This is a genomic window from Amycolatopsis bartoniae (assembly GCF_014191255.1).
Taxonomy (GTDB): domain Bacteria; phylum Actinomycetota; class Actinomycetes; order Mycobacteriales; family Pseudonocardiaceae; genus Amycolatopsis_E; species Amycolatopsis_E bartoniae.
On sequence record NZ_JACHWH010000001.1, the window covers coordinates 2,329,834 to 2,385,798 of the forward strand.

Annotated in this window: 58 protein-coding genes and 1 tRNA gene (2 of these 59 cut by a window edge); 25 read left to right on the forward strand and 34 right to left on the reverse strand. The window is 70.6% G+C overall.

Features of this window, described 5'->3' with window-relative positions; genetic code table 11:
* Window positions 1–234, forward strand: partial view of a DNA 3'-5' helicase SftH gene (locus FHX82_RS10950; RefSeq protein WP_183176597.1) — the final stretch only. 2,544 nt of this gene lie to the left of the window's left edge; 234 of the gene's 2,778 nt are visible here — the last part of the coding sequence; the start codon falls outside the window, past its left edge; its stop codon occupies window positions 232–234.
* Here the strand turns inward: FHX82_RS10950 and FHX82_RS10955 are convergent.
* The 8 genes from FHX82_RS10955 to ssd form a co-directional block, all read right to left on the reverse strand.
* Window positions 204–827, reverse strand: a complete 624-nt coding sequence (locus FHX82_RS10955; RefSeq protein WP_145935803.1) for a bifunctional DNA primase/polymerase — start codon at window positions 825–827, stop codon at window positions 204–206. The two genes, FHX82_RS10950 and FHX82_RS10955, sit on opposite strands and share 31 nt — an antisense overlap.
* A gap of 260 nt (window positions 828–1,087) precedes the next feature.
* Complete coding sequence (locus FHX82_RS10960; RefSeq protein ID WP_229881263.1) at window positions 1,088–1,450, reverse strand: Rv3654c family TadE-like protein; 363 nt, start codon at window positions 1,448–1,450, stop codon at window positions 1,088–1,090.
* A gap of 52 nt (window positions 1,451–1,502) precedes the next feature.
* Window positions 1,503–1,871 carry a TadE family type IV pilus minor pilin gene (locus FHX82_RS10965; RefSeq protein ID WP_145935805.1) on the reverse strand — a complete coding sequence of 123 codons (369 nt, stop codon included), beginning with the start codon at window positions 1,869–1,871 and terminating at the stop codon, window positions 1,503–1,505.
* Window positions 1,868–2,098 carry a DUF4244 domain-containing protein gene (locus FHX82_RS10970; RefSeq protein WP_145935806.1) on the reverse strand — a complete coding sequence of 77 codons (231 nt, stop codon included), beginning with the start codon at window positions 2,096–2,098 and terminating at the stop codon, window positions 1,868–1,870. Before FHX82_RS10970 ends, FHX82_RS10965 begins: the two co-directional genes overlap by 4 nt.
* A 29-nt stretch (window positions 2,099–2,127) precedes the next feature.
* Entirely contained in the window at window positions 2,128–2,502 is a 375-nt protein-coding gene (locus FHX82_RS10975; RefSeq protein WP_308431604.1) for a type II secretion system F family protein, read from the reverse strand.
* A 197-nt stretch (window positions 2,503–2,699) separates the two neighbouring features.
* Window positions 2,700–3,473, reverse strand: a complete 774-nt coding sequence (locus tag FHX82_RS10980) for a type II secretion system F family protein (protein ID WP_145935808.1) — start codon at window positions 3,471–3,473, stop codon at window positions 2,700–2,702.
* Window positions 3,467–4,636, reverse strand: a complete 1,170-nt coding sequence (locus FHX82_RS10985) for a TadA family conjugal transfer-associated ATPase (RefSeq protein ID WP_145935809.1) — start codon at window positions 4,634–4,636, stop codon at window positions 3,467–3,469. Before FHX82_RS10985 ends, FHX82_RS10980 begins: the two co-directional genes overlap by 7 nt.
* Window positions 4,633–5,709 carry a septum site-determining protein Ssd gene (gene ssd / locus FHX82_RS10990; protein WP_145935810.1) on the reverse strand — a complete coding sequence of 359 codons (1,077 nt, stop codon included), beginning with the start codon at window positions 5,707–5,709 and terminating at the stop codon, window positions 4,633–4,635. Before ssd ends, FHX82_RS10985 begins: the two co-directional genes overlap by 4 nt.
* Window positions 5,710–6,146: 437 nt before the next feature.
* On the opposite strand from ssd, the gene FHX82_RS10995 reads away from it, so the two are divergent.
* The 6 genes from FHX82_RS10995 (at window position 6,147) to FHX82_RS11020 (ending at window position 14,502) form a co-directional block, all read left to right on the forward strand.
* Window positions 6,147–6,965 (forward strand): HAD family hydrolase, encoded by an 819-nt coding sequence (locus tag FHX82_RS10995; RefSeq protein WP_145939304.1) that lies wholly within the window; start codon window positions 6,147–6,149, stop codon window positions 6,963–6,965.
* Between the two features lie 547 nt (window positions 6,966–7,512).
* Window positions 7,513–9,318, forward strand: a complete 1,806-nt coding sequence (locus FHX82_RS11000) for a glycoside hydrolase family 3 protein (protein ID WP_145939303.1) — start codon at window positions 7,513–7,515, stop codon at window positions 9,316–9,318.
* Entirely contained in the window at window positions 9,315–10,553 is a 1,239-nt protein-coding gene (locus tag FHX82_RS11005; RefSeq protein ID WP_145939302.1) for an exo-beta-N-acetylmuramidase NamZ family protein, read from the forward strand. The genes FHX82_RS11000 and FHX82_RS11005 overlap by 4 nt, the downstream gene beginning before the upstream one ends.
* Before the next feature lie 7 nt (window positions 10,554–10,560).
* A complete protein-coding gene (locus FHX82_RS11010; protein ID WP_145939301.1) occupies window positions 10,561–12,306 on the forward strand; it encodes a serine hydrolase domain-containing protein in 1,746 nt (581 codons plus the stop codon).
* 253 nt (window positions 12,307–12,559) lie between these two features.
* Complete coding sequence (locus tag FHX82_RS11015) at window positions 12,560–13,552, forward strand: MurR/RpiR family transcriptional regulator (RefSeq protein ID WP_229881265.1); 993 nt, start codon at window positions 12,560–12,562, stop codon at window positions 13,550–13,552.
* A gap of 20 nt (window positions 13,553–13,572) precedes the next feature.
* A complete protein-coding gene (locus FHX82_RS11020; protein WP_145939305.1) occupies window positions 13,573–14,502 on the forward strand; it encodes an N-acetylmuramic acid 6-phosphate etherase in 930 nt (309 codons plus the stop codon).
* Between the two features lie 505 nt (window positions 14,503–15,007).
* On the opposite strand, the gene FHX82_RS11025 is transcribed toward FHX82_RS11020, so the two are convergent.
* Window positions 15,008–15,820 carry a Fic family protein gene (locus FHX82_RS11025; RefSeq protein ID WP_145939063.1) on the reverse strand — a complete coding sequence of 271 codons (813 nt, stop codon included), beginning with the start codon at window positions 15,818–15,820 and terminating at the stop codon, window positions 15,008–15,010.
* Between the two features lie 88 nt (window positions 15,821–15,908).
* A complete protein-coding gene (locus FHX82_RS11030) occupies window positions 15,909–16,403 on the reverse strand; it encodes a phosphoribosyltransferase (RefSeq protein WP_145939062.1) in 495 nt (164 codons plus the stop codon).
* A 248-nt stretch (window positions 16,404–16,651) separates the two neighbouring features.
* Here FHX82_RS11030 and acs point away from each other — a divergent pair, with 248 nt between their 5' ends.
* From acs to FHX82_RS11045, 3 genes are all read left to right on the forward strand, one after another.
* Window positions 16,652–18,622, forward strand: coding sequence for an acetate--CoA ligase (acs, locus tag FHX82_RS11035; protein WP_145939061.1), 1,971 nt, complete (start codon window positions 16,652–16,654; stop codon window positions 18,620–18,622).
* A 158-nt stretch (window positions 18,623–18,780) separates the two neighbouring features.
* Entirely contained in the window at window positions 18,781–19,221 is a 441-nt protein-coding gene (locus tag FHX82_RS11040; RefSeq protein ID WP_145939060.1) for a DUF6319 family protein, read from the forward strand.
* Window positions 19,222–19,382: 161 nt separating this feature from the next.
* Complete coding sequence (locus FHX82_RS11045) at window positions 19,383–20,111, forward strand: VIT1/CCC1 transporter family protein (RefSeq protein WP_145939059.1); 729 nt, start codon at window positions 19,383–19,385, stop codon at window positions 20,109–20,111.
* A 6-nt stretch (window positions 20,112–20,117) separates the two neighbouring features.
* Here the strand turns inward: FHX82_RS11045 and FHX82_RS11050 are convergent, their stop codons facing one another.
* Window positions 20,118–20,864, reverse strand: coding sequence for an SDR family oxidoreductase (locus FHX82_RS11050; RefSeq protein ID WP_145939058.1), 747 nt, complete (start codon window positions 20,862–20,864; stop codon window positions 20,118–20,120).
* 91 nt (window positions 20,865–20,955) lie between these two features.
* Between FHX82_RS11050 and FHX82_RS11055 the strand changes: the two genes are divergently transcribed.
* Window positions 20,956–21,564 (forward strand): TetR/AcrR family transcriptional regulator, encoded by a 609-nt coding sequence (locus tag FHX82_RS11055; protein WP_145939057.1) that lies wholly within the window; start codon window positions 20,956–20,958, stop codon window positions 21,562–21,564.
* Window positions 21,565–21,567: 3 nt separating this feature from the next.
* Here the strand turns inward: FHX82_RS11055 and FHX82_RS11060 are convergent, their stop codons facing one another.
* A complete protein-coding gene (locus FHX82_RS11060; protein WP_145939056.1) occupies window positions 21,568–23,025 on the reverse strand; it encodes a peptide MFS transporter in 1,458 nt (485 codons plus the stop codon).
* Window positions 23,026–23,163: 138 nt separating this feature from the next.
* On the opposite strand from FHX82_RS11060, the gene nhaA reads away from it, so the two are divergent.
* The 3 genes from nhaA to FHX82_RS11075 are packed head-to-tail and all read left to right on the forward strand — an operon-like array spanning window position 23,164 to window position 25,846.
* Window positions 23,164–24,351 (forward strand): Na+/H+ antiporter NhaA, encoded by a 1,188-nt coding sequence (nhaA, locus tag FHX82_RS11065; RefSeq protein WP_145939055.1) that lies wholly within the window; start codon window positions 23,164–23,166, stop codon window positions 24,349–24,351.
* A gap of 29 nt (window positions 24,352–24,380) precedes the next feature.
* On the forward strand, window positions 24,381–24,872 hold the full coding sequence (locus tag FHX82_RS11070; protein ID WP_183176552.1) for a phage holin family protein: 492 nt from the start codon (window positions 24,381–24,383) through the stop codon (window positions 24,870–24,872).
* Between the two features lie 14 nt (window positions 24,873–24,886).
* A complete protein-coding gene (locus FHX82_RS11075) occupies window positions 24,887–25,846 on the forward strand; it encodes an alpha/beta fold hydrolase (protein WP_145939053.1) in 960 nt (319 codons plus the stop codon).
* Here the strand turns inward: FHX82_RS11075 and FHX82_RS11080 are convergent.
* Genes FHX82_RS11080 through nth form a run of 4 tightly spaced genes read right to left on the reverse strand, consistent with a single transcriptional unit; the run spans window position 25,808 to window position 28,951 of the window.
* Complete coding sequence (locus FHX82_RS11080; protein WP_145939052.1) at window positions 25,808–27,004, reverse strand: MarP family serine protease; 1,197 nt, start codon at window positions 27,002–27,004, stop codon at window positions 25,808–25,810. The genes FHX82_RS11075 and FHX82_RS11080 overlap by 39 nt on opposite strands.
* Window positions 27,001–27,684, reverse strand: a complete 684-nt coding sequence (locus FHX82_RS11085; protein WP_145939051.1) for an NUDIX hydrolase — start codon at window positions 27,682–27,684, stop codon at window positions 27,001–27,003. Before FHX82_RS11085 ends, FHX82_RS11080 begins: the two co-directional genes overlap by 4 nt.
* On the reverse strand, window positions 27,681–28,271 hold the full coding sequence (locus FHX82_RS11090) for a TlpA family protein disulfide reductase (RefSeq protein ID WP_145939050.1): 591 nt from the start codon (window positions 28,269–28,271) through the stop codon (window positions 27,681–27,683). The genes FHX82_RS11085 and FHX82_RS11090 overlap by 4 nt, the downstream gene beginning before the upstream one ends.
* Window positions 28,268–28,951, reverse strand: coding sequence for an endonuclease III (gene nth, locus FHX82_RS11095; protein ID WP_145939064.1), 684 nt, complete (start codon window positions 28,949–28,951; stop codon window positions 28,268–28,270). The genes FHX82_RS11090 and nth overlap by 4 nt, the downstream gene beginning before the upstream one ends.
* A gap of 184 nt (window positions 28,952–29,135) precedes the next feature.
* Between nth and FHX82_RS11100 the strand changes: the two genes are divergently transcribed.
* The 3 genes from FHX82_RS11100 (at window position 29,136) to FHX82_RS11110 (ending at window position 32,017) form a co-directional block, all read left to right on the forward strand.
* A complete protein-coding gene (locus tag FHX82_RS11100) occupies window positions 29,136–29,387 on the forward strand; it encodes a hypothetical protein (RefSeq protein ID WP_091508363.1) in 252 nt (83 codons plus the stop codon).
* A gap of 230 nt (window positions 29,388–29,617) precedes the next feature.
* Window positions 29,618–30,292, forward strand: a complete 675-nt coding sequence (locus FHX82_RS11105) for a Crp/Fnr family transcriptional regulator (protein WP_091508361.1) — start codon at window positions 29,618–29,620, stop codon at window positions 30,290–30,292.
* 495 nt (window positions 30,293–30,787) lie between these two features.
* Complete coding sequence (locus FHX82_RS11110; RefSeq protein WP_145937093.1) at window positions 30,788–32,017, forward strand: MFS transporter; 1,230 nt, start codon at window positions 30,788–30,790, stop codon at window positions 32,015–32,017.
* A 1-nt stretch (window position 32,018) separates the two neighbouring features.
* Here the strand turns inward: FHX82_RS11110 and FHX82_RS11115 are convergent, their stop codons facing one another.
* The 8 genes from FHX82_RS11115 to sp36 all read right to left on the reverse strand — a co-directional run bounded on the left by FHX82_RS11115 (window position 32,019) and on the right by sp36 (window position 38,016).
* Window positions 32,019–32,822: a peptidoglycan-binding domain-containing protein gene (locus FHX82_RS11115; RefSeq protein WP_145937092.1), complete on the reverse strand. Its 804-nt coding sequence runs from the start codon at window positions 32,820–32,822 to the stop codon at window positions 32,019–32,021.
* 12 nt (window positions 32,823–32,834) lie between these two features.
* Window positions 32,835–33,956, reverse strand: coding sequence for a peptidoglycan-binding domain-containing protein (locus tag FHX82_RS11120; RefSeq protein WP_145937091.1), 1,122 nt, complete (start codon window positions 33,954–33,956; stop codon window positions 32,835–32,837).
* 80 nt (window positions 33,957–34,036) lie between these two features.
* On the reverse strand, window positions 34,037–34,801 hold the full coding sequence (locus tag FHX82_RS11125) for an MBL fold metallo-hydrolase (RefSeq protein ID WP_145937090.1): 765 nt from the start codon (window positions 34,799–34,801) through the stop codon (window positions 34,037–34,039).
* Window positions 34,798–35,592 (reverse strand): NUDIX hydrolase, encoded by a 795-nt coding sequence (locus tag FHX82_RS11130; protein WP_373308661.1) that lies wholly within the window; start codon window positions 35,590–35,592, stop codon window positions 34,798–34,800. Before FHX82_RS11130 ends, FHX82_RS11125 begins: the two co-directional genes overlap by 4 nt.
* A gap of 30 nt (window positions 35,593–35,622) precedes the next feature.
* Window positions 35,623–36,747: a hypothetical protein gene (locus FHX82_RS11135; RefSeq protein WP_145937089.1), complete on the reverse strand. Its 1,125-nt coding sequence runs from the start codon at window positions 36,745–36,747 to the stop codon at window positions 35,623–35,625.
* A 36-nt stretch (window positions 36,748–36,783) separates the two neighbouring features.
* Complete coding sequence (locus tag FHX82_RS11140) at window positions 36,784–37,404, reverse strand: hypothetical protein (RefSeq protein ID WP_145937088.1); 621 nt, start codon at window positions 37,402–37,404, stop codon at window positions 36,784–36,786.
* A gap of 1 nt (window position 37,405) precedes the next feature.
* Complete coding sequence (locus FHX82_RS11145; RefSeq protein ID WP_145937087.1) at window positions 37,406–37,858, reverse strand: RidA family protein; 453 nt, start codon at window positions 37,856–37,858, stop codon at window positions 37,406–37,408.
* Window positions 37,855–38,016, reverse strand: a complete 162-nt coding sequence (gene sp36, locus FHX82_RS11150; RefSeq protein ID WP_017985509.1) for a Sp36 family protein — start codon at window positions 38,014–38,016, stop codon at window positions 37,855–37,857. The genes FHX82_RS11145 and sp36 overlap by 4 nt, the downstream gene beginning before the upstream one ends.
* 108 nt (window positions 38,017–38,124) lie before the next feature.
* On the opposite strand from sp36, the gene bagA reads away from it, so the two are divergent.
* Together bagA and bagB are read left to right on the forward strand one after the other, a co-directional pair.
* The gene (gene bagA, locus FHX82_RS11155) at window positions 38,125–39,129 is read left to right on the forward strand and encodes an ATPase BagA (protein ID WP_145937086.1); all 1,005 of its coding nucleotides are present in this window, start codon (window positions 38,125–38,127) and stop codon (window positions 39,127–39,129) included.
* Window positions 39,129–40,238 (forward strand): ATPase BagB, encoded by a 1,110-nt coding sequence (gene bagB / locus FHX82_RS11160; protein ID WP_145937085.1) that lies wholly within the window; start codon window positions 39,129–39,131, stop codon window positions 40,236–40,238. Before bagA ends, bagB begins: the two co-directional genes overlap by 1 nt.
* On the opposite strand, the gene FHX82_RS11165 is transcribed toward bagB, so the two are convergent.
* Window positions 40,231–40,518, reverse strand: a complete 288-nt coding sequence (locus FHX82_RS11165) for a WhiB family transcriptional regulator (RefSeq protein ID WP_145937084.1) — start codon at window positions 40,516–40,518, stop codon at window positions 40,231–40,233. The two genes, bagB and FHX82_RS11165, sit on opposite strands and share 8 nt — an antisense overlap.
* A 222-nt stretch (window positions 40,519–40,740) precedes the next feature.
* Here FHX82_RS11165 and FHX82_RS11170 point away from each other — a divergent pair, with 222 nt between their 5' ends.
* The 3 genes from FHX82_RS11170 to FHX82_RS11180 all read left to right on the forward strand — a co-directional run bounded on the left by FHX82_RS11170 (window position 40,741) and on the right by FHX82_RS11180 (window position 43,997).
* Entirely contained in the window at window positions 40,741–42,894 is a 2,154-nt protein-coding gene (locus FHX82_RS11170; protein ID WP_145937083.1) for a transglycosylase domain-containing protein, read from the forward strand.
* 34 nt (window positions 42,895–42,928) lie between these two features.
* Window positions 42,929–43,894 carry a metallophosphoesterase gene (locus FHX82_RS11175; RefSeq protein ID WP_229881267.1) on the forward strand — a complete coding sequence of 322 codons (966 nt, stop codon included), beginning with the start codon at window positions 42,929–42,931 and terminating at the stop codon, window positions 43,892–43,894.
* Window positions 43,895–43,923: 29 nt separating this feature from the next.
* Window positions 43,924–43,997, forward strand: a tRNA-Pro gene (locus FHX82_RS11180).
* A 300-nt stretch (window positions 43,998–44,297) separates the two neighbouring features.
* Here FHX82_RS11180 and FHX82_RS11185 read toward each other — a convergent pair.
* Window positions 44,298–45,044 carry a methyltransferase domain-containing protein gene (locus FHX82_RS11185; RefSeq protein ID WP_145937082.1) on the reverse strand — a complete coding sequence of 249 codons (747 nt, stop codon included), beginning with the start codon at window positions 45,042–45,044 and terminating at the stop codon, window positions 44,298–44,300.
* 38 nt (window positions 45,045–45,082) lie between these two features.
* Between FHX82_RS11185 and FHX82_RS11190 the strand changes: the two genes are divergently transcribed.
* On the forward strand, window positions 45,083–46,909 hold the full coding sequence (locus FHX82_RS11190) for a S9 family peptidase (RefSeq protein ID WP_145937081.1): 1,827 nt from the start codon (window positions 45,083–45,085) through the stop codon (window positions 46,907–46,909).
* 47 nt (window positions 46,910–46,956) lie between these two features.
* Here the strand turns inward: FHX82_RS11190 and dps are convergent, their stop codons facing one another.
* From dps to FHX82_RS11205, 3 genes are all read right to left on the reverse strand, one after another.
* Window positions 46,957–47,433, reverse strand: coding sequence for a DNA starvation/stationary phase protection protein Dps (gene dps, locus FHX82_RS11195; RefSeq protein WP_145937080.1), 477 nt, complete (start codon window positions 47,431–47,433; stop codon window positions 46,957–46,959).
* 20 nt (window positions 47,434–47,453) lie between these two features.
* Window positions 47,454–47,879, reverse strand: a complete 426-nt coding sequence (locus tag FHX82_RS11200) for an organic hydroperoxide resistance protein (protein WP_145937079.1) — start codon at window positions 47,877–47,879, stop codon at window positions 47,454–47,456.
* A 130-nt stretch (window positions 47,880–48,009) separates the two neighbouring features.
* On the reverse strand, window positions 48,010–48,582 hold the full coding sequence (locus FHX82_RS11205) for an NADPH-dependent FMN reductase (RefSeq protein ID WP_145937078.1): 573 nt from the start codon (window positions 48,580–48,582) through the stop codon (window positions 48,010–48,012).
* Window positions 48,583–48,684: 102 nt separating this feature from the next.
* On the opposite strand from FHX82_RS11205, the gene FHX82_RS11210 reads away from it, so the two are divergent.
* Complete coding sequence (locus FHX82_RS11210; protein ID WP_145937077.1) at window positions 48,685–49,737, forward strand: alpha/beta hydrolase; 1,053 nt, start codon at window positions 48,685–48,687, stop codon at window positions 49,735–49,737.
* A gap of 56 nt (window positions 49,738–49,793) precedes the next feature.
* On the opposite strand, the gene FHX82_RS11215 is transcribed toward FHX82_RS11210, so the two are convergent.
* Window positions 49,794–50,318, reverse strand: a complete 525-nt coding sequence (locus FHX82_RS11215) for a hypothetical protein (protein WP_145937076.1) — start codon at window positions 50,316–50,318, stop codon at window positions 49,794–49,796.
* 359 nt (window positions 50,319–50,677) lie between these two features.
* Here FHX82_RS11215 and FHX82_RS11220 point away from each other — a divergent pair, with 359 nt between their 5' ends.
* Window positions 50,678–51,862 carry an MFS transporter gene (locus FHX82_RS11220; protein ID WP_260171893.1) on the forward strand — a complete coding sequence of 395 codons (1,185 nt, stop codon included), beginning with the start codon at window positions 50,678–50,680 and terminating at the stop codon, window positions 51,860–51,862.
* 7 nt (window positions 51,863–51,869) lie between these two features.
* Here the strand turns inward: FHX82_RS11220 and FHX82_RS11225 are convergent, their stop codons facing one another.
* The 4 genes from FHX82_RS11225 to FHX82_RS11240 form a co-directional block, all read right to left on the reverse strand.
* Window positions 51,870–52,214: a DUF8711 family protein gene (locus FHX82_RS11225; RefSeq protein WP_145937075.1), complete on the reverse strand. Its 345-nt coding sequence runs from the start codon at window positions 52,212–52,214 to the stop codon at window positions 51,870–51,872.
* Window positions 52,215–52,223: 9 nt separating this feature from the next.
* Window positions 52,224–53,081, reverse strand: coding sequence for an SAM-dependent methyltransferase (locus FHX82_RS11230; protein ID WP_145937074.1), 858 nt, complete (start codon window positions 53,079–53,081; stop codon window positions 52,224–52,226).
* Between the two features lie 31 nt (window positions 53,082–53,112).
* Complete coding sequence (locus FHX82_RS11235) at window positions 53,113–55,455, reverse strand: SdrD B-like domain-containing protein (protein ID WP_229881268.1); 2,343 nt, start codon at window positions 55,453–55,455, stop codon at window positions 53,113–53,115.
* 111 nt (window positions 55,456–55,566) lie between these two features.
* Window positions 55,567–55,965, reverse strand: partial view of an aspartate-semialdehyde dehydrogenase gene (locus FHX82_RS11240; RefSeq protein WP_145937073.1) — the 3' end only. Its footprint extends 639 nt past the window's final position; the window shows 399 of its 1,038 coding nt (coding positions 640–1,038); its start codon lies beyond the right edge, outside the window — the gene reads right to left on this strand; its stop codon occupies window positions 55,567–55,569.

The window sequence follows — 55,965 nt, forward strand, 5'->3', positions numbered from 1 at the left end:
GGTTTTGCCGCTCTGGTCCCTTGGCTGGTCGCTACGCGGGAGGCCATCGTCTCCTGCGAGTGCCCGGCGGGATGCCCGTCCTGTGTGCAGTCACCGAAGTGCGGGAACGGCAACGACCCACTGGACAAGGCGGGGGCGGTGGCCGTACTGGACACCGTGCTCGGGGCGGTTCAGCACGGGATCCGGCGCGACCACGTCGTGGTTCAGGCCGCGGACGCCGCCGCGACGAGCTGACTGCGGTCGGCGCCCACGTTCTGGTCGAGAGCGCGGGTGAGGACCGAGTGCACGACGTCGGCTTCCGGCAGTCGCCAGCCCCACACGTCCGGCTTGACGCGCCAGTGCACCACGCCGTGCTGGAACGGGGTCGGCGGCAACGGGACCCAGCTGCCTTCGCCGTGCCAGCGAACCTCGCCGCTGGTGGCGAGCTTCTCGGGCAGGTTGTCGGCCACGGTGGTCAGGAACAGCCAACGGCCGTCCGGGGTCGCCACGATCGGCGCGGGGTGCCCGGTGGCGCGAAGCAGGCGCGCGGCGCGCTTGCCCAGCTCGACATCGACCTCGACGGCGTCCACGACCTTGCCCGTCGCAACCAGAAGGCTGTACGGGTTGCCGCTCCACCACTGGGCGATCTCGTGGGGGTCGACGGTGAGCCGGTCGGCCCAGTCGTGGTGCACCGGCACCGGTCCCGACCACGCTTCGGTACCGGCTTCGGTCGCCGGAAACGTGCCGGGCAGCACCGGCCACCCGTGCCAGGCGAGACCGATCGCCTCGGCACGCAGCTCGATGCGGAACGCGCCCCGCCAGCTATCCGACCAATCCGTGTCCAACATGCGTAAACAACTCCTCGTTCGTTCCACCGCCCCGCGGTGGCTTTCTGATTTCAATAAACGGCAAATTGCAGAGTGCCGGAAGTGGGCGGTCGACAACCGGCTGCTCCGGAACGACGAGCGAACGTTTCAACACCGCCCGCGCCGAAGGCCGGTTGTCGATCACCGCGGGACGACCAGCGGCTCCGCAGCCTGTCCCCCAATCGTGATCCTCGGCACAGTTTTTCCTTGGGCCCCAACAGTTTTCTCTCGTACGGCCGGAGTCACCCCCGGGGAGGTGGCGACCGCTCGCCGCGCGGGACCGACCGTCCGTCTTCCACAACGGTGGCTCCGTTCACCGCAGCGGATGCCGTTCGTCGCGCCACCGGCCCGGCCCGTGCATGCGCCGAAACAGCGCCCCAGCCGCCCGGGACGTCGGCCTCGACTTCGACGAGCGCGTCCCAACCGTCGAAACGGCACCCGGTGACCCGGGCTCCCATCTCTGTGGCCACGACCTCGGCCGCCCCGCACGCACCCTCACCGCTCTCGGCTCGGCCTGCCGCGGCCAGCGCCGCGAGATCGGCCGCGCCCGACGCCCGATGCCGGGTGAGGACGACCGCACCGAGCGCGAACAGCAGCGACGCCACTCCCAGGAGCCCGGCCACGGCAACCGCTGTCCAGACCGTCGCGGTACCCCGCTCATCCCGAAGCATCGGACACTTCGGGCTCGACGAGGGCGTATGCGTGTCCGCGCAGGGTGATCCCGGGTAACAGTCCTCCAGGTGGGCTGGCGGTCACGTCCGTCGTGATCTGCTCGCCGGAGGTCTGGATCGCCAGCCGGGCGCCAGGCGGAGCGAGGCTGTCCACTGCCTGGTCCGCTCCCGCCTGGTCGCCTCGTGCCGCGAGCCGGGCGGCCTCCTGTGCCGCGTCGACGCACCGCAACTGCCAACTGGCCATGAAGACCCCGGCGAGCACCAGGCTGAACATGATCGCCAGCACCCCGAGGCCGATCGCCGCCTCCACTGTGACGGCGCCGCGGTCCGACTCGGCCCTTGCCGGTGGCGTCATGAGAACGGCGTCTGCATGGACGACATGACCAAGTCGGCCAGCGCGGAAACGACGGACTGCCCGGTGACCAGGGTGTAGAGAGCCGCGGCAAGGGCTGCAGCGCCCACCGTGCATATCGCGTATTCGATCGTGACCGTCCCGTCGTCGCCGGCCAGTTGCGGCCGCAGCCAGCGATGCCACCAGCGGATCTTGCGACGGACGTGACGACCTGTGGTCTGCCAGTACATGGAGGTTCCTTTCCTTGTGGGTGGGGGTTTCAAGGGCTGGTGAGCCGGCCGACGAGCCCGAGCACGACCGGGACGACTCCCAGGCAGAGAAAGGCGGGGAGGAAACACAGCGCCAGCGGCCCGGCGATGAGCACTCCGGCACGCTGGGCCTTGGCTTCGGCCTGGTCGGCCATCGCCGTTCGCAGCCCTACTGCCAGCTCCTCGGCCACCGCGGCGAGGGCGCTGCCCGACCGCGCGGTGCGTTCAGCTGCTCTTGCCAGTTCGGCGGTGGCGGGACTGGCCCGCGCCGGTGCCCAAGCCTCGGCCGGTGCGGCGCCGAGGCTCAGCAACCCGGCTGTCGCACGCAACGCCTCCACCTCGCGACCACCCGCACCGGCTGTCACCGCGGACAGAGCTGTCGGCACCGGCAGGCCAGCCCGGAGACAGGCAGCGAACAAGTCCCAGGTCGCGGCGAGGTTCACGTCCTCGCGACGACGCCTGCGCGGTATCCGAAGGCGCAGCGGCCGAGGTGGGGCGAACAAACCGGCGAGTCTTGCTCGCGCCGCGACCCGGCCGGGAAGCACCAGCAAGGCCGTACCCGCCAGGGCCAGACTCGTACTGCTCATGGGCCGACCACCAGCTTCGTCAGCCGGACACTCCACGCGACTCCGCCGAGGATCAGCCCCGTGCCGAGCAGCAGGAGCACGTGACCGGCAGCGGTCGTGGCGAGCACGTGCAGCGGCCGCGCCCCCATTCCTTCGCCGAGCAGGACCCCCACTCCGGGCAGGAACGCGAGAACGGCGGCACTGGCACGAGGACCGGCCATGTTCGCGTCAGCACGCGTCACGAACCTCGTGCGGGCGACGAAGTCACGACGAACCGCGTCGAGCAGCTCGGCGAGCGGCAGGCCGTGGCGCTGGCTCAGGGACCAGGCCCGCGCCACTTGACCGGGCAACCCGGTCTCGTGCTGGTCCACCACTCCGAACCGCGCCGATGTCGACAGTGCCCGCATCACCAGGCGTGCCTCGCCTGAGACGTCCCGGGCCGCGACTTCGGCAGCGGTCGCCGGTGGCGCACCGCTGCGCAGCTCGGCCACCGCGGCGCCCAGCGCTTCCGCCAAAGCGGCGGCTGTCCTCAGGTCGGCCTTGAGTCGCTGCCGGGACCTCCGGTGGCAACGCACGGCCAGCACGAGCATGCCCGCAGCGACCACCCCGAACGGCCCCAGAAGCACGAGGACCGGGACCACGGCGAGGAGGAGCAACCACCGGCGGTCGAACCGTGGCCGACCGCGACTGGGCCCTCGTGCGGTCAACGCCGCGAGACGAGCCTGGGACGTTGCGGTGACAGGCCACGTCAGCAGGGCGACCGCGGCACACAGCGCGGCGATGCTCAACATGGTGTCCGCACTCCTCTGTCCTCCAGGAGCGTCGACAGGAGCAGGCGGCGCTTCGTCCAAGCCCCGTTCTTCCAGACCGGGAGCACGCGGACGTCACCGTTGTCGTCACGAGTCAGGACGCCGATCTCGGCCAGGTGGCGGGCGCCGGCCGCGTCGCGGCGCATGTGGAGCACGACCTGGACCGCGGCCGCCAGCTGGCTGTGCAGGGCCGCGCGGGATAGGCCACCGAGGGCCGCGAGAGCTTCGAGGCGAGCAGGGACTTCGGCCGGCGAGTTCGCGTGCAGGGTGCACGCGCCGCCGTCGTGACCCGTGTTGAGCGCGTTCAGCAGTTCACACACCTCGCGGCCACGGACCTCGCCGACCACGAGCCGGTCCGGCCGCATTCGCAAGGCTTGGCGGACCAGGTCCCGCAGGGTGATCTCGCCGGCGCCTTCGACGTTCGCCGGCCGAGCGACGAGGCGGACGAACTGCGGATGCTCCGGCTGCAGCTCCCCGGCGTCCTCGACGCACACGATCCGTTCGCCGGGAGCCACCGCGCCCAGCATCGCCGCGAGCAACGTGCTCTTGCCGGCTCCGGTCGCACCCGTGACGAGGAAAGCGAGCCTGGCCACGACGATCGCCGAAACCAGAGCCGCGCCCTCGTCCCCGAAGGTGCCGAGCTCACGCAGCGCCGCCAGATCGTGCACCGCCGGCCGCAGCACGCGCAGGGAAATGCAAGTGCCGTCGGGTGCGATCGGCGGCAGCACCGCGTGCAGGCGGACGCGGCCATGCGGCCCGGCTCCGGGAAGCCAGCCGTCCACATAGGGCTGGGCGTCATCGAGCCGACGCCCAGCCGACAGGGCCAGCCGCTGCGCGAGCCGCCGTACCGCTTCCTCGTCGGAGAAGTGGATTCCCGTGCGACGCAACCCTTCCGGCCCGTCCGCCCACACCTCGCCGGGCGCCGTGACGAGCACGTCGGTGACGCTCTCGTCCGCGAGCAGCGTCTCCAACGGACCGATGCCGGTGAACTCGTGCCGGAACAACCGCAGGACGTCGAGCACATCGGTGTGCGCCACGGGACCGTCGGCCTCCGCACGGACCGCCTCGGCGACGGTCATCGGGTCGGTGACGAAACCGTTGGTGGCCAAGCGAAGCCGGACCCGTTCGAGCAGTTCCGTTTTCACGCGGCGGCCTCGCAGAGCGCCGTTTGTTCACGGAGCGTGGCGAGGACGATCCGGGCCGCGATGATCAGCGGGCTGCGTGGCCGGGGCACGAACTCCCCGGTCTCGAGGTACCGGTCGAGGTAACGTTCGGGAGCCATCGACGTCAGCAGGGGAATTCCCACGTTCTTCTCCGCGTCCTCCGGCATGAGTTTGCCCGGAGCGGGTCCTCGGACGACGAGATGCGCCCGGTCCGCCCGGTCACCCAGCCCCTCGACCACGCGCCGCGCGGCCGCGCACGCCCGCACCTCCGCGGGTACCACGACAGCGATGAGATCCGCTCGCTCGACCACCGCCAGGCTGCTCCTGCCCAGGTGTCGCGGGAGGTCGCACACGACGACCTTCCCCGCGCGGCGACCCGCGTCCACAACGGACGCCAGACCTTCCGGTGAGGGACCGTCCCCGAAGCGGTCGCAGGAGACGAAGGGGACGCGACCGAGCCGGTGTCGATGCTCGGGCAGGGCTGACCGGAGAGTCGCCATGGGAACGCGGCCGCCGTCGAGACCCAGTTGCGGCCAGCGCGCGCCCGCGGCCGACTCCGCCCCCAGTACCAGGTCGAGACCGCCGCCGAGGGGGTCGCAGTCGACGAGCAACGCGGCATCGTCGCCTGCGGCCAGGCCCAGCGCCGCCGCGAAGACCGAAGCACCCGCGCCACCGCGGCCACCGATGACCCCCACGACGCTCCCGCCGGGCACACTCGGCCCTTCGGCGACGTCCGCGAGAGCGCTGACCAGCTTCCCTTCACCGTCCGGAAGGGACACCACCTCCTGGACCCCGGCGGCGAAAGCGCGCTCCCAGGTCGCGGTCTCCGGAGCGCCCTTCGTGACCAGCAGGACCCGTGCACGCCGCGGCAAGGCGACTTCGCCTTCGATGACGTCCTCGTCGACGAGCACCAGCGGCGCCCTCGCCCACGCGCTTCCCGCGGCCGCCAGGTCCGGTGCGCGCTCGACGGCGCAGCCGACGGCGGCCGCGAGCCGCAGGATCTCGTCGAGCAGTGCCTCGTCGGACACGATCACGAGCGGGCGAGCGTCGGTCATTTCAACCCCCGGAAGCAGTTGGGTGGAGCGAATTCGGGCTGACACCCACGTTCGCCCGGGGTGCCGGGGGTGGACAAGAAGGAGTTGGCCAGGCTGTGGACAACCGGGGGTATGTGGACAACTTCGGATCACGCGGAGAAGCACGGTCACGATTCGCACGATTGAGCGAAGTACGAAAAGGGGCGACCCCCGCCGGGGGGAGGGGCGGGGGTCGCCGTGGGTTCAGCCCCGGGGGGTCGGGCTGAACGAGGCCGGTGGAGACACCGGTTGGCACCACTCTAACTCCGGAATCGCCGTTCTAGCCCGATTCCGGAAACCCACGATTCGGTAACGGCACGAGCAATCGTTTTCCAGGCGGCGTAACGGATTTTCCCGTCCGGGGACGCGCGCGTGGTCACTTCACGGCCTCGGGAACGAGTAGCTCCTATCCTGGACAGGTGGCAGAACCGACCAGCGCGGGCCGCATCGCGGCCTTCTTCGACCTCGACAAGACGATCATCGCGTCGTCCAGCGCACTCGCCTTCAGCAAACCGCTGTTGCGCCAGGGCCTCATCAGCAGGCGCGCGGCGCTCAAGAGCGCGTACGCCCAGCTGGTCTTCTCCTTGTCCGGCGCCGACGAGGACCGCACCGAGCGCATGCGCGCCGAGATTTCCGCGCTGTGCACGGGCTGGGACGTCGCCCAGGTGCGCGCGATCGTCAACGAGACACTGCACGACATCGTCGATCCGCTGGTCTACGCCGAGGCCGCCGAGCTGATCGAGTCGCACAAGGCGCAGGGCCACGACGTCGTCGTGCTGTCCGCGGCCGGCGAGGAGGTCGTCACGCCGATCGCGGCGATGCTCGGCGCCACGCGCAGCGTCGCGACCCGGATGGAGGTCGTGGACGGCCGCTACTCGGGTCAGGTGGATTTCTATTGCTACGGCGAGCAAAAGGCCGTCGCGGCCAAGCAGCTGGCCGCCGACCACGGCTACGACCTCGCCGGCTGTTTCGCCTACACCGACTCGAGCACCGACGTCCCGATGCTGGAAGTGGTCGGCCATCCGTTCGCGGTCAACCCGGACCGCGCCCTGCGCCGGCTCGCCGCGGAGCGCGACTGGCCCGTCCTGACCTTCAGCAACCCGGTCTCGTTGCGGAGCCGGATCCCCTCTCCGTCGCCAACGGCGCTCGCGGTCGGCGTCGGATTGGGAGCCATGGCGGCAGCCGGTGTGACCTGGTACGGACTGGCTCGCAAGAAGCGTGGCGGCAGTCCAGAGTAGTCGCTCAACGTGCTCTCATCACCGGATCGAGTCTCTGTACCGGTGCACCCGATAGACCTCTTGAAGTGACGGCCATCACTGGGTACAAAGTGAGTGCGGACGTCTTAGCGGCCAGGGAACGGGACGAAGATAAGTCTCGATCCACCCCGAAAAGATCTCCGTGCGCGGACCTCCGGGCACCCACGCGCAGCGCGCCGCGGGAGGCTTGTCGTCAAGGGACTGCGTACCGGGACGCCGGACGCCGAGTCCAGGTAGGTACGACTCGAGTTGCACGCTTGGTCACCTGAGCGGTCCGCGCGGGCGGGCGCCGCCGGCCTCGTTGCCGGCGGCGCCCGCGCACGTTCGGGGGGTGGTTCCCCGACGCCGGCGTTCCGCTCGCCGCCGCACTGCAGGGACACGGCGCCGGGGAACCCGGCCCTTACCCCTCAATGGGCTACGCCGAAAGACATACGAGCGTTGACCTGCGGTCCAGCGAGTGAGTAGCTTCCCGGTACCGGTCGCTTCCAGTGGGAATTCCACGGCGAACGGTGCTGAGGGGAGGCCATTCGTGAGCCGGAGGAACCATGCGCTCGCCGCGTTCGTCACCGGGCTGCTCGTCGTGACCGGGGTGAGCGCCGGCACGGCAAGCGCGACACCGGCGATCCCTGGTGCCGACAAGCAGGCGGTCGCCTGGGCCGGCCGGATGCTGCGCGGAATGAGCCTCGAGGAGAAGGTCGGCCAGCTGTTCGTCGCGGATGTCTGGGGAAAGTTCGCGGACCAGGCCGATCCCGGCAACCAGTCGAAGTACGGCGTCGACACGCCCGCGGAGGTGGTCCAGCGCTACCACCCGGGCGGGGTCATCTACTTCAACAACGCGGGCACGGACAACGTCGACGACCCGGCGCAGGTCGCGCGGTTGTCCAACGGCCTGCAGCGAGCGGCGCTGTCCTCCGGCGCGCACGTGCCACTGATCGTCTCGATCGACCAGGAGGGCGGACGGGTCACGCGGATCGCCGCTCCGGCGACGGAGTACCCGGCGAGCATGGCCGTCGGTGCCGGGCGCAGCGTCGAAGACGCCCGGCAGCTCGCCACGATCAACGGCCGCGAACTGCGTGCGATGGGCATCAACCAGGACTTCGCGCCGGACGCCGACGTCAACTCCAACCCGTTGAACCCGATCATCGGCTCCCGTTCGTTCTCGGCGGACCCGGCGCTGACCGGACAGCTGGTGGCCGCGGAGGTCGCGGGCTACCAGGACTCCGGCCCGGCGACGCAGACGGTGTCCTCCGCCGCGAAGCACTTCCCGGGGCACGGTGACGCGGCGACGGACAGCCACACCGGCCTGCCGGTCATCAGCCGCACCGAACAGCAGTGGCGCGACATCGACCTGCCGCCGTTCCAGGCCGCGATCAAGGCCGGCATCGACGTGATCATGACGGCGCACATCACCGTGCCGAGCCTCGACCCGTCGGGTGAGCCGGCCACGTTGTCGAAACCGATCATGACCGGCATCCTCCGGAACGAGCTGGGGTACGACGGAGTCGTCGTCACGGACTCCCTGCAGATGGCCGGCGTGCGGCAGATGCATCCGGACTCGGAGATCCCGGTGCTGGCGCTGGAAGCGGGTGTCGACCAGATGCTGATGCCACCGGATCTCGGGGTCGCGATCAAGGGCGTGCTCGACGCGGTGAAGAGCGGGCGGCTGACCGAGCAGCGCATCGACCAGAGCGTGCTGCGGATCCTCGAGCTGAAGTTCAAGCGCGGCATCCTCGCCGAGCCGCTGGTGAACGAGCAGGCGGTGAACCGGGTCGTCGGCACCCCGGCGCATCTGGCGGCGATCCAGCAGCTGACCGACCGCACCACCACTGTGCTGCGCAACGACGCCGGGCTGCTGCCGCTGAAGAACCCGGGCAAGGTTCTGGTGACCGGCTGGAACAACCCGAGTTACCCAGGCTATCCGGCGGAACCGGTTGCCACGCTCGCGAAACAACTGGGCGGCACGGCGGTTTCCACGGGCGCGAGCCCGACGGCGGACCAGATCGGCCAGGCGGTGGCAGCGGCGCAGCAGTCGGACACGGTGGTGGTCCTGACGAACGGACTGCGAACGTCCACCGCGCAACAGGACCTGGTGCAGGGCCTGCTCGCCACCGGGAAACCGGTCGTCGCCGTCACCATCCAGGAGCCGTACGACCCGGGCTACGCCGACGTGCCCACGTGGGTAGCGACCTACGACTGGCGTGACGTCACGATGCGATCGCTCGCGAAGGTGCTGCTCGGGCAGATCTCGCCGCAGGGCAAGCTGCCCGTGTCGATTCCGGCGGGTAGCGACGGGCGCACGATCCTGTACCCCTTCGGCACGGGGCTGACGTGGTGAGCGTCAACCGTCGCGGTTTCCTCACGGCCGGAGCGCTCGCGACCCCACTGCTGGCCGGGGGCTCGGGTATCGCCCAAGCGACCACGGAAGCCGTCGCACCGGCAGCAGATCAGCTGGCCGCACAGGAGTGGCGCAAGTTGGCCGGGCGTCGGCTCGGCGTGCTGTCGAACCCGACCGGGGTGCTCGCAAACCTGGACCACATCGTCGACTCGATGGTGGCCGCCGGGGTGCGGCCGGTTGCCGCTTTCGGGCCGGAGCACGGCTTTCGCGGCAGTGCGCAGGCCGGTGGTTCGGAGGGCGACTACACCGACCCCCGCACCGGCATCCCCGTCTACGACGCCTACGGCGCGTCGGCGGAGAGCCTGGCGGGGATGATCACCAAGGCGGGCGTGGACACGGTCGTCTTCGACATCGCCGACGTCGGTGCCCGCTTCTACACCTACATCTGGTCGCTCTACACGGCGATGGCCGCCGCGGCGCAGGTCGGTGCCTCGTTCGTCGTGCTCGACAGGCCCAATCCGGTCGGCGGCCGCGCGTTCGGTCCGATGCTCGATCCGGCCTTCGCGTCGGGTGTGGGGTTGAAGCCGATCGTGCAGCAGCACGGGATGACGGCCGGGGAGCTCGCGCGGTTCTTCGCCGGTGAGTTCCTGCCGCCGGCGAAGCTCGACCTGGAGGTCGTACGGGTCCGCGGATGGCGCCGGGACACGTTCTTCGCGCAGACCGGCCTCAAGTGGACGCCGCCGAGCCCGAACATGCCCACGCCCGACACCGCGCTGGTCTACCCCGGGCTGTGCCTGTTCGAGGGCACCGTCTTCTCGGAGGGGCGCGGCACGACGCGACCGTTCGAGATCATCGGCGCGCCGGGTGTGGACTGGCGTTGGCGGGAAGCGCTTACCGCGCTTCGCCTACCGGGTGTCGAGTTCCGCGAGACGTACTTCGTGCCGACGTTCAGCAAGTTCGTGAACCAGACGTGCGGCGGGGTGCAGCTCACGGTCACCGATCCCCGGTCGTTCGACGCGATCCGCACCGCGGTCGCGATGCTCGTGACCGCGAAGCAGGTGTACCCGGGCCTGTTCGGCTGGCGGCCGGACCTGGCCATCGACAAGCTGTCCGGCTCCGACCGGCTCCGGAAGATGATCGACGCGGGTGCCCGGGTGGACGAGATCGTGGGTTCGTGGCAGGCGGAACTGGCGGGGTTCGTCGCCCGCAGGCAGCCCTACTTGCTGTACTGGTGAGGTCGTCATGCGTGTCGGAAAACTCGTGCTCGTGCTGCTCCTCGCGGCACTGACACTGCCGGGAGCGAGCGCCATCGCCGAGGTGCACCAGCCGTGGGCAGGCCGGTTCGACCGGCCGCAGCAGGGTTTCGCGCCCGCGAACACCGTGCTGCGCAAGGGAAATCCGGGCGAGGTCGGGTTGGACGCCGCGCCGATCCGCGCGGCGGAGCAGTTCCTGGCGAGCTGGACGCAGAACGATCCGGCCACGGGGCATCCGCACTTCTCGGGTGCGGTGGGGCTACTGGCGCACGACGGGGTGATCGTCGACCAGTACGCGACCGGTCAGGCGCTGCGGTACGCCGACGCGGCGGGCACCGAACTGCCTGCCGACCAGCAGGTGCCCATGCGCCCGGACACGATCTTCGACATGGCCTCGATCAGCAAGCTGTTCACCTCGATCGTGGCGATGCAGCTGGTCGAGGCCGGCAAGGTCGATCTGGCCGCCCCGGTCGCGCGGTATCTGCCGGAGTTCGCCACGAACGGCAAACAGGATGTCACCGTCCAGCAGTTGCTGACCCACACGTCCGGGCTCGACGCCGATCCCACGCCCTCGCTCTGGCAGGGGTACGCGGACATCCCCGCGCGCCGCAAGGCCGTGCTGGACAGCCCGTTGGTGCACCCGCCCGGCACCGCGTACCTGTACTCCGACATCAACCTGATGACGCTGGGCTTCCTCGTCGAGCAGCTGACCGGCTCGACGCTGGACAAGGTGGTGCACGACCGCATCACCCAGCCGCTCGGCATGACCGACACCGGCTACAACCCTCCCGCGAGCAAGCTCCCGCGCATCGCGGCGACGGAGTACGAGACGAATCCGCCGCGAGGACTCGTCCGAGGGCAGGTCCACGACGAGAACGCGTGGGCGCTCGGCGGGGTGTCCGGGCACGCCGGCGTCTTCTCGACGGCGGGCGACATGGCGATCCTCGCGCAGACGATCCTCAACGGCGGCAGCTACCGCGGAGCGCGCATCCTGCGGCCGGAGACCGTGCGGCTGATGCTGACGAACTACAACCAGGCGTTCCCGGGGAACGACCACGGGCTCGGGTTCGAGCTGGACCAGATGTTCTACATGGGCGCGCTGTCGTCGCCCGAGACCGCGGGGCACACCGGCTTCACCGGCACCACACTGGTGATCGACCCGTTGTCGCGGTCGGTCGCCATCCTGCTCACCAACCGCGTGCATCCGACTCGGAACTGGGGTTCGATCAACCTCGCCCGGGAGACGTGGGCGACGGCGCTCGCCCGCGCGATGGCTGTCCGTCCGGCGCGGGGGTCTGACGCGTGGTCCAGCGAGATCGGCAACGCGAGCACGGCGACGTTGACCACACCGGCGTTGCAACCATCGGGTGCGACGCGGGTCGATTTCGACGTTTTCGTCGACACCGAGACCACCGATCCGCTCGTGCTGGAGTCCAGCGCGGACGGTGTTACATGGCAACCGGTGCCGTTACACGTCGCTGGTCCGGGCGCTCCTGATGGTCAAGTAACGGCGCTGAGTGGGCACGGTCACCGCTCCTGGTGGCGGGCGGCGGCACAATTACCGGCGACCGGTCGAGTGATTCTTCGCTGGCGCTACACCACGGACAGCTCTTACACCGGCCGAGGCGTGTCAGTGGACGGTGTCCGGATAACCAGCAACAACGGCACTCTGTTGGATGCTGAACGACGGCCGTCGTCACTCTCCGCGGTCGGATGGGAGCGGAAATCACGGTAATGAGATGAGGATTTCGCGATCGCCGAGGCATACGATGCGGCCGGGGAATCCCTAGCACTGATCGATTGCGGCGGGCTACCGACGATCGTTGGCTGTTTCGGGAACCACAGCAAGTTGCCAAGTCGTTAACAAGTCGACGTTAACATCTTTGACCTGGTTGGCGACTTTCTGGGCAACTGAGTCAGCGCAGCTCGGACGTGCAGGGGCGGACGAGTTGCGATCATCCCGAAGGATGTGGGTAGCCTTGTCGCAAATGCCTACGGTTAGTAACTTTCCCACGGCAACGGATACTGATTCCGTAACTGGTCCGCTACCTACGGAAACCGTTTCCGCTGCTAGAGAGCCCGAGACCAGTCCGCTGGTGCGGATTCGGTCCCTTCTGCCCGGTTTGGCGCGCGCCGAGCAGCGAGTGGCGAAAGTCGTGCTCGACGACCCGTCCTCGGTCGCCCGCCGGAGCATCACCGAGGTCGCGCTCGCCGCGAACACCAGCGAAACCACCGTCACCCGTTTCTGCAAGGCGGTCGGCGTCGGCGGTTACCCCCAGTTACGCATCGCTCTCGCCGCGGACACCGCCCGGACCGAGGCGCGCTCCACGCGGAACCTCGGCGGGGAGATCGGCGTGGACGACGACCTCGCGGCCGTCGTGGGCAAGGTGAGCTTCGCCGACGCCCGTGCCGTGGAGGAGACCGCGGACCAACTGGACGTCGCGGAACTGGAGCAGGTGATCAGCCTGCTCGCCCAGGCCGGCCGCGCGGACGTGTACGGGGTGGGCGCGAGCGCGTTCGTCGCCGCCGACCTGCAGCAGAAGCTGCACCGCATCGGCCGGGTGTGCTTCGCCTGGTCCGACACGCACATCATGCTCACCTCCGCCGCCGTGCTCGGCCCGGGCGACGTCGCGATCGGCGTCTCCCACACCGGCGCGACCACCGACACCGTCGAAGCCCTGCGCGTGGCCCGCGAGCACGGCGCCACCACAGTCGCGCTGACGAACTTCCCGCGCTCGCCGATCACCGAGGTCGCCGACCACGTGCTGACCACCGCCGCGCGGGAGACCACCTTCCGTTCGGGCGCGACCGCGAGCCGGATCGCGCAGTTGACGGTCATCGACTGCCTGTTCATCGGCGTGGCACAGCGCCACATGGACGCCGCTTCCCAGGCGCTGGACGCCACCCGGGACGCGGTCGGCGCGCACCGGCTGGGCGTGCGGCCGGACGGCAGGAGGCGTCCCCGTGAAACCGGTAAGTGAGCAGAACTGAAATGAGGCGCATCATGACGGTGCCGAGTCAGGTCGTGCACGTCGATTCCCCGACCGAGCAGCGCAACCCCCGGACGACAGACATCGACCGCCTGCCGACCCTCGGGATCCTGGGCGTGATCAACGCCGAGGACCGCCGGGTGCCCGAAGCCGTGGGCGAGGTCCTGCCCCAGCTCGCGACCGCGGTGGACTACGCCGTGGAAGCGCTGCGCAACGGGCACCGGGTGCACTACGTCGGTGCCGGCACGTCGGGGCGGCTCGCCGTCCTCGACGCCGCTGAACTCGTCCCCACCTACAACGTGCCCGAAGACTGGTTCGTGGCGCATCACGCCGGCGGCGCGCAGGCTCTGCAGAAGGCCGTGGAGAACGCCGAAGACGATGCGACGGCCGGCGCGGACGAGCTGTCGGCGGCGGTCGAGCCGGGCGACTTCGTGCTGGGGCTGACCGCGTCGGGCCGCACCCCGTACGTGCTCGGCGCGCTGCTCGCGGCGAGCCGGAAGGGGGCGCACACCGGTCTGGTGTCCGGCAACGCGCGGGCCCTGCGGCCGGCCGGGGTGGACGTGCTGATCGCCGTCGACACGGGTCCGGAGGTGATCGCCGGCTCGACGCGGATGAAGGCGGGGACGGCGCAGAAGCAGATTCTCACGGCCTTCTCGACGGCCACGATGGTCAAGCTCGGCCGCACCTACTCGAACCTCATGGTCAGCATGCGGGCGACGAACGCGAAACTGCGCGGGCGGACGCTGCGGATCCTCCACGAGGCGACGGGCGCGAGCGAGCGGGAATGCGCGGACGCACTCGCCGAGGCGGACGGTGACCTGAAGGTGGCGCTGATGCACCTGCTGTGCGGAGTGGACGCCAACACCGCCACGGCGATGCTCGCAGCCAGCGGTGGCCACGTCCGCGAAGCGGTGGACGCCTGTACCGCCTGCTCGGCCTGACCGGCGCGGGGTTGGGTTTGGCTCAGCCGCTGCGGAGTCGGCTTGCGCGGGGATCGCAAGGGTCGACTCGGCTGACCGGCGCGGGGTTGGGCTTGGCTCGGTCACTGCGGAGTGGGGCGTGGGCGGGCATTGCAAGGGCCGGTTCGGCTGGCCGCTGCGGGTTTGGCCTGGTTCGGCCGCTGCGGGTTGGGCATGGGCGGGCATCGCAAGGGCCGGTTCGGCCTCACCGCCGCGAGGTCGGGCCTGGTTCGGCCGCTGCGGGTTGGGCGTGGGCGGGCATTGCAGGGATTGGCTCGGCTTGGACTCTGCGGGTTGGGGCTCGGCCGAGCTTGCTCCGGTGATGCGGTTCGGTTTGTTGCGAGAGCCGGGTGGACCGGTGTTCCGAGCGGCTCGGGCTCACGTTGACGCGGCCTGAAAGCGCTTTCAGCTATGGAAAGCGCTTTCAGGCCCCCATGCCCCGGCGACTCGTAGGGGACCGCGTCGACATCGGACGCCGCCCGAAGGCTCAGCTCGCCGCTTCTGCGATACCGCGGGCCTCCCTGGCGCCCTTCTCCATTGCGTCGCAGCAGAAGAGCAGCCAGGTCCGAACCCCGCCCGGCTCGCCGGTGGCGAAGGCGGCCGCTGCTTCGTTGTACTGAACCACCCGGCGGAAACAGGCCACCTCGGGCACCGTCAGCGACTTCGGGTCCGTGCCTGTCGCCACCATCGTCAGGCGCGCCGCCGCCCTGGCTACCACGCCGTCGGCCGTGCCGAACGGGCGCAGCGACAGCAGCTCACCATGCACGACTGCTGCTTGCAGGGGGCCCGGCACCGAGGTCGCGCCTGTGATCAGCTGCGCCAGCAGATTCAGCCGGGCTCCCGTGCCCGGGCGGGGACGGCCCAGCAAATCCAAACCCGAACCGGCTCCTGAGAGTGGGCGAACATCGGCGGCCTGGGACTGCCGGCCGCTCAGCTCGGCACCGCCGGCCGCTGCTGCGGCGTTCGAGACCAGGTCCGCCGCCGCCAGGACGTGTATCCGGGCGAGTGCCTGGGCCGGGGCTCTGCGCCACGTGGGCAGCAGCGACTCCAGCGCCTCTGCCACCCGCAACGCGCCCGCCAGCACCGGGTCCTTCACCGCCGCGTCTGCGGGGATCTCCGGGTCCGCACCGTCGATCGCCGCCGAGGCGCGGGCCGCTCGGACCGACGCTTCGGCCGCTGTTGCCGAGCCGCCCCGCAGGTTGGCCGGGTGGCGGTGCACCGCGAACACCGCGTCCTGCACTGCCTTGACCGCTTCCGCCACGCCGTCCAGTTCCAGCAGTGGCGCCAGTGGATCCGTCACGCCTGCCGCACCAGCCCTTCGCACGGCCTGACCGAGCCCACCGCGCGCTCACCACCCGACGGCACGACCGGACACCCCATCAAACCCCTCACGCGTCCAGCACCTGACCCTCCCGCCGCACGACCGGGGGCTCCTTCGACCAGGCGAAGTTGATCCACTTGTCCGTCCGGCGCCAGACGTATTCGCACTTCACCTGGGACTGGGGCTTCTCGTAGATCACCGCGCAACGCACCTCGGCCACGTGGTCCGCGCAGAAGTCCCGCACCAGCTTCAGCGTCGCGCCCGTGTCGGCGACGTCGTCGGCCACCAGGACCTTCGCGCCCGCCAGGTCGACCGCGTTCGGCACCGGCGGCAGCATCACCGGCAGGTCCAGCCGCTGGTCGACGCCCGTGTAGAACTCCACGTTCATCACGTGCAGGTTCTTCACGTCCAGCGCGTAGCCCAGCGCCCCCGCCACGAACAGCCCACCTCGCGCGATGGAGAGGATCAGGTCGGGCTCGTAGCCGTCGTCCGCGATCGCCTGCGCCAGCTCCCTGCCTGCCGAACCGAACAACTCCCAGGTGAGCTCTTCCCGCTCAGCCATGCGCCCTCCTCGCGGACTCCCGTGTACGGCGAGCATATGTGCCACCCGAATGGCCACCCGCACTCATCCGAAAGCCCACCACCGAAGTGGCCACTCGGCGTACCAGGCGTGCGAGGATGAGAGCTAACAATGAGCAAAACGGCACGTCGCAAGGCGTGCGTGGCTGCACCCTTTCGCTCTCCGTAGAAACGTCGCTACCGTGCTTCGGGCGTCAGCCGCAGATCCGTCACTTCAGGAGGCCGTGCACCATGACAGAGCAGTCCCCCGGATTGTCCAACCTGCTCACGGAGAACCGGACATTCCCCCCGTCTGACGAGTTCGCAGCCCAGGCGAACGCCACGGCGGAGTGGTACCAGCGGGGAGACGCCGACCGCGAGGCGTTCTGGGCCGAGCAGGCCGAGCGGTTGTCGTGGGACACCAAGTGGACCCAGGTGCTGGACTGGTCCAACGCCCCGTTCGCGAAGTGGTTCGTGGGCGGGAAGCTGAACGTCGCCTACAACTGCGTGGACCGGCACGTCGAGGCCGGCCACGGTGAGCAGGTCGCGATCCACTGGGTCGGCGAGCCCGGCGACACCCGCGACATCACGTACGCGCAGCTGAAGGACGAGGTCTCCAAGGCCGCCAACGCCCTGCTGTCGCTGGGCGTCACCGCCGGGGACCGGGTCGCGATCCAGCTGCAGATGATCCCCGAGGCGATCGTCGCGATGCTGGCCTGCGCGCGCATCGGTGCCCTGCACAGCGTGGTGTTCGGCGGGTTCTCGCCGACCGCGCTGCGGTCCCGGGTGGACGACGCCGCGGCGAAGGTCGTGATCACCTCCGACGGGCAGTACCGGCGCGGCAAGGCGGCGCCGATGAAGGCCAACGTCGACCAGGCCCTCGACGGCGCCGAGTCGGTCGAAAAGGTCATCGTGGTCCGCCGCACCGGCGAGGACGTCCCCATGTCCGAAGGCCGCGACGTGTGGTGGCACGAGCTGGTCGACGCCCAGTCGCCCGAGCACAAGCCGGAGGCGTTCGACTCCGAGCACCCGCTGTTCATCCTCTACACGAGCGGCACCACGGGGAAGCCGAAGGGCATCCTGCACACCTCGGGCGGGTACCTCACCCAGACGGCGTACACCCACAACGTGGTGTTCGACCACAAGCCGGGGAAGGACGTGTACTGGTGCACCGCCGACATCGGCTGGGTGACCGGGCACTCCTACATCGTCTACGGCCCGCTGGCCAACCGCGTCACGCAGGTCGTCTACGAGGGCACGCCGAACACCCCGCACGAGGGACGGCACTGGGAGATCATCCAGAACTACAAGGTCTCCATCTACTACACCGCCCCCACGCTGATCCGCACGTTCATGAAGTGGGGCGACGACATCCCCGCGAAGTACGACCTGTCGAGCCTGCGCGTGCTGGGCAGCGTCGGCGAGCCGATCAACCCCGAGGCGTGGATCTGGTACCGCGAGCACATCGGCGCGGGCAAGGCGCCGGTAGTGGACACGTGGTGGCAGACCGAGACCGGCGCGATCATGATCTCCCCGCTGCCCGGCGTCACGGCCACCAAGCCCGGCTCGGCGCAGACCGCGCTGCCCGGCATCTCCGCCATCGTCGTCGACGACGCCGGCAAGGAGGTCCCGGCCGGTGGCGGCGGGTACCTGGTGCTCGACAAGCCGTGGCCGTCGATGCTGCGCGGCATCTGGGGCGACGACGAGCGCTTCCGCGAGACGTACTGGTCGCGCTTCGCCGACCAGGGCTACTACTTCGCCGGCGACGGCGCCAAGTACGACAACGACGGCGACATCTGGCTGCTCGGCCGGGTGGACGACGTGATGAACGTGTCCGGGCACCGCATCTCCACCACCGAGGTCGAGTCCGCGCTCGTCTCGCACCCCACCGTGGCCGAGGCCGCCGTCGTCGGCGCGTCCGACCCCACGACGGGGCAGGGCATCGTCGCGTTCGTGATCCTGCGCGGCAACGCAGTGGACGGTGGCGACGCCGCCGTGCAGGAGCTGCGCAACCACGTGGCGAAGGAGATCGGCCCGATCGCCAAGCCGCGGCAGATCATGGTCGTCCCCGAACTGCCCAAGACCCGGTCCGGGAAGATCATGCGCCGCCTGCTGCGCGACGTGGCCGAGAACCGCCAGATCGGCGACGTCACCACGCTGGCCGACTCCAGCGTCATGGACCTCATCTCCGCCGGGCTGCAGTCCGGCAAGAGCGAGGACTGACCAGCGGATGCACTGAGGCCCCCGTCCCGCGTGGAGGGGGCCTCAGTCGTGTCCCGGCCGGGTGGGCACAATCGGCTGCGGAGCCCGGTGTTCCCCATGTCGAACACGTGTTCTAGACTTTCGCCGTCGTACCCCACGAAGAGGGAGACCGCACCCGCATGAGCTTGGACACCACGACCGCCCCGCAGGAGCAGGCGGCCGACGAGGAGACCGGCAAGACGCCCGCCCCCGCCGCGACGGAGAAGGCCGCCGAGCCCACGCCCGCTCCGGCCGAGGAGGAGGCGAAGCCCAAGCGCGGCCGGCCGAAGGGCGGCGCCGCCGCCAAGAAGACCCGCACAGTCGAGCTCACGCTCACCGTCACCGGCACGGCTGACGGCGACTGGCAGGCGGAGCTGAAGCACGGCAGCACCTGGGTCGCGCGTGGCCTGGTCATCTCGGCCGCGGCCGTGTCCCGCGCGGCCAAGGAGCTGCACGAGGACCTCTCCACCCCGATCGACGAGGTCATCAACGAAGCACGCGAGCAGCAGCGGGCCAAGGTCGCGCAGCTGGAGGCGGAGCTGGAGCAGGCGAAGCAGGCACTGGCCGAGCTCGACTCCTGACCCTTCGCACCGGACTCGCCGGGGTGGCTGTCCCCTCGATCAGGCGGCCACCCCGGCGTTCTTCTGTCCGGGGAAAATCGCGGAAAAGAACTTAGGACAGCCGAAACTAAGTGAGGTCTCCCTTTTTTCGGCGTCGCCAAGAATTGTGTTTCAATAATGGCGTGACGGAAACACAGGACGCCCCTTCGGCGCACTCCCACGAGCCGCACCGCGAGAACCTTGGCAGTCGGCTCAACTGGCTGCGAGCAGGCGTTCTCGGCGCGAACGACGGCATCGTGTCGGTCGCGGGCATCGTGGTCGGGGTGGCGGGCGCGACCACCGACCACACCGCCGTCCTGATGGCGGGAATCGCCGGACTGGTCGCGGGTGCGCTTTCCATGGCGGGTGGCGAATACGTCTCGGTGAGCACCCAGCGGGACACCGAACGGGCGATGCTCCGGCTGGAAAAAGAAGAGCTCAAAACCATGCCGGAGGCCGAGGAGCGCGAGCTCGCCGAAATCTACGAGGAGAAGGGGCTGTCCCCGGAGCTGGCGGCGCAGGTGGCACGCGAGCTGACCGAGAAGGACGCCCTGCAGGCCCACGCCGAGGCCGAACTCGGCATCGACCCCGACGAGCTGACCAGCCCGTGGCAGGCCGCGGGCGCCTCCCTCGTGTCGTTCTCCGTCGGCGCGCTGCTGCCGCTGCTGGCGATCGCGTTGCCGCCGCTGTCGTGGCGCGTGTGGACGTGCGTGCTGGCCGTCGTGGCCGGGCTGTTCGTGACCGGCTACGTCAGCGCCCGCCTCGGCAACGCGCGCGCCCGGCGGGCCGTGCTGCGCAATGTCGGGGTCGGGTTGCTGACGATGCTGGTCACGTACTACGTCGGCGCGTTGTTCGACGTGGCGGTCAGCTAGCCGGGCTCAGAACTGCTTCTCGCCGCCGTCGACGTACAGCGTGGTGCCGAGCACGAAGCTGCTGTCCGCGGAGGCGAGGAAGGCCACGGCGGCGGCCACCTCCTCCGCGCGCCCCAGCCGGCCGATCGGCACGCCGGCCGCGAGCTCCTTCTTCGCGGCGGCCGCGTTCTCCGCGCCGATGAGGGTGTCGACACCGGCGGTGTCGATCGCGCCCGGCGAAACCACGTTGACCCGGATGGCGCGGTCCTTCAGCTCGTTGGCCCAGGTCCGCCCGAGGGACTGGACCGCGGCCTTCGACGCCGCGTACAGGCCGTAGTCCGCCCAGCCGTCGTCGGCGCGGATGGAGGCGTTCAGTACCACCGACGCGCCGTCGTTGAGCAGCGGCAACGCCTTCTGCACGGTGCGCAGCGTGCCCAGCACGTTGACGCCGAAGATCTGTTCGAACTGCTCCGCGGTGGCCTGCGCGAGCGGGGCGAAGACGGCGGTGGCCGCGTTCGCGAACAGCACGTCCAGGCCCTGGCCGCGGTCGCGGACCGCGGCGTACAGCCGGTCCAGGTCCGCGGGGTCCGAGATGTCACCCGGGACCGCGGTGACCTCGGAACCGATCGACTCCACGGCGTGGGCGAGCATGTCCTCGCGCCGTCCCGTGATGAACACGTGGGCACCCTCGGCGGCCAGCCGCGCGGCGGTGGCCAGGCCGATTCCCGTGCCGCCACCGGTGACGACCGCGGTCTTGCCTTCCAGCTTTCCCATGCCTCGAACTCCCTCAACTTCGATACCGATCGGTGCAGAAGTCGACCATAGCACTTTTGCACCGATCGGTATCGAAGGCTAGGATGACGCCGTGGAGAGCTCCCAGAAAGCACCCATCGGCAGGCCGCGTGGCTTTGACGCCGACGAAGCCCTCGAACAGGCGATGCTGGTCTTCTGGAAGCAGGGTTACGAAGGCGCGAGCCTGACCGACCTGACCAACGCCATGGGCATCACCCGGAAGAGCATGTACGCGGCCTTCGGCAACAAGGAGGAGCTGTTCCGCAAGGCCCTTGCGCGCTACACCGAAGGCCCCGCCTCCTACGCATCCCGCGCGATGGAGAAACCGACCGCGCGGGAGGTGGCCACGGCGTTCCTCACCGGCTCGGTCGGGGCGACCACCCGGCCCGGCTGCCCCGCCGGCTGCCTGGGCGTGCAGGGCTCACTGGCCGCCGGAGAGTCCGGGCGGGCGGCTCAGGACACCCTCGCAGCCTGGCGCGAGGAAGGCCGCGTGCAGCTCCGCCACCGGTTCCGGCGGGCCGTCGACGAGGGTGACCTGCCCCAGGACGCGGACCCGGACCTGCTCGCGCGGTACCTCATGACCGTGGCGAACGGCATCGCCGTCCAGGCGGCCGGCGGCGCCACCGCCGCCGAACTCCAGCGGGTGGCCGACGCCGCGCTGCGGAACTGGCCACCCGCCTGAGGCTCAGCGCACCCCGGACATCAGCTTCTTCACGAACGGGCTGCCCAGCGCCAGCAGCACACCGATCACGACGGCCACCGCGCCGAGGATCCCGAAGTACGGCGTCTCGTCGTCCGGGTTGTAGTACTGCGCCAGCGAGCCCGACAGCGCGGTGCCCAGCGAGACCGACAGGAAGAACAGCGCCACCATTTGCGTCCGGAACGCCTCGGGCGCGAGCTTCGTCGACAACGACAGCCCCACCGGCGAGAGCATCAGCTCCGCGATTGTGAACACCAGCAGGATGCCGACCAGCCCGAGCAGCGGCGCGCTGTTCGGGCCGCCGTCCGCCATCGGCAGGAACAGCAGGAACGCGACGCCCATGATGCCGGTGCCGAGTGCGAACTTGATCGGCGTCGACGGCTGCCGCTGCGCGAGCTTGGTCCAGATCACCGCGAACACGGGTGCGAGCACGATGATGAAGATCGGGTTGATCGACTGCACCCACGAGACGGGCATCTCCCAGCCGAACAGGTTCCGGTCCAGCCGCTTGTCGGAGTAGACCTCGACGACCGTGAACTGCTGCTGGTAGAGCGCCCAGAACGCGGCGCTGGCGATGAACATCGGGATGAACGACAGCACCCGCTTGCGCTCGACCGCCGTGATCTTGCGGCTGGTGAGGATCACCGCGAAGTAGATCACCGCCGCGACGGCGACCACCCACACCACGACGTCGGACAGGTTCGCCGCGGTCACGACACCGGTGAACAGGGCCACCAGGATCACCGCCACCACGACGACGATCGCGCCGATGGCGTGGGGGCGGTTGCGGGCGGGCAGCCGGTTCGGGACCTCGCGCGCCGAGTCCGGCAGGTTGCGCCGGCCGAGCGTGTACTGCACCAGGCCGAGCGCCATGCCGATCGCGGCCAGCCCGAAGCCGAGGTGGAAGCCGACGTTGCTCTGCGCGAGGCCGGTGAGCAGCGGCCCGACGAAGGCACCGAGGTTGATGCCCATGTAGAAGAGGCTGAACCCGCCGTCGCGGCGTTCGTCGTGCTCGGTGTAGAGCGTGCCGACTACGGAAGTCGCGTTGCCCTTCAACCCGCCGCTGCCCAGCGCGACGCACACCAGACCGACGCCCACGCCCGCGTAGCCGGGCAACACCGCGAGCGCGATGTGCCCGATCATGATCAGCACCGCGCTGTAGAACAGCGTGCGCTCGGCGCCGAGCAGCCGGTCGGCGACCCACGCGCCGGCGATCGTCGACAGGTAGACCAGACCGCCGTACGCGCCCACGATGCTGGTGGCGGTGGCCTCCGGCATCGCGAGCCCGCCGTCGGCGACGGAGTAGTACAGGTAGATGGGCAGAATGCCCAGCATCCCGTAGTAGGAGAAGCGCTCCCACATCTCGACGCCGAACAGGTTCGCGAGCCCTAGTGGGTGCCCGAAGAACCTGGTGTCCGGTTTGACCTCGGTGGAGGTGACCATCGACACGTCCTTCTCGTGGTGCTGACATCGTTGGCAATTCACATACTAGGACGGCCGTACTGTTACCTGTAGAGTGGGCCGAGGTGCGCCGGGAAGTCTGGTCGGCAAGACTCGATCGACTTCCCGAGGAGCTCCGAAGTGCCCAAGCCCCGCCCCGTCCACGATTTCGCCCGCTACCTGCGGACCGAGACCACGGGTGGGCTGATTCTGCTCGCCGCCACCGCGCTCGCCCTGCTGTGGGCGAACTCGCCGTGGGGTGATGCCTACCGGGCGCTGCGGGACTTCGGGATCGGGCCGCACTGGCTGCACCTCGACCTCTCGGTGGGCGACTGGGCGAAGGACGGGCTGCTCGCCCTGTTCTTCTTCGTGGCCGGGCTGGAGCTCAAGCGCGAACTCGTCGTCGGCGAGCTGTCGCGGCTCAAGCAGGCGGTGCTGCCCGCCATCGCGGCGCTCGGCGGGATGATCGTGCCCGCGCTGGTCGCGCTCGCGGCCGCGTGGGGCACGCCGGGCATCGACCGCGCCTGGGCGATCCCGGTGGCCACGGACATCGCGTTCGCGCTCGGCGTGCTCGCGCTGACCGGCTCGAACCTGCCGTCCAGCGCACGGGTGTTCCTGCTCTCGCTGGCCGTCGTCGACGACCTCGGCGCGATCGTCGTCATCGCGCTGTTGTTCACCACCGGCTTCAACCTGGTGGCCGCCGCCGTCGCGGTCGCCGCGTGCGCGCTCTACGCGTTCCTCCAGCACCGGCGCGTCCGCAGCCCCTGGCTGTACGTGCCACTGGTCGTGATCACGTGGGTCGCGGTGCACACGACCGGTATCCACGCGACGATCGCCGGAGTCGTACTCGGGCTGCTGACGCGCGTCCGGCCCGACCCGGGGGAGGAGGCGGCGCCAGCGGTCCGACTGGAACACCGGCTGCAGCCCTGGTCGGCCGCCGTCGCCGTGCCCGTCTTCGCGCTGTTCGCCGCCGGGATCGAGATCGACGCGAAGTCGCTGTCCGAGGTGTTCACCACAGCACTGCCGCTCGGAGTGCTGCTCGGGCTCGTCGTCGGCAAGCCCATCGGGATCCTCGGTGCCTCCGCGCTCGCCGTCTCGACCGGGCTCGCCGAACGGCCCGGCGGCACCGGTTGGCGTGATCTCGCCGCGTTGTCGCTGCTCGGCGGGGTCGGGTTCACGGTGAGCCTGTTGATCGCGGATCTCGCGCTGAGCGGTGAGGCAGCCGAACGGGCCAAGGCCGCCGTCCTGCTCGCGTCGATGGTCGCCTCGCTCGGCGCCGCGGTGTTGCTGCTCCGCCGGAACAGGGTGCACGGCGCGCGGGAGGACTGAGCGAGCCGGGTGGCGCGGCGCATGGCACGATGACCCCCGTGAGCAGCCAGGAGCACGAACGCAGCGGCCCAGACGGCCTCGGGGCCGTGCCCTACATCCCCCTGTCGAAGGACGACGGCACCGAAGACGGTGCGCAGTCGCTCGGCAGCCTCGTCAGCCAGGCCACACAGCACCTGTCCACGCTGGTGCGCGCCGAGGTCGAGCTGGCGAAGTCGGAGGTCGCGGGCGAGGTCAAGAAGGGGATCAAGGGCAGCGTCTTCTTCGTCATCGCCGGTGTGGTCGGGCTCTACAGCTCGTTCTTCTTCTTTTTCTTCCTCGGTGAGCTGCTGTCCGAGTGGCTCAAGCGCTGGGCGGCGTTCCTCATCGTGTTCGGGCTCATGCTCGCGGTCACCGTGGTGCTCGCGCTGCTCGGCTGGCGCAAGCTGAAGAAGCTGCGCGCGCCGGAACGCACGATCACGAGCGTCAAGGACACCGCCGCGGCGTTGAAGCCGCGGCGCGAGGCCGCCGTCGAGCGCGGCTGACCCTCCCGACGCTCGTGCAGCCGCCCGATCCGTCCAGCGTCCGGATCGACGGACCGTGGACGCACCGCGACGTCTCCGCCAACGGCATCCGGCTGCACGTCGCCGAGGCCGGTAGCGGGCCGCTGGTGCTGTTGCTGCACGGGTTCGCCGAGTTCTGGTGGGCGTGGCGGCACCAGCTGGTGTCGCTCGCCGAGGCCGGGTTCCGCGTCGTGGCGGCGGACCTGCGTGGCTACGGCGACTCGGACAAGCCCCCGCGCGGCTACGACGCGTGGACGCTCGCCGGTGACGTCGCCGGGCTCGTCCGCGCGCTCGGCGAGCGGCGGGCGCACCTCGTCGGGCACGCGTGGGGCGGCATGCTCGCGTGGACAGCGGCCGCGCTGCACCCACGGCTCGTCGCCTCGGTGAGCGTGCTCGGTGGCGCACATCCGCTCGCGTTCCGCTCCGCCGTCGGCCGCACGCTGCTGCGGCGCGGGCAGAGCCAGACCCGCGCGATGGGTCACCTGTTCCGCTTCCAGGTGCCGATGGCACCCGAACGGCGGCTGGTCGCCGACGACGCGGCGCTGGTCGAGACCCTCTTCCGGTCGTGGTCCGGTCCACAGTGGCCGCAGGGTGACGACTTCGCCGAGACGGTGGCGCGGTTCCGCGAGGCCGTCCTCGTGCCCGGCGTCGCGCACAGCGCGCTGGAGTACTACCGCTGGGCGTTCCGGGCGCAGTTCCGTGGCGAGGGCCGGCGGTTCACCGACGCCGTCGGCACGCGGGTCGCCGCACCCGTGTTGCAGGTCCACGGCGAGGCCGACTCGTGCGTGCTGCTGGAGACCGCCCGCGAGTCCGCGCCCTGGCTGGGCCCGCACTCACGGTTCGAGACCCTGCCGGACGTCGGGCACTTCCCGCACCTGGAAGACCCGGCCCGCACGGACAAGGCTGTCTTGTCCTTCTTAGGCGGCGCAGGATCCGGTGCTCACCCGCGCGCTTAACGCGGGCGCGTCCTCGATCACCGAGCTGACCTGCTTGGTCGTGAGCGTGAACCCGGTCTCCGAGTCCTCCACCGACGCGCCGAACACGACACCGACGACCTGGCCCTGCGGGTTCACCAGCGGGCCGCCGGAGTTTCCGCTGCGGACCTGGGCGCGCACGGTGAACACGTCCCGCCGCACCGTGTGGGAGTCGTAGATGTCCGGCCCCTGCAACGTGATCTCGTTTCGGATGCGCCCGGCCGTCGCGGTGTACGGGCCGTCGAGGGGATAGCCCAGCACGATCGTGTCGTCGCCCGCCTTGCCCGCGGCCGACGAGATGGTCAGCGGCTGGGCCTGCAACCGGGGCACCGCGAGCACGGCCACGTCGACCTCGGGGTCGAAGTAGACGACCCGCGCGGGCAGCCTGCCCTGCGACGTCTCGACCGCCGTCTCGTCCGTGCCCGCGACCACGTGCGCGTTGGTCATCACCCGCTGCGGCGCCACGACGAACCCGCTGCCCTCCAGCGCCCGCGAGCACGACGACGCCGTACCGCGGATCTTCAGCACGCTGCCCCGCAGCTGCTGCACGACCGCGCTGGTCTGCAGGCTCGTGTCCGGCGGCGCGATCTCGTTGATCTGCGTCTTCTGGAACGGGTCCACGATGGACGGGAAGCCCGACACGTCGAGCAGCTTGCGCAGGTCGGCGGGCAGCCCTTCGGCGGCAGGGGGCATCGCCTTGTCGACGGCGCCGAGCACCGCGGAGTTGTTGATCGCCTTCGCGAGGCCGGGCAGCGCCGCGACCCCGGTCAGCGGCACCGCGATCAGCCAGGCCACGACGAACACCACGAGGCCCTGCACGATCGCGCCGAGGGTCTGGTCGATACCGCTGAGCTTGTCGGTGTTGATCCGGCTCTTCACGGCGTGCTTGATCCGCCTGCCGACCCACACGCCGAGCGTCTCGCCCAGCGCCACCAGGAACACCACGGTGGCCACCGCGAACGCGACCTTGGCCGCCGGGTTGCTGAACAGGTCCACGATCAGCGGGGCGATCCGGATCCCCAGCACCGCGCCGCCGATCACGCCGACCAGCGCGGGCAGCGCGATGACGACGCCCTGGCGCGCGCCGGAGATGGCGGCGAGCAGTGCCAGGACGATCACCAGGACGTCGACCCAGTTCATCGTGTCTCCCTATCGTGCTCGCGCAGTGCCGCTTCGAGATCGCGCACGTCGTCGCGGTCCCATTCGCGCTCCCACCCGCCCAGGGAGAGCAGTACCGACAGCAGTCCGGCCGTGAACCCCCACACGAACAGACCGTCCACGGCGAACGCCGGTCCCTTGTACCCGGTGCCCGGCCGCCGGACCTGGAAGCGGTGCGCCGGGTCGGCCAGGTCGCTCAGCGCGACCCTGGCGACCGTCGCCGTCTCGGCCGGGTCGACGGCGTGCACCGGCGACGGAGTCTGCCAGTGCGCGAGGACCGGTGTCACGGCGAACCGCGAAACCGGAACGAACAGCTCGGGCAGCACGGCCACCGGCAGGACACCCGAAGGGTCGACGCCCGTCTCCTCCTCGGCCTCGCGCAGCGCTGTCGCCACGATGTCCGCATCACCCGGTTCGGCACCGCCACCCGGGAAGGCGACCTGGCCGGCGTGCGAGCCGAGGGTGTCGGCGCGGCGCAGGAGCAGCACGTCCGGGCCGCTCGGGCCTTCGCCGAAAAGGATGAGCACCGCGGCCGGGCGGGTTTGGCCGTTCCGGGGCGGGGAGAAGCGCGTGAACGTACTCGAATCGACCTGCCCGCTGATCTCGACCAGCGGGCGCAGCCAGACGGGAACCGTGCCCGCGTCGACGAGCGGACCGGTCACGAACCACTCTCCACGGCCTGGCGCACCGCGTCAGGGTCGCCGAAGGTAGGTGGGTTCCGGATGAGGTGCACCTGCCCGTCGGGCGTGACCAGGTAGGACGAGGGCAGGGCGGCCACCTTGAGCTTCTCCCGGACCGGGCCCGTGTTGCCCTCGCCGTCGAAGACGCTCGGCAGGTGCACGCCCAGGTCCTTCAGCAGCGCGAGGCCGTCGGCCTGTGAGCTGGCGGCCTGCACGAGCAGCACCGGGACGGCGCCCGGCTGCCGGGCATACTGCGCGAGCACCGGCAACTCGGTCTTGCACGGGACGCACCAGGTGGCCCAGACGTTGACCAGCGTGGTGTGCCCGGCGAGCACGGCCGACAGGTCGACGTTCCCGCCGTCGGCGAGGCACTGCGCGGACACGCCGTCGAGCTGCGCGACCTTCCCCGAACCGGTGGTGGGGCACGGCGCGAGCGCGGCGGCGGCGCGCGCGGCGGTGAGGTCGGGCCCGGCGGTGTTGCGTGTCCCCGCGGTGCGCGGCAGCACCGCGACGATCACGGCGAGGACCAGCACCCCCGCCGCGAGCGCCCACTTCGTCACCTTGGTCACGAGCCCTGCACCATCGCCAGGATGTGGTCCCGTTCGGGACCCTTGACCAGCTTCGCCGCCTCCTCGAACCCGGTCGGGCCGGTGCCGTACGAGGGGCAGTCGCGCGCCAGGGGGCAGGCGCCGCACGCGGGCTTGCGGGCGTGGCAGACGCGGCGCCCGTGGAAGATCACCCGGTGCGAGAGCATCGTCCACTCCTTGCGCGGGATGAGCTCCCCGACGGCGTGCTCGACCTTCACCGGGTCCTCTTCGGACGTCCAACCCCACCGGCGCACCAGCCGGCCGAAGTGGGTGTCGACGGTGATGCCGGGCACGCCGAAGGCGTTGCCGAGCACGACGTTCGCGGTCTTGCGGCCGACACCCGGCAGGGTGACGAGCTCGTCGAGCTTGTCCGGCACCTCCCCGCCGTAGCGTTCGACGAGGGCGGCGCCGAGACCCATCAGCGAGTTGGCCTTCGCGCGGAAGAAGCCGGTGGGCCGCAGCAGCTCCTCCAGCTCGGTGCGGTCGGCGGCGGCGTAGTCGGCGGCGGTCTTGAACCGGGCGAAGACAGCGGGCGTGACCTCGTTGACGCGCACGTCGGTGGTCTGCGCGGAGAGCACCACGGCGACGAGCAGCTCGAGCGGGTTCGTGAAGTCGAGCTCCGCGTGCGCGTCGGGGAATTCCTCGGTGAGGCAACGCAGCATCCGCCGCGCGCGTCTCACGAGTGCAAGCCTGCTTTCCCCGGCACCCTTCCGGGGGACGTGACGAACGGCGGGTGGCACCCCGCTAGCCTACGGAAGCCGCTGTGGGTGCTTCCCGGTGGCCGACCTGCCACAGCTGAAGACCTGGCGCAAGAACCGAGCCCACTCAAGCGAGGATCTGAAGTTCATGACCGTCTGGTTCGTAGTCGCTGTGCCCCTCGTGATGATGTTCTTCGCCCTCGCCATGGAACGCGTCGAAAGCCGCCTCAAGCACGTCGCCGTGCAGGAGGAGGAGGTCGAGGAGTTCCTGGAGCAGGCCCGGCCGAACGAGGTCAGGGCGCTCTACGGGCACGGCATCGGCCGGGCGCTCGAACTGTTCCGGCTGCGCCGCCTCGGCGGCCGCGCCGCGAAGCTGCGGTCACGCCGCGCACAGGATTGACCCGTTCGGGTTAGGGCTACCTCAACTCTCGCATACCCTCGGTCAACTGGCTGTCAGCAGCGATTAAGCTGGCTGACCGGACGAGATCGTTTCCACCCTCCTGGGCGTTAGCAGCCTGCCAACCGGCGAGCCGTGCGGCGATCTCGCCCGAACGGCCTAGACTGCACGCAAGTGATCGGCGACACGCTCCCGCACCGGGGGCCGCGTCGCCAGCAATGAGGAGGCACGAGGTGGACGAGACCCTGGCCCGGGCGGGCATCTTCCAGGGGGTCGAACCGGCCGCGGCCGAGGCGCTCGCGCAGACCTTGGAGACCGTGGAGTTCCCCCGGGGTCACGTGATCTTCACCGAGGGCGAACCGGGCGACAAGCTGTACATCATCCTGTCCGGCAAGGTCAAGATCGGCCGGAAGTCCCCGGACGGGCGCGAGAACCTGCTGTGGATCGCGGGACCGTCCGACATGTTCGGCGAGCTGTCGATCTTCGACCCGGGGCCGCGCACGTCGAGCGCCACCACGGTGACCGAGGTGCGCGCGGTGACGATGGACCGCCCGTCGCTGCGGAAGTGGATCTCGACCCGGCCGGAGATCGCCGAGCAGCTGCTGCGGGTGATCGCGCGCCGGTTGCGCCGGACGAACAACATGGTCGCCGAGCTGATCTTCACCGACGTGCCCGGCCGGGTGGCGCGCGCTCTTCTGCAGCTGGCGCAGCGCTTCGGCAGCCAGGAGGCCGGCATCCTCCGGGTCACCCACGACCTGACGCAGGAAGAGATCGCGCAGTACGTCGGCGCGAGCCGCGAGACGGTCAACAAGGCCCTCGCCGACTTCGCTCACCGAGGCTGGCTCCGCCTGGAAGGCAAGTCCGTCCTGATCCTGGACCCAGAACGCCTAGCCCGCCGCGCCCGGTAGCAAGACCCCAACCCCAACCGCACCCGACTGCCAAACGCAACCACGGCAGGGGGGTCCAGGGGGGCGAAGCCCTCCCTGGCGGGGGTTTGGGGGTTCGACCCCCAATGTGATCGCCGGAGTGCCCAGGCGCAGCGAGCGAAGCGAGCAAGCAGGGGCACTCCGAAACGAAGGGCCGGGCGCCACCCCCGACGTGGCGCACCGGCCCTTCGCTGTGCGCGAGCCATCCCCCGACGGATCGCGCTCCCCGCCCTCCGGAATTAGGCCCCGACCCGATGCCCGGAGGGAGTTCTTCTGTTATGTCAACTCTGCCACGGCCCCTCCCCTGGATTTCAAGGCCGTTCACCCTCAAGGACGCCCCCGTGGCCTCTTCGTTGCGTGATTTCCGCGCAAACCCGGCGTCCGTTATGCAACCGAGACCAACCAGCGAGAACTGGTGATGAACCTCGCCGCGAAACAACTGGTACCCCCGTACCAGAGTGCGGCATACTGGTACGCATGTCCCAGTCCGTCTCCCTCGCCGACTACCGTGCTGCCCTGACGACCCCCGGTTCCACCCGGCCCCTGGTCGCGTCGTTGCTCGCCCGCCTGCCGATCGCGATGATCGGTCTCTCGGCGTTGCTGTACGTCCAGCGGGAGACCGGCTCGTTCGCCGCCGCGGGGCTGGTGTCCGCCGGGTCGCTGGTGGGTGTCTCCGCCGGGTCGGTGGTGCAGGGCAGGCTGATCGACCGGTTCGGCCCGACGCGCCCGCTGCTGGTGATGGTGGTGCTGTTCGCGCTCGCGATGGCGGGGCTGACGCTGGCGATCGAGGCGCACGCGGCGACGCCGCTGCTCGTCCTGCTCGGCGGCGGCATCGGGATCACGGAGCCCATGGTCGGCTCGGCGTCCCGGGCGTTGTGGGGCAGGCTGGTCGCGGTGGAAGGCGTGCGCAACGCCGCCTTCTCGTACGAGGCGATCAGCATGGAGGTCTTCTTCATCCTCGGTCCCGGCCTGGCCGGGCTGCTGGTCGCCGCGCCGTGGCCGGGTACGGGCATGATCGCGGGTTCGGTCTGCATGATCGCCGGCGGCACGCTGTTCGCGCTCAGCCCGGCCGTCCGCGCGTGGGGTTCGGCGCCGGCCGGCGGACGGCGGTCGCTGCTGGGCGCGCTCGCGGGTCCGGGCATGCGCACGCTCGCGCTGGCGGCGCTCGGGTTCGGTGTGGTGATCGGGTTCGTCGAGGTGGCGGTGCCCGCGGCGGCGACGGAGGCGGGCAGGCCGGAGCTGGGCGGGGTGCTGCTGTCGGCTTGGTCGGTCAGCTCGGTGGCCTTCGGTATCGCGTTCAGCCTGCGCCCGTGGCCGCGGGCGATGTCGTTGCGGCTGCCCACGCTGCTCGCCGCGTTCGGGCTGCTGGTGGCGTTGCTCGCGCTGCCGTCGAGCCTGTGGGGCCTGGCGCTGGCGATGCTCGTCGCGGGCGCGATGATCACGCCCCAGTCGGCCACCCACTCGGCGGCGATCGAGCTGGTGGCCCCCGAGGGCACGGCGGCGGAGGCCTTCGGCTGGGTCCTCACGGCGGTGACGCTCGGGCTCGCGTTCGGCCAGTCCGTGAGCGGCTACCTGGTGGAGCACGCGGGCCCGTCGGCGTCGTTCCTGGCGGCGAGCGCGTCGGCACTGGTGGTCGCCGCGGTGGTCTGGCTGCTGCGGCACACCGTCCAGCAGCCCGCGCCGTCGCGCGAAGAGGCGCTGGTCTGATTCAGAACCGCGGTTCGTTCTCCACGTGCACCACGTTCCCCGCGGGTCCGTAGGTGAGGACCGTGCCTTCCCAGCGGCCGAAGTCGAGCCCTGCACCGGCCGATCCGACGGTGTAGAACTGCGTCGCCGTCGAGGCGCGCACGAACGTGTCCAGCAGCTGCGCCATCCGAGAGCAGAACACGTTCCCGTCGCCCGGTCCCGGTGCGATGAACGCCACCGAGCAGGAGAACAGGTCCACCCCGGCGACGAACTGGCCGCGGAGCACCGACAGCACCGCGAGGTTGGCGAGCGTGAGGTTCTCCCGGCAGAACTGGACGAACGCCGCCCGGCCGTGCGCCATCAGCTTGAGCCGCACTGGATCGGCGGTGTGCGCGACCGTGTCGGCCGCGCTGTCGAGGAAGAACTGCAGCGGGGTGTCGAAGTTGACCTCGATCACGGTGTCCCCGGCCGGCCGGTTCCCCTGCAGCCGGACGTCGCGGTACACCAGCCGGTGGGGCCGGAACGCGCCGGCACCGGCGACCGTTTCGTCGGGAAACGCGTCCGGGGCCACGAAGAACCCCTTCAACGCCCGGAAGGTCACCTGACCGGGTTGGACGAGGCCGTCCTCGAACCCCAGCTGACTCCGTTGGAACTGCCGGATCGCGGCGACGGTCTTCGGGCCGACCAGCCCGTCCACGTCCAGCTGCGGGTCCGGGCCACCGGACCCGGGATCGACGTGGTTCAGCAACATCTGCACCGTGAAGACGTCGTCACCGTCGTTGGCGCCGCCGTTCCCCACGCTCGCGGACAAGTCCCTGACCGACATGGCGGTCTCCTTTCACTGCCCGAGTGCGCGCCAGGTGTTGGGGCCGACGACGCCGTCGACCGCGAGCGCCGCGCGACGCTGGAACTCGCGGACGCGGGCGTCCGTCGCCGGCCCGAACTGTCCGTCGACGGCGATCGGCGTGAGTTCCGGCATCCGGGCGTTGAGCAGGCGTTGCAGCTTGCGGACCGCCGGACCCGCCGAGCCACGACGCAGGGTCGGCGTACCGGCCGCGTTCTCCTCCGCCTGAGCGGTACCGGGGTCGGGCGCTTGCCCGGTGAGCGCTGCCCACGTCCTCGGGCCGACGATCCCGTCCACCACCAGCCCGGTCCGCGACTGGAACTCCCGGGCCCGTCCCTCCGTCGCCGGCCCGAACTGCCCGTCCACGGCGATCGGGACGAGGTCGGTCAGGCGGGCATTGAGCAGGCGTTGCAGCTTGCGGACCGCCGGACCCGCCGAGCCACGACGCAGGGTCGGCGTACCGGCCGCGTTCTCCTCCGCCTGAGCCGAGGTCTCGGCCGGAGTGGGCGCCGAGACCCGCACGTCGAGGTACAGGCCGTATTCGCCGTAGTCACCACCGTCGTCCCGGCCACTGAGAATGATCACGTCGGTCCAGGCCAACGACCTCGGATCATCCGGGCGGGTGAGGGTCCGTCGCCGCGAGTCCGCCTGTAACAGCGCGTCCGCGGGGAGCGCGGCGGCCTGGGGGTTGTAGATGTCGTTGCTGATGCCGAGGACACCCGCGCCGAAGTTGACCAGTCCACGGGCCAACAGGTCGATCAACGGCGCGGCGGCTGCCCCCAGCCCGGCTGTGTACGCCGCCAAGGCGGTCGTGATCGCGGCCGCGGCGGCGTCCGCGAGGACCTGTTTCTCCTGTTCCACGTCACCCGAGTCGAACTCCGCGAGCGTCGCGACCAGCCCGAGGTCCTGCGGGGGACCCGAGTACAGGAGCGCCTGCATCGTGTGGATCCGCTGCCCGTCCGGCCCCATCCGCAGGTAACCGGAGTCGGGGAACTTCAGGGCGGGATGCGGTTGTCGGTCCGCCGACCCCACCTGCACGCTGCCGTAGATCTCGTCTTCGCTCTCCTGCCGCACGCGGCACTCGAGACCCGTCGCCCAGACTTCCACCCGGCTCATCGCCCCTCCTGACCGCGTTCGCTTCGTTGCGAATGCCCGGTTAGTCGGTTTGGGAGCCGAAACGTAACAAGATCCCGGTTTCAGTCCCCCGAGCGCAGGTAGTCGAGCTGGGCTCGGACGCTGTGCTCGGCCGGGGCCCACAGCTCCTGGTCGATGTCGGCGTAGACGTGCTCCACCACCTGGCGCGGGGTGGCGTCCTCGCCGAGCACGCTCAGTGCACGACGCACCTGGTCGAGCCGTTGCTCGCGGTGGTCGAGGTACTCCTGCGCGGTCGCCTTGAGGTCGGGCAGCTCCGGACCGTGCCCCGGCAAACCCCGTTGTCCGGCGGGCAGCTCGACCAGCCGGCGTAGCGAACGCAGGTACGAACCGAGGTCGGCGAGCACCGTCGTGCCGCGGCCGAGGATCGTGTCACCCGTCAGCACGTGGCCTTCCAGCCGCAGACACACCGAGTCCGCCGTGTGGCCGGGCGTGTGCAGGACCTCCAGCTCCAGACCCGCCGCCGAGACGACCTCCCCGTCGGTCAGCGCGCCCGCGTCGCGGCACAGCTCCTGGTCGAACGCCCGCACCGGCGCACCCGTCCGCTCGGCGAGCCACGGCGCGCCTTCGCTGTGGTCGGTGTGGTGGTGGGTCAGCAGGATCAGCGCGACCGGGCCCAGCTCCGCGAGCTTCGGCAGGTGGTCGAGGTCGTGGTAACCAGGGTCGACGAGCACGCTCTCGGCGGCGCCGGGCGCCCGCAGCACCCACGTGTTGGTGCCTTCGAGCGTCATCATGGACGGGTTGTTCTCCAGCAACACCGACGCCACCGGGGACACCTGCCGGAGCTCGCCGTATGCGGGGTGCGTCATTCGTCGCCCACCACCACGCGGACCCGGTCCCCGTCCCGGACGAGCTTGGGGATGATCGCCTCGATCGTGCGTTCCGCGGCCAGCGCTTCGGCGGTGCTGCCGAACTCCGACAGCTCCTGCAGCGTGTACCAGGTGGGCGGCATCAACATGCTGCGGCCGGCCTCCGCGTCCGCGAGCGCGTCCTGCGGCCGCTGCCAGCCCGAAGACTCCGCCTCGGTGGTCTCGCCGTCGGCGTGCTGCCCCTCGGGCAGGGCGGCGACGAAGAACCGCGTGTCGTAGCGGCGCGTCTCCTGAGGAGGGGTGATCCAGTGGGCCCACGGCCGCAACAGGTCCGCCCGCAACGTCAGCCCGGCCTCGGCGAGGAACCCGGCCAGCGACAGCTCGCGCGACTCCAGCGCCCGCCGCTGCGACCGATAGCGGGCCGCGTCCGCGACCACGCCGTCCTCGGTACCCGCCAGCAGCACGCCCGACTCCTCGAACGTCTCCCGTACGGCTGCGCACACCAGCGCCCGCCCCACGGGTTCCGTCGCGCCGAACCAGCCCGCCCAGTCACTCGCGGGCGGACCCGCCCAGCGCACGGAAGCGTCGGCGTCGCGCTTGTCGACCCCGCCGCCGGGGAACACCGTCATCCCCGCCGCGAACGCCATCGCGGCGACGCGCCGTTGGAGGAAGACCTCCAGCCCGTCCGCGGTGTCCCGCAGCAGGATCACGGTGGCCGCGTCGCGCGGCACCGGCGGGTTCTCCAGCGGGGTGTCGGAGAACCGCACCCCGGCGGGCAGCTCGAAGTTCAGTTGAGGCACAACAAGTAACTTACGCGGGAGTCAGGCTCCGGAGAACCCGTCCACCCAGCGCGGGTTGTCCTCACCGGACCCGTTGGTCCGGACCTTCGACGCCTCCGCGCGCTCCCGCTCGGCCAGCTCCGCGTGCAGCTCACGCAGCAGCTGGCGGTCGCGTTCGGACAGCTGCGGGTCGTTGAGGTCCAGCTCCGGGATCTCCACGACCTCGCCCGGCCCGATCACCGCGGACGCGATGGCCTTGCCCTTCTCCGGGTCCTCGGCGAGCGCGGCCCGCAGCTGGGCCACCTCCGCCGAGCTGAGGTCCGTGGTGGCCTCAGCCCGGGTTTCCGGCGGCTCTTCGCGCGGCCCGAACTTGTGCCCGGGGCCCTTCGACGCCTCGGGGGCGGGGGCAGGTGCAGGGGCCGGAACAGGCTCCTCGTCCTTGGCGTCGGCCGCGACGTGCCGGCCCGCCTTCTCCTTGGCGTTCGGCTTCGGGGCCGACGGACGGTTCTGCGGCGCGGAGCCGTTCGAGTTCCCCGCGAGCCACACCGCCATCGCGCTGTTGAGGGCCTGGTCGTGGTAGCGGGTCCGCTCGGCACCGGGGCCGGTGACCTCGACGACCGCACGGATCCCGGCGCGGCGCAGCGCCGCGTCGATCCGGTACGCGGCCGCGGGCGGGTTGCCCTCCGGGCCGATCTCGACGAGCACGACCCGCTGCGGCAGCGGACCGGGCACGCTGCCGGCCGGGGTGTTGCGCCACACCGCGTGCACCGAGCGCAGGTCCGGCAGCACCTGGAGGGTGCGGTCCAGCGCGTCGGCGACCCCGTGCTCGGGCTGGTTGTCCCCGGTGAAGTGGTGCAGCACGCCGTTGTCGGCTTCCGCGTCGTTCACCGTGAGGTGCTCGGCGAGCGTGGCGTCGGAGCGGCTCAGCTCCAGCACCAGGCCCAGCTCGTGCTGCTCGGACTCGCGCACCGGCAGCTTCCCGGCGATCAACGCGCCGGTGGTCAGCTCGGCGGCCTCGTCGAGGCGGGCCCGGGCCGTCAGCTCGCGCGCTTCGGACAGTGCGCTGTCGTCCAGCCGTCCGGCCAGCGCGAGCAACAGGTTGTGCAGCCGGAGCGGGACCGCGAACCCGTCGGTTCCCAGCCCGGCGTCACTGTGGGACTCCACGATTCTCCTCCCAGCAGCCCGATCGGGGTGACCGGGCCGTTACGCGGCGGCGAGGCGGTGCCCGGTGTCCACTGCGCCGGTGCAGACGAGTTCCGAGCTCGCCAGCGCGGCGCGGTGGTACGCGGGGAGGTCGAACCTCGGCGGCATCACCTCGACGCTGGGCTCCTCGTCGCCCAGCACCCGAAGGACCCGCTGCAGCTCACCGGTCAGCCTCGGCAGGCCGGCCAGTGCCGTGACCAGCAGCACGCGCTTCAGCTCGTCGCCTTCGCCGTGCCGCCAGCTCTGCCGCACCTCGCCCACGTCCGGCCGGCCACGCAACGTTGCGTGCACCAACGCGGACACTGAGTCCACGGAGTTCACCCGATCGGGCGCACTCCCCGTGAATGTGTACCGGTTCTCCGGAGCTTCGTCCACCCCAAGAGTGGAACTCACCTGGTGCCAGTCGGCCCCGTGCGGCACCAGCCCCGCGACCAGCAGGCGATACTCCGGTTGGTCGAGGTCGATATTGTGCTTTAGCAAAGTCCTCGGCAGGGTCCGCGCGAGCGTGGTCATCGCGCCCTCGCCCAGCCAGTCCCGGTAGCGCCACAGCAGCTGGTCCGGCATCCGGCCGGCCAGGCGCAGCAGCAGCTCGTGACAAGCGGCTTCGATGTCCGGATCCATGTCAGACCTCCACGATCAGTTCGACCTCGACCGGCGAGCCCAGCGGCAGCTCGGCCACCCCCACCGCCGACCGCGCGTGCGCGCCCGCTACCCCGAAGATCTCGCCGAGCACCTCGGACGCCCCGTTGATCACCGCGGGCTGGCCGGTGAACCCCTCGGCGGACGCCACGAACCCGACGACCTTGACCACCCGGACGACCGAGTCGATGCCCACGAGGGCGTCCACGGCGGCCAGCGCGTTGAGCACGCACGTGCGCGCGTGGCGCTTGGCCTCCTCCGGGCTCACGTCACCGCCGACCTTGCCGGTGACGGCGAGCGTGCCGTCGACGAACGGCAGCTGGCCCGAGGTGAAGACCTGGGCCCCGCTGCGGACGGCGGGCACGTACGCCGCGACCGGGGCGGCGACCGAGGGCAGCTCGATGCCCAGCTCGGTCAGCCGCTGCGACCAGCTCACGCCTTCGCCCGCTTGAGGTAGGCGACGTGCTGCTCACCGCTCGGGTTCGGCAGCACCGTCACCAGCTCCCAGCCGTCCTCGCCCCACTGGTCGAGGATCTGCTTGGTGGCGTGGATCAGCAGGGGAACCGTGGCGTACTCCCACTTGGTGGCGCTCATGGTGGGGAGACTAACCACCGGATCAAGCCCGGTCCGATCCGCCTGACGTGTCTCACAGTGCGTCACCGATGCCCCACGCGCCCGCGCGAGGTGAATTACGCTGCTGGAGTGAGCACTCCCCTGCCCGGCTGGACCGACGAGCTCGCCCGTGCCCGGCTGCACTTCGTGAGCGGCAAGGGCGGCACCGGAAAGACCACCCTCGCCGCGGCGCTCGGGCTCGCGCTGGCCCGCAACGGGCGCCGGGTGCTGCTGATCGAGGTCGAGGGCAGGCAGGGCTTCGCCCAGCTCTTCGACACCGAGCCGCTGCCCTACGCCGAGCTGCGCATCGCGTCCGCGCCCGGCGGCGGGGAGCTGCGCGCGCTGCACATCGACGTCGAGGCCGCGCTGCTCGAGTACTTCGAGATGTTCTACAACCTGGGCTTCGCGGGCCGGACGCTGCGGCGGATGGGCGCGATCGAGTTCGCGACCACGCTCGCGCCGGGGCTGCGCGACGTCCTGCTCACCGGGAAGATCAAGGAGTGCGTCGGGCGGACGGAGTCCGACGGCAGGCACACCTACGACGCGGTGGTGGTCGACGCGCCGCCCACCGGTCGCGTGGTCAAGTTCCTCGACGTCACGAAGGCGCTGACCGACCTCGCGCGCACCGGCCCGATCCGCGGCCAGGCCGACGGCGTGGTGCGGCTCGTGCACTCGGGGCAGACCGCGGTGCACCTGGTCACGCTGCTGGAGGAGATGCCGGTGCGCGAGACCGTCGAGGCGGTCGCCGAGCTGGACGGCGCGGACCTGCGGCCGGGCGCGGTGTTCGTCAACCGGGTGCGCCCGCCGCGGCTGACGGCCCGGTCGCTGACCGCTGCCGCCGACGGCAGGGTCGACGCGGGGCGCGTACGCAGCGGGCTCGCCGAGGCCGGGCTGGAACTGCCGGAAGCCACCCTGGAGGCGCTGGTGGAGGAGACCGTGGAACACGCGATCGGGATCGCCGCCGAGCAGCGGGCGCGCGAGCAGCTCGCCGAGGCCGACCTGCCGACGCTGGAGCTGCCCGACCTGCCCCACGGCGTCGACGTCGCGGCGCTGTACGACATCGCCGAAACCCTGGTCCAGCAGGGGGTGCGCTGATGCTCGACGTGGACGAGCTGATCGACGACCAGGAGACCCGCGTGGTCGTGTGCTGCGGTTCCGGCGGGGTCGGCAAGACCACCACGGCCGCGGCGATCGCGTTGCGCGCGGCCGAACGCGGCCGCCAGACCGTCGTGCTCACCATCGACCCGGCACGCCGCCTCGCGCAGGCGCTCGGGCTGCGCGAGCTGGGCAACCATCCACGTCAGGTGCAGGTCGAGGGTTTCGACCCGAAGGGCGAGCTGTGGGCGATGATGCTCGACATGCGCCGCACCTTCGACGACATGGTGCGCGCCCACGCCGGGCCGGACCGGGCCGAGCAGCTGCTGGCGAACCCCTTCTACCAGACCATTTCCACGTCTTTCTCCGGCACGCAGGAGTACATGGCGATGGAGAAGCTGGGCCAGCTCGCGGCCACCGGCGACTGGGACCTGATCGTCGTGGACACCCCGCCGAGCCGGTCCGCGCTCGACTTCCTGGACGCGCCGACCCGGCTGTCCAGCGCGCTCGACGGCCGGATGATCCGCCTGCTCACCGCTCCGGCGAAGGCGGGCGGCTGGGGCCTGCGGAAGGTGGTCAGCGCGGGCTTCACGATGTTCGCGAAGGCCGTGTCGACGATCATCGGCGGGCAGCTGCTGGCCGACGCGTCGGCATTCATGCAGGCGTTCGACACGATGTTCGGCGGCTTCCGGGAACGCGCGCGCAAGACGTCGGAGCTGCTGCGGTCGCAGGGCACCGCGTTCCTCGTCGTGGCCGCGCCCGAACCGGACGCGCTGCGCGAGGCGAGCTACTTCGTCGAGCGGCTGTCCGCGGAGCACATGCCGCTGTCCGGGCTGGTCGCGAACCGCACCCACCCGGTGCTGGCCGACCTGTCGGCGACCGCCGCGATCTCGGCCGCCGAGCGGGTGGAGTCGAGCGCGCCGCTGGCCACCGCGGTGCTGCGGCTGCACGCCGACCGGGTGGCGCTGGCCGAACGCGAGGAGCGGCTGCTCGCCCGCTTCACCAGGGCGCACCCGGAGGTGCCGATCGTGCGCGTGCCCGCGCTGCCCAGCGACGTGCACGACGTGGCCGGCCTCCGCGACATCGGAGACCGGCTCGCCGCTAGCTGACCTGCACGTACTCGCGTTTCGCCGACTCCAGCAGCTCGGTCCAGGACGTGACGTCGGGCCTGCGCCGCAGCAGCGCGCGCCGCTCGCGTTCGGTCATGCCGCCCCAGATGCCGAAGTCGATGCGGCTGTCCAGCGCCTCGGCCAGGCATTCCGTGCGCACGGGACAGCCCATGCACACCACCTTGGCCCGGTTCTGCTCGGCGCCCCGGACGAACAGCTCGTCCGGATCCGCGTCCCGGCACAGCGCGTCGGCTCGCCAACTCCGTTCGATCGATTCCATCTGCCCCCAGCTCCTCACCCTCGGCTCACGTAGGTCGAATTCCCCAGCGCCTCCCCGGCGCCTCATACGTGAGACGTTGACGGACTGTAGGACCAATCGGTTCCACTCGCCAAGATCCTCCGGGAATTCGTTACCGGAACACGTCGCACACGGGGCGCACTCGTGGTATCGCACCCCCACGTGCCCGGCGCGGTTCGCCCGGTTCCTACTAGTCTGGGGCCCGTGCGGAAGACGGATGGTCTGTTCAAACTGCTCGGTCTGTGCCTGCTCGCCGGGATCCTGGTCGCCGGGGTGCTGTTCCCGATCGTCGGCGCCGCGGGCGTCGCGTCGAACAAGGCCAGCGAGACGGTGGACAGCATGTCCGCCGAGCTGGCCAACGTGCCGCCACCGCTGGTCACCACCATCACCGACTCGGCGGGCAACCCGATCGCGACGCTGTACGACCAGTACCGCATTCCGACGGCGTCGTCGCAGATCAACGACGCCATGAAGTGGGCGCTGGTCTCGGTCGAGGACAAGCGGTTCTACGAGCACCACGGCGTGGACTGGAAGGGCACGATCCGCGCCGCGCTGAGCAACAGCACCGGCGGGGACACGCAAGGTGCCTCGACGCTGACGCAGCAGTACGTCAAGAACTACCTCATCAACGTGATCTACCGCGACGACGAGGTCGGCCAGAAGAAGGCCCAGGAGCAGTCGGTCGCCCGCAAGCTCAAGGAAGCGCGGATCGCGATCCAGCTGGAGTCCAAGATGGACAAACAGCAGATTCTGACGAGCTACCTGAACGTGGTGGAGTTCTCGCGCAAGATCTACGGCGTCGGCGCGGCCGCGCAGGCGTACTTCGGTACGACGGCGGAAAAGCTGAGCGTGCCGCAGGCCGCGCTGCTGGCCGGGATGGTGAACAACCCGCCGTTCTACGACCCGTGGAAGTACCCGGAACGCGCCACCGAGCGGCGCAACCTGGTGCTGGACCGCATGGTGGAGAACCAGAAGCTCGCGCCGGAGGACGCGGCGCGGTTCAAGACCGAGCCGCTGGGCGTGGTGCCCGACGGCCCGGCGCGCCCGGCCTCGAACTGCACCGGTGCGGGTCCCGAGAACGGTTTCTTCTGCCAGTACGTGCAGGACTACCTGCTGACGAACGGCATGTCGAAGGACGACCTGTACACCGGCGGATACACCATCCGCACGACGATGGACCAGAACGCCAACCACCAGGCGAAGGTCTCGGCGGAAACGCAGGTCAGCAAGACGCAGAAGAACGTCGCGAACACGCTTTCCCTGGTGCGCCCCGGAAAGAACCGGCACGAGGTGGTCGCGCTGGCCGCGAACCGCGACTACGGCACGGACGCGGACAAGGGGCAGACGACGTACGCGCTGCCGTCGGACGTGTCGAACGTGACCGGCGCGGGTTCGAGCTACAAGATCTTCACCGCGGCCAGCGCGCTGGAGCAGCACAAGACGGGGATCTACGCGACCATCCAGACCCCGCAGACGTACGCGTCGAAGGTGTTCACCGGCAGCCCGGCCCCTTGCCCGTTCGTCGCGCCGTACACCCGTGGCTACTGCTTGAGCAACTACGGCGAGGCCAATTACGGGAGCTCGATGTCGTTGCAGCAGGCGCTCGCCACGTCGCCGAACACCGGCTTCGTCATCCTCGAGGAGCAGGTCGGGGTCGGCAAGATCATCGACATGGCCCGTCGGCTCGGGATGCGCAACACCATGGCCTCCAACGCCGCCAACGGCGGTCCCGTCGACCCGAAGAGCGACAATGCGGCGGCGCGGGTCGACCAGGCGAAGTACTACGGACCCACGGACAAGTCGGCCGGGTTCGGTTCCTTCACGCTCGGCATCAGTCCCACCAGCGGCCTCGAACTGGCGAATGTGGCAGCGACGATCATGAGCGACGGGGTGTGGTGCCCGCCGACGCCGATCGCCGCTGTGACCGACCGGGAAGGAAAACCAGTGCAGGTCAAGGAAGCGGCATGCGAGCAAGCCGTACCTGAAGAGTTGGCCCACACCCTCGCCGTCGGCATGAGCAAGGACGACACAGACGGCACATCGCGCGGCGCGGCGCAGCAGGTTGGCTGGAACCGCCCGATGATGGGCAAGACGGGAACGACGCAGGAGAGCGGTTCGGCGACCTTCGTCGGAGCGGTGCCGCAGATGGCGGGCGCAGCGATGGTCTTCCGGCCAGATACTCCGTTCGGCGGCCTGCGCTACAGCGGCCCCGGCAAGGTCGCCGCCGTGCCGAGCTCACAGGGAAACATGTTCGGCGGCATGACCCCGGCGTACACGTGGTTCAACGCCATGACGCAGATCCTCGGCAACCAGCCTGCGCCACCGCTGCCGCCCTCGGATCCGGCGTACGAGCACTGAGACGACGTGCCCGGGGATCAGTATCCTCGGGCACGTGGGTACGGACAGTAACTTGAAGAGCGCGGCCCGGGTCGCCGCGGGAACGGTGGCGCTCGGCGCCGCGACGCTGGGGTATGCGGTCGGCATCGAGCGGCGGCACTGGACGTTGCGGCAGGCCGAGCTGCCGGTGCTCGCGCCCGGTGCCCGGCCGATGCGGGTCCTGCACGTCTCCGACCTGCACATGATGCCGGGGCAGAAGTCGAAGCAGCGGTGGGTCGCCGCGCTGGGGGAGCTGGAGCCGGACCTGGTGGTGAACACCGGGGACAACCTCGCGCACCCGCAGGCCGTGCCGTACGTGCTGCGCGCGCTCGGCCCGCTGCTCGACCGGCCCGGGGTGTTCGTCTTCGGCAGCAACGACTACTACGCGCCCAAGCCCAAGAACCCGGCTCGTTACCTGATGCCCCGCGGCAAGAAGAAGCGCGTCCACGGCAAGCACCTGCCGTGGCAGGACCTGCGCGCGGCCTTCGTCGAGCACGGTTGGCAGGACCTCACCCACGCCCGCCACACGTTCGAGGTCGCCGGGCAGCAGGTCTTCGCCGCCGGCCTCGACGACCCGCACCTGCGCCGCGACCGCTACAACCAGATCGCGGGCCCCGCCGACCCCGCGGTCCTGCGCGTCGGCGTCACCCACTCACCCGAACCACGCGTACTGGACCCCTTCGCCGCGGACGGGTACGACCTCGTCCTGGCGGGCCACACCCACGGCGGGCAGCTCCGCATCCCCGGCATCGGCGCCCTCGTGACGAACTGCGAGCTCGACCGCTCCCGCGCCCGAGGCGCCTCCCGCTGGGGCGCGCACATGTGGCTCCACGTGTCCGCTGGCCTGGGCACCTCCCCCTACGCCCCGGCTCGGTTCGCCTGCCCGCCCGAGGCGAGTCTCCTGACCCTCGTCCCCCGCCCCACGCAGGCAGAGAAGCCCCACAAGGACACCCCCCGCAAAGCCGGTAGCGACATCCGCTAGACTTCTACCCGGCCCGGCAAGCAGTACATCGGGGTGTGGCGCAGCTTGGTAGCGTGCCTCGTTCGGGTCGAGGAGGTCGTGGGTTCAAATCCCGCCACCCCGACGGAAGATCAGGGAGATCCCTGTCCGCAAGGCTTGGTCTTGTGGACAGGGATCTCCCTTTTTATGTCCCCCAGGGGTCGCCCCCCAGAGAAGGCGAGACGGCAAAGCAACGCGAAGGGGTGTGGGTGGGGCCAGACCTCCCCCTGCCCCCTCGTCCTTGCCATCTCTTGCGGTGGGCTGGGCGGGTCAAGGGTGGCGAAGCCATCGCGAAGCGACGCCGAAGGCGCCCTTGACGCGACCAGACCGCCGTAAGACACTCCGGCAAGAAGGGGCCCACCCGCACCCCTGGCCCGTCAGGGCCTCACTTCACCGCCAGCACTTCCTCCCAGCACTGCGAAAACTCCCCATCTCCGGCATGGGACCAAGCCCACGCCGACCGAGCAGCACTGGCCAACTGATCCCGATCCTCCGAGGACGCCGACAACGCCTCATCCAACCGGGACTCCACGTACCGAGCCAGATCCCGATACCCCATGTCCGGCCGAAACCGAGCATGGGTCCGAACATCCCGAAACCCAGCCTGCTCGACAAGCGAAGCAACGTGCTTCCCGGCAAAGGGATCCCCACCAGCCCGCCGCCGCAACAGATAATGTCCCCGCAGCGCGGCAACGACGTTCACCGTCTTGGGCCGCAAGCGTGCCCGACTCCAGTCCGAAGTGGACAAAGCCAGTACGCCTCCTGGCCGCAACACGCGGCGCATCTCGCGCAGTGCCTCGGCCGGACGCGCCAGATGCTCGATCAACCCGTGCGCGAACACCAGATCCACGCTCTCCGAAGAAACCGGCAACGCGTAGGCCGAACCCGCTACGAAATCCACAGTGGACTCCGCGGGAAACTGCCCCGGCTCGGCGTCGATCCCGAGCACCAGGCCCTCGCCGACGACGGGCACGAAATCCCGCGTAATGCTGCCCGGGCCGCAGCCGACGTCGAGCACGCGCATCCCGGGCTGCAGCGACCGCAGCACGAAAGCCGCCCGGTCGCTCGCGCTGCGTGCCGACATCATCGACAGCACGTCATCGGAGAACCCGGGCGCGTATCCCTCCAGCACACGCCCACCGTACGGGCAGTACCTGGCAGGATCGAGGGGTGACCACAAAGCACCCGCCCGCAGTGATTCCCGACCGCCTCTTCGCCGACGCCGAGGCCGAGGCCCGCTGGCGCGCCCGCTTCCACGCGCCGCGCATGTCGGTGCCGGACTGGGCGCTCGACGCACCCGACGCGAACATCTACGTGTCGAACGCCAGCGGCGTCTGGGAGGTCTACGCGTGGCACCGCGCGACGGGTGAGCACCGCAAGGTCACCGACCGCCCCAACGGCACGATGAACGCCACCACCTCGCCCGACGGCACGGCGATCTGGTGGTTCGACGACACCGACGGCGACGAGTTCGGGTCCTGGAAGCGCGAGCCCTTCGCCGGTGGTCCCGCCGAACCCGCGCTGCCCGACGTGCACGACGGCTACCCGGCGGGCCTCGAAATCGGGCACCGCCTCACCGCGGTCGGCGTCTCGACCGACGACGGCAGCGAGCTGTTCGTGCACGCCGACGGCAAGACCGAGCGGTTCTACGCGAGCAAGGACGACGCCGGTATCGCCGCGCTGTCCCGCGACGAACGGCTGCTCGCGATCGCGCACTCCGAGCACGGTGACTCCCGGCACCCGGCCATCCGCGTCTACGCCACCGACGGGTTCACGACCGTCGCCGAGAAGTGGGACGGCGAGGGGAAGGGCCTGGACGCGCTGGAGTTCTCGCCGGTCGCCGGAGACGCGCGGCTGCTCGTGCTGCACGAGCGCCGCGGCCGCGAGGAGCTGCTGATCTGGGACGTCGAGAAGGACGCGGAGACCGAGCTGTCCCTGGACCTGCCCGGCGAGGTCAGCGCCACCTGGTACCCCGACGCCGACGCGCTGCTGGTCGTGCACTTCCACGAGGGCCGCAGCTCGCTCTACCGCTACGGGCTGGCCGACGGTGAGCTGACCTCTTTGGACACCCCGAAGGGCCGGATCGCCGGTGCGAGCGTCCGCCCGGACGGCACGGTCGAGTACTCGTGGTCGAACGCCGCGCACCCGCCGGTGATCCGCGCCCGGGCCGCCGACGGCACCGACGAGGTGCTGCTGACCCCGCCCGGCGAGCCGGCGCCGCCGTCCTCACCCGTCGTGGACGCGTTCGTCGAAGGTCCCGGCGGCCGGGTGCACGCGCTCGTCGCGCGGCCGCAGCACGCGCCGGAAGGCCCGGTGCCGACCGTGTTCACCCTGCACGGCGGTCCGCATTCGGCGGACGAGGACCGGTTCTCGGCGTACCGCGCGGTGTGGCTGGACGCCGGGTTCGCCGTTGTAGAGGTGAACTACCGCGGCTCGACGGGCTACGGCTCGGCCTGGCGCGACGCGATCGAGGGCCGTCCCGGGCTCACCGAGCTGGAGGACGTCGCCGCCGTGCACGACTGGGCGGTCGAAAGCGGCCTCGCCGACCCGGCGAAGTGCGTGGTGTCCGGCGGATCCTGGGGTGGCTACCTGACGTTGCTCGCCGTCGGCACCCAGCCCGAGCGGTGGGCGGCCGGAGTCGCGGCGGTGCCCGTGGCCGACTACGTCGCCGCGTACGAGGACGAGATGGAGCAGCTCCGCTCCTTCGACCGCGCCCTCTTCGGCGGCGCGCCGGACACCGTGCCGGACGTGTACCGCGAGTGCTCGCCGCTCACCTACGTCGAGGCGGTGCGTGCCCCGGTGCTGGTGCTGGCCGGGGACAACGACCCGCGCTGCCCGATCCGGCAGATCGAGAACTACCTGGACCGGCTCGCCGAGCTCGGCCGGCCGTACGAGTTCTACCGGTACGACGCCGGGCACGGCTCTCTCGTCACCGCCGAGACCATCAAGCAGACCGCCACCGAGGTGCACTTCGCGTTGCGGGCGCTGGAGAACTGACGAAAAGCCCCGCCGGTCTCCCCGGCGGGGCTTGCTCGTGCGAGCGGTCAGGCCTGCTGCGCCTGCCACATCCAGTGCGCCTCTTCCAGCGCACGGGTGATCTCGATCAGCAGGTCCTGCGTGACCAGGTCGCTCTTGTCGGTCTCGTCGATGCGCTTGCGCAGCCGCGCGATTTCCTCGGCGAGGATCTCGACGATCGCGGCGATGGTCGACTCGACGCTCTGCCAGTTGTCCGGGTAGTCCGGCAGCCCGGAGCTCTCGACGACCGTCTTCGCCTTGCCGTTCGGCGAGACGCCGATGGCGTTGGCGCGCTCGGCGACCTCGTCGACGTAGTTGCGCGCGGTGGTCACCAGCTCGTCGAGCTGCAGGTGCACGCTGCGGAAGTTGGAGCCCACGACGTTCCAGTGGGCCTGCTTCGCGATCAGCGAGAGGTCGACGAGGTCGACCAGCGTCGCCTGCAGGATGTTGCCGGTGACTTCCTTGTCGCTCTCCGCGAGCGGGCTCTTGATCGGAGAGTTGGCCATGGCGGGATTTCCTCTCTCACTCAGGAGGTCTTTGCGGTGACCTCGACCTCGATGTTGCCGCGGGTCGCACGGGAGTAGGGGCAGAACTGGTGCGCCTGCGCGACCAGCTCGTTGGCCTGTCCCTCCTCCAGCCCGGGCAGGTGCGCCTCGATCTTGACGGCGAGTCCGAACCCGTCCCCGTCCTTGCCGATCGACACCTTGGCGGTGACCGTGGTGTCGCTCAGCTTGACCTTCGCCTGGCGGGCCACCGCCTGCAACGCTCCGTGGAAACAGGCCGAGTACCCCGCGGCGAACAGCTGTTCCGGGTTGGTGTGCTCGCCACCGGGCCCACCCATCTCCTTGGGCACCGCCAGCTGTTCGTCGATCACCCCGTCGGATGAGGTGACTTCGCCATTGCGGCCGTCACCCCGCGCGGTCGCGACCGCCGTGTACACCACGTCGACCATGGTCGTCCGTACCTCCTGTTCCTGGGGGAGCTCAAGCTTCCCACCGGGAACAACAATCCGCACGGCTCAACCGTTCCCGGACCAGCCTCTTCTCACCGGACGAATACCCGGCGCAAGGCCGCGGCAACCATCAGGCGCGGCGGTCGCGGGCGAACTCCGTCACATGCCTGCCGATCAGGCGGAGCGTGTGCACGGTCTTCTCGTCGGAGGCCCCGCCGGCCTCGTCGAACTTCACCTCGGCCGAGTTGACCGCGCCACCCAGTGGGGTGGGCCAGCCGCGCAGCGCGTGGGTGATCGTGCGCAGCTGGTCGAGCGTGGTGACCGCCGCCTGCCAGCCGAACGCGACCGCGACCAGGCCGACCCCGCGGCCGTCGAGGTACGGGCGCGTGTCCGGGCGCAGGTCCTCGATGTAGTCCAGGGCGTTCTTGATCAGCCCCGAAAGCGCGCCGTGGTAGCCCGGCGACACGATGATCAATCCGTCGGCGCCGCGGACGGCCTCCACCAGTCGTTCCGCCTCGGGGGTGCGCTCTTCGAGCGCGGAGTCGTAGAACGGCAGCACGAGGTCGCTGCCGGTGATCGCCTGGGTGCGGGCCCCCGCCTCCGCCGCGCCCTCGAGGGCGATGCGCAGGGCCCGCTCGGACTGGGAACCGGCTCGGAGCGAGCCACCGATGCCGACGACGTTGATCACCGAGGAGGAAGTCACCGTTCGAGGCTAACCCCTCGACTTAACTGGAGGACCAGGATTTGGGACGGAGGTCCGGGTCACATCTGGCCTGCTTGCCTACTCGCCGGTAACGTCTCGGGCATGGCGAACGTTCTGCGGTCCCGCGTCGAAGCGGCCGCGACCCAGCTGGTCTTTTCGCTGCCCCGCCCCGTGCGCCGGCTCATCGCCGGGCGCCCGATCCGGGCCGACGGGCAGGAGCTCGCACTGGACGCCCAGCTGCTGCTGCGGCTGCAGCAGATCGCGGGCACGGCGATGTCGGCCGACACCCCCGAACTGGCGAGGAAGTCGCTCGCGGAGTCGCAGCACCTGGTCAGCGGGCCGGTGATCGGGCCGGTCTCGACGCGCGAACTCGTGATCCCCGACGACAACGGCGGCATCCCGGCCACGCTGTACACGCCGAACGGGCTGGGCGAGGGATCCGGGCTGCTGGTCTTCTACCACGGTGGCGGCTGGGTGATCGGCACCCGCGCGAGCCACGACAACTCCGCGCGCTTCCTGGCGAAGTACGCCGGCGTGCGGGTGCTGTCGGTCGAGTACCGCCTCGCGCCCGAGCACCCGTTCCCGGCGGCGACCGAGGACGCGCTCGCCGCGTTCGACTACGCGCACGCGAAGGCCAAGGACCTGGGCGCCGACCCGGACCGCATCGCGGTGGGCGGCGACAGCGCGGGCGGGAACCTCGCCGCGGTCACCGCGCAGCTCGCCACCGGCCGCGGCGGGCCGTCGCCCGCGTTCCAGCTGCTGCTGTACCCCGGTGTCGACGCGTCGGTGCGGCGCCGGTCGCGTGAGCTGTTCTCGAACGGCTTCTTCCTGACCGACACCGACATGACGTGGTTCCTGGACCACTACGCGCCCACTGGGGTGGACCGGACGGATCCGCGCCTTTCCCCGATGCTCGCGAAGGACCTCTCCGGCCTGCCGCCGGCGTACATCGCGACCGCCGGGTTCGACCCGTTGCGCGACGAAGGCGAGGCGTACGGCGAAAAACTGCGGGACGCCGGAGTTCCGGTCACCGTCAGCCGGCACTCGGACCTGATCCACGGGTACATCAACTTCCTCGGCGTCGGCACGCGGTTCCGGGAAGCGACCGCGGAGGCGGCGGGCGCGCTGCGCGTCGGTCTTTCGGGCGTCAGGTAGAAAACGCGGGGCCCGGCGCATTGTGTGCGCCGGGCCCCGTCCCCCTTCCCGCGGTCCTAGACGCCCGGCGCGGCCGGGACCGGCAGGTCGTTCGGCACCGGCAGCGCCGGCACCCCGCCCGGCAGCAGCGAAAGCGCCAGGCTCGTGACGTTGAGCAGCAGCGACTTGACGAGGTTGTTCACCTTGTCCAGTGGCGCGGGCAGGTCGGGCAACGACGGCACGGCGGGCAGCTGGGGCACGGAGCCGGCCTGTGCCGGGTCGGTCAGGATGCGGGTGGTCTGCTGCGCCTGGTCGTTCGCGGTGGCGGCGGTCTGCCGCGCGTCGGACTGGATGGAGTACCTGTCGCTGGTGGCGAGGTCGCCGAGCAGCGGGCTGAGCTGGCCGAGAGAACGCTGGGTGCCCGCCACGTCCCCCGCGTAGGCGGCCTTCGTCAGGTCGTCGCGCAGCTGCACGACCTGGTGTCCGGCGGCTTCGGTGCTGGAAGTGCCCTTGCCGTCCGCCGACGCGCTGCCCGCGCCGGCGACCGCGAGCACGCTTCCCGTCACCGCGACCGCGATGATCCGGGCGATCCTGCCTTTCATCCCCTACCTCCTGGCCTCGGGATCCGACAGCGGTAAGGGATACCTGGCGGGTCGGGCCCGCACCAGCCGACCGCGCGGGTCCGGCGTCCGGGGATCTCACGTGCCGGATTCAGACCGCGCCGGTTCCGCAGACCGGATGACGCGCGCTGTTCGCCCGATGATCAAGAGCGCCGGGAAGCGGGATCGCGCTGCGTGCCCGGCTCACCCGGCGGAGCAGCTACGCCACCCGAAGGCCTGCATTCGGCGCCGGTGGTCTCTGTTCACTCCGGAGTGATCATGGGGCCGGGGACCCCATCGGGTTTCACACCTCGCACATTCGTCGCAATGCCCCACAAAAAGAGTTGGACGGGCGTGCCACTATGAGGTACGTGCAGTCGTACCGCCGTGTTCTCGGCCTTCCCCGTGTTCCGGCGACCCTGCTGCTGATGCTGCTCACCCGGCTGCCCATGACCGCCATGGGGATCACGCTCACGCTCCACGTCGTCACCGACCTCGGACGCGGGTACGGGGCCGCCGGGCTGGTCGGCACCGCCACCACCCTCGGGAGCGCGCTCGGTGCGCCGCTCGTCGGGCGGATGATCGACCGGCACGGGTTGCGGCCCGTCGTGGCGGTCTGCGGGGTGGCCTCGACGGCGTACTGGACCAGCGCGCCGCACCTGCCGTATCCGGCGCTCGTCGCGGTCGCGCTGCCCGCCGGGATGCTCGTGGTGCCCGCCAGCTCGATCTCGCGCCAGGTGCTGACCGCGCTCGTGCCGCCCGCCCTGCGCAGGTCGGCCTACTCGCTGGACTCGATCTCGCTCGAAGCGTCGTTCATGGTCGGCCCGGCGGCCGGGATCGCCGTGGCGACACAGCTTTCCGCGTCGGCGGCGCTGACCGGCATCGGCCTGTGCTTCGCGTTGACCACCGTCGTCCTGTGGTGGACGAACCCGCCGATCCGGCACGAGGACGAGGTGGTCACGGGCAGCAGGCCGCCGCTGCGGACCTGGCTCGGCCGCGGGCTCTCCTCGACCCTGTTGATCGGCACCGGCGCGCTGTTCTGCCTGGTCGGCACCGAACTGGCGACGCTCGCCGCACTGCGTGAGTCCGGCGAGATCGGCTGGACCGGGCTGGTGATCGTGGTGATGTGCCTGGCCTCGGTGGTGGGCGGCATAGTGCACGGCGCGGTCCGGCGGTCACTTCCCCAGCCGGTGCTGATGGTGCTGCTGTGTGTGCTCGTGGTGCCGGCCGGGTTGTTCGGACAACCGTGGTGGCTGCTGGCGCTCGCGCTGGTGCCGACCAACCTCGCGTGCGCGCCAACGCTCACCGCGACGGCCGAGGAGGCCACGGCGCTCGCGCCGGCGCGAGTGCGCGGCGAGGCCATGGGGCTGCTCGATTCGGCGACCCGGCTCGGCATGGCCGTCGGCAGTCCCGTCGTCGGTTTCGCGATCGACCACTCGTCGGCGACGCTGGGTTTCGTGGCGGCCGGGCTCGGCGGGCTCGTGTTCGCCGCCGCCGGACTCGCGCTGCGGGTGGGGGTCAGCTGGGCACGCCCCGTGAACGCCTGAACCCCGGCTACAGGCAGGCCGCCCGTAGTGCGGAGAGGTTGTTCGCGTTCCGCTGCACCCAGTCGTTCAGGTCGCCGAGGTGCTGGGCCTTCCGCTGCTCCAACGCGACGTACGAGTCGGCGATCGTGAACAGGTTCTGCTTCAGGTCCTGGTCGGCCACCTGCCCCGCCAGCTCCCGCAGCCGGTCGGCCTTCTGCTGAGCCTGCGCGGCCAGCTGCTCCGGGTCGAGGTTCGGGTTCAGGTTGCTCAGGCCGAGCGCCTCGGCGCACACGCTCGCCTTGTCCGTCGTGGCGCTGACCTGGTCGCAGGCCACGAGCAACAGGCCGAGCACGGCCAGCCCCAGTATCCGCATACGCTCCAGTCAACCAAAACGTCCGGTCAGGTAGCGGTCGTTCGCACCGAACATCGACGCTCCGTCGTCCAGCGGCGTCCTGCCGTACCGCTCGGCGAGGTCCGCGCCGGACACCGCGCTGACCGTCCAGCCCGCCGCGGACAGCTGCTCGCCCGGGTCGCCGTGCGGGTCCTCGGGCAGCAGAGCGGCGTAGTCGAACCCGAACTCGCGCAACAGGTTCCGCACCGCCGGGTCCTCCAGCGCCGCCTTCGGGTCGTGCACGTACTCGATCGCCACCGTGCTCCCCGGCGCCGACAGCGTGTGCAGCGTGTCGAGCAACTGTGCGGACGCGTCCCGCGACAGGTACGGCAGCAGCCCTTCGACCAGCCACGCCGTGGGTTGCTCCGGGTCGAAGCCCGCGTCGCCCAGCGCACCCGCCCAGTCGTTCCGCAGGTCCACCGCGACGGTCCGGCGCTCGCACCGCGGTTGTGCGTCCAGGACGCTGTCCTTGAACTCCAGCACGCGCGGCTGGTCGACCTCGTACAGCGTCGTCTCCGGTGGCAGGTCGAGCCGGAACGCCCGCGCGTCCAGCCCCGCCGCGAGCACGACGACCTGCCGCACCCCGGCCGTCATCGCCTCCAGCAGGTACTCGTCGAAGAACCGTGACCGCAGCCCGACGAACAGGGACATCCGCTCCCACAGGTCGTCGTCGCGCGGCAGGTCGCCCGCCCGCCTCGGCAGCGGGATCGGCGAGTCGGCCGCCTCGACGAACGCGACCGCGTACGGATCGGACACCAACGGCTCGTCCCGGCTGCTCTCCACCGCTCTCGCGGCGGCCACGGCCAGCGCCGTGATGCCGATGCCCGACACGATGTCCCAGTCCTGCATCCCCAGACCTTTCCACGACGCCGTTCGACCGCTACTGGTCGACTACCCTCCACCATCGCACCGTGAACGCGACGCCCGCCACGATGATCACGCCGGTGAACAGGATCCAGCCGATCGGAAAGCCGCCACCGCCGGTGGTGCTGGACTCCTCCGCCGCGGGGGCGACCACCGGGGCGGAAACCAGTCCGACCCGGACGGACAGGTCCTCGCGCGGCTTCGGCCCGACCGCGATCGGTGGCAGGCACCCGTCGGCGGCACCGGGCACGCGGAACGCCGCGAACTCCGGCGGCAGCGTCGCGAGGTCGAAGCAGATCCGGAACGAGCCGTCAGGCAGGTCGTCGAGGAGGTAGCGGCCGTCGGCGCCGGTGCGGGTGGTGGCAACGGGACGGCCGGCGTCGTCCTTCATCGTCACCGTCACCCCGGCCGCGCCGGGCTCACCCGGGTCCGGGGTGCCGTTCACGTTGCGGTCGAACCACACCAGGTCCCCGACGCGGTTGCGGGCCGCCACCACTCCGGCGTCCACAGTGGACTCCTCGCGGTGCCCGACGCCGACGGTCACCGGATTCGTGCACGAGGTGGCCAGGTCGACGTCGGAGTCCTTGCCCGGGTCGCCGACGTTCGGTTTGGACCACTGGGCGCCGGCGTACGAGGCGGGAAAAGCCTTGGGGTCGAAGCAAACCCGGTAGGCGCCGTCCTGCATGCCGGTGAACGAGTACGCACCGTCCGCGCCGGTCGTCGTGGTGCCGACGTCGCCGCCGCCGTCCTGAACCAGCTTCACCGGCACGCCAGGGATGCCGGGCTCCACCTGGTCCTGCAACCCGTTGCGGTTGCTGTCGAACCACACGCGGTCGCCGATGCTGTTCATCGGCGCGCTGAGCCCGGTGCCGAGCGACGTGTCCTCGCGCTTGCCCAGGCCGATGGTCACCGTGCGGGTGCAGCCGGTCGCGGGGTTCGCCGCGGACGCGCCGCCGTACTTCGCCGGGGTGTAGTCGGCGATGGCGGGCGGGAGGTTGCCGAGGTCGAAGCAGACCTGGTACGCGCCGTCGGCGATGCCGTCGAAGGCGTAGGAGCCGTCCGGGCCCGTTGTGGTCAGGGCGATCTGGCTGCCGTCGTCGCCCCGCAGCTTCACCGGCACCCCGGCGAGCCCGGGCTCGTCCGGGTCCGGCACGCCGTCCCGGTTGAGGTCGGACCAGACGTGCGCGGTGATGCGGTTGTCGGGCGGAGCCAGCCCCACGTCGAGCGTCGGGTCCTCGGTGTGTCCGGCGTTGAGGTCGACCGGTGCGGTGCAGCCGTTCGCCGGATCAGCGGCGGAGTCCTGCCCGGCCGTGCCCGCGCGGACGCGCGTGAGCTGGTAGTCGGCGTACTGCGGCGGGAGTTTCGTGACGTCGAAGCACACCTTGTACGTGCCGTCCGGCAGGTGCGAAAAGCTGTACTGCCCGTGCGGCCCGGTGGTGGTCGCGACGACCACGGCGCCGTCGGAGTCCTGCAGCGTCACCGGTACACCGGCGACTCCCGGCTCGCCTGGATCCTGCAACCCGTTGCGGTTCTCGTCGGCCCACACGAGGTCGCCCACTTCGTCGAGCCCGCCGACGAGACCGGCATCCACGCCGTCGTCGACGGAACCGGGCGGCCCGACGGTCACGCGCGCGGTGCCGGTCCCCGGGTCCACATCGGAGTCGATGTCCGGCGTGAGGCTCGCGAGCGGCGTCGTCCACTTGAGACTCGCGACGGACGGTGAGCCCGGCAGGCCGGAGGTGTCCACGCCGTCGTAGTCGAACCGGAGCGTGTAACAGGTGTTCGGCTGCACGCCGTCGGCCGGGCCGAACAGGTAGCGCCCGTTCACGTCGGTGGTCTTCTCGGCGAGCGGTTTGTCGCCGCCGTCGCACGGCAGCAGCTCCACGCGGACGCCCGGCAGCGGCGGCTCGTCCCCGTCCTGCACGCCGTCGCCGTCGGTGTCGAACCACACGCGGTCGCCGAGCTGCACGTCGCCGGTGCCGCCGCCGACCGCCATCGTGAGCTGCGCGGCCCTGCCGCCGGACACGTCGACGAACTCGGTCAGCCCGGCGAACCCCGGCGCCTGCGCGGCCGGTTTCAGGCCGGCCATCGTGGGCGGGATCGACGCGTCCACCCGGTACTTCCCGCCCGACAACGCACCCGTCGGGATCGTCACGGTGCCGTCGGGCCCCGTCGTCCCGCTCGCGCTCGCACCCGACGGATCGGTGGCGATCACGAGGACACCGCCGACTCCGGCACCGTTCTGGTCCGTCCGCACCACCCGGACGGTGAGGGGCCCGTCGGTGCTGTCGGCGCTCGCCAGCGTGGGCGCGACACTCACCACGAGCAGCGCCACCGCGGCGACGATCACGTGCCTCACGTGCAGCTCCCCTTGATCGACTGCGCACACCCTAGAAGCGGGCGCAGTCGATCATGGGGAGCTTGCGGGCTCCCGAAAGTGTGAAAACGTCGTACAGCCGGTAACTCTGGGCTAGCCCTGGGCGATCAGCTCCGCGATCTGCACCGCGTTCAGTGCCGCCCCCTTGCGGAGGTTGTCGGCGGCGATGAACAACGCCAGACCGCGGCCGTCGGGCACGCTCGGGTCCTGCCGGATGCGTCCGACGTAGCTCGGGTCCTTGCCCGCGGCCTGCAACGGAGTGGGCACTTCGGACAGTTCGACGCCGGGCGCGCTCGCCAGCAGCTCGGTGGCGCGCTCGGGCGACAGCGGCTCGCTGAACTCCACGTTGACCGAAAGCGCGTGCCCCGTGAAGACCGGCACCCGCACGCAGGTTCCGGACACCAGCAGGCCCGGGATGTCGAGGATCTTGCGGCTCTCGTTGCGCAGCTTCTGTTCCTCGTCCGTCTCCGCCGTGCCGTCGTCCACAATGGA

Excerpts from the sequence above, each read along its gene's own strand:
- FHX82_RS11115 (WP_145937092.1), bottom strand. The coding sequence starts at position 32,822 with ATGTCGGTCAGGGACTTGTCCGCGAGCGTGGGGAACGGCGGCGCCAAC.
- FHX82_RS11210 (WP_145937077.1), top strand. The coding sequence starts at position 48,685 with ATGGCGAACGTTCTGCGGTCCCGCGTCGAAGCGGCCGCGACCCAGCTG.
- nth (WP_145939064.1), bottom strand. The coding sequence starts at position 28,951 with ATGCTGCGTTGCCTCACCGAGGAATTCCCCGACGCGCACGCGGAGCTC.
- FHX82_RS11010 (WP_145939301.1), top strand. The coding sequence starts at position 10,561 with ATGCGTGTCGGAAAACTCGTGCTCGTGCTGCTCCTCGCGGCACTGACA.
- FHX82_RS11200 (WP_145937079.1), bottom strand. The coding sequence starts at position 47,879 with ATGGTCGACGTGGTGTACACGGCGGTCGCGACCGCGCGGGGTGACGGC.
- FHX82_RS11080 (WP_145939052.1), bottom strand. The coding sequence starts at position 27,004 with ATGAACTGGGTCGACGTCCTGGTGATCGTCCTGGCACTGCTCGCCGCC.
- FHX82_RS10965 (WP_145935805.1), bottom strand. The coding sequence starts at position 1,871 with ATGACGCCACCGGCAAGGGCCGAGTCGGACCGCGGCGCCGTCACAGTG.
- acs (WP_145939061.1), top strand. The coding sequence starts at position 16,652 with ATGACAGAGCAGTCCCCCGGATTGTCCAACCTGCTCACGGAGAACCGG.
- FHX82_RS11120 (WP_145937091.1), bottom strand. The coding sequence starts at position 33,956 with ATGAGCCGGGTGGAAGTCTGGGCGACGGGTCTCGAGTGCCGCGTGCGG.
- FHX82_RS11100 (WP_091508363.1), top strand. The coding sequence starts at position 29,136 with ATGACCGTCTGGTTCGTAGTCGCTGTGCCCCTCGTGATGATGTTCTTC.
- sp36 (WP_017985509.1), bottom strand. The coding sequence starts at position 38,016 with ATGAGCGCCACCAAGTGGGAGTACGCCACGGTTCCCCTGCTGATCCAC.
- FHX82_RS11015 (WP_229881265.1), top strand. The coding sequence starts at position 12,560 with ATGCCTACGGTTAGTAACTTTCCCACGGCAACGGATACTGATTCCGTA.
- dps (WP_145937080.1), bottom strand. The coding sequence starts at position 47,433 with ATGGCCAACTCTCCGATCAAGAGCCCGCTCGCGGAGAGCGACAAGGAA.
- ssd (WP_145935810.1), bottom strand. The coding sequence starts at position 5,709 with ATGACCGACGCTCGCCCGCTCGTGATCGTGTCCGACGAGGCACTGCTC.
- FHX82_RS11165 (WP_145937084.1), bottom strand. The coding sequence starts at position 40,518 with ATGGAATCGATCGAACGGAGTTGGCGAGCCGACGCGCTGTGCCGGGAC.
- FHX82_RS10980 (WP_145935808.1), bottom strand. The coding sequence starts at position 3,473 with ATGTTGAGCATCGCCGCGCTGTGTGCCGCGGTCGCCCTGCTGACGTGG.
- FHX82_RS11110 (WP_145937093.1), top strand. The coding sequence starts at position 30,788 with ATGTCCCAGTCCGTCTCCCTCGCCGACTACCGTGCTGCCCTGACGACC.
- FHX82_RS11050 (WP_145939058.1), bottom strand. The coding sequence starts at position 20,864 with ATGGGAAAGCTGGAAGGCAAGACCGCGGTCGTCACCGGTGGCGGCACG.
- FHX82_RS11215 (WP_145937076.1), bottom strand. The coding sequence starts at position 50,318 with ATGAAAGGCAGGATCGCCCGGATCATCGCGGTCGCGGTGACGGGAAGC.
- FHX82_RS11060 (WP_145939056.1), bottom strand. The coding sequence starts at position 23,025 with ATGGTCACCTCCACCGAGGTCAAACCGGACACCAGGTTCTTCGGGCAC.
- FHX82_RS11225 (WP_145937075.1), bottom strand. The coding sequence starts at position 52,214 with ATGCGGATACTGGGGCTGGCCGTGCTCGGCCTGTTGCTCGTGGCCTGC.
- FHX82_RS11230 (WP_145937074.1), bottom strand. The coding sequence starts at position 53,081 with ATGCAGGACTGGGACATCGTGTCGGGCATCGGCATCACGGCGCTGGCC.
- FHX82_RS11125 (WP_145937090.1), bottom strand. The coding sequence starts at position 34,801 with ATGACGCACCCCGCATACGGCGAGCTCCGGCAGGTGTCCCCGGTGGCG.
- bagB (WP_145937085.1), top strand. The coding sequence starts at position 39,129 with ATGCTCGACGTGGACGAGCTGATCGACGACCAGGAGACCCGCGTGGTC.
- FHX82_RS10970 (WP_145935806.1), bottom strand. The coding sequence starts at position 2,098 with ATGTACTGGCAGACCACAGGTCGTCACGTCCGTCGCAAGATCCGCTGG.
- FHX82_RS11140 (WP_145937088.1), bottom strand. The coding sequence starts at position 37,404 with ATGGATCCGGACATCGAAGCCGCTTGTCACGAGCTGCTGCTGCGCCTG.
- FHX82_RS11070 (WP_183176552.1), top strand. The coding sequence starts at position 24,381 with ATGACCCCCGTGAGCAGCCAGGAGCACGAACGCAGCGGCCCAGACGGC.
- FHX82_RS11030 (WP_145939062.1), bottom strand. The coding sequence starts at position 16,403 with ATGGCTGAGCGGGAAGAGCTCACCTGGGAGTTGTTCGGTTCGGCAGGC.
- FHX82_RS11220 (WP_260171893.1), top strand. The coding sequence starts at position 50,678 with ATGAGGTACGTGCAGTCGTACCGCCGTGTTCTCGGCCTTCCCCGTGTT.
- FHX82_RS11040 (WP_145939060.1), top strand. The coding sequence starts at position 18,781 with ATGAGCTTGGACACCACGACCGCCCCGCAGGAGCAGGCGGCCGACGAG.
- FHX82_RS10955 (WP_145935803.1), bottom strand. The coding sequence starts at position 827 with ATGTTGGACACGGATTGGTCGGATAGCTGGCGGGGCGCGTTCCGCATC.